General features: G+C 53.6%; 54 protein-coding genes (1 of these 54 only partly in view). 20 read left to right on the forward strand and 34 right to left on the reverse strand.

The genetic code is table 11. The annotated features are described in order from the left end of the window. Positions 1-171, reverse strand: the start of a protein-coding gene (locus ACFSDB_RS09265; RefSeq protein WP_204892015.1) for an ABC transporter ATP-binding protein. 1554 nt of this gene lie to the left of the window's left edge; 171 of the gene's 1725 nt are visible here — the first part of the coding sequence; the start codon lies at positions 169-171; the stop codon falls past the left edge of the window. Between the two features lie 152 nt (positions 172-323). On the opposite strand from ACFSDB_RS09265, the gene ACFSDB_RS09270 reads away from it, so the two are divergent. The 4 genes from ACFSDB_RS09270 to ACFSDB_RS09285 all read left to right on the forward strand — a co-directional run bounded on the left by ACFSDB_RS09270 (position 324) and on the right by ACFSDB_RS09285 (position 2932). After that, positions 324-1133 (forward strand): CPBP family intramembrane glutamic endopeptidase, encoded by an 810-nt coding sequence (locus ACFSDB_RS09270; RefSeq protein WP_204892016.1) that lies wholly within the window; start codon positions 324-326, stop codon positions 1131-1133. Between the two features lie 591 nt (positions 1134-1724). Further along, positions 1725-2156 (forward strand): WapI family immunity protein, encoded by a 432-nt coding sequence (locus ACFSDB_RS09275; protein WP_204892017.1) that lies wholly within the window; start codon positions 1725-1727, stop codon positions 2154-2156. Between the two features lie 2 nt (positions 2157-2158). Continuing rightward, complete coding sequence (locus tag ACFSDB_RS09280; protein ID WP_204892018.1) at positions 2159-2422, forward strand: hypothetical protein; 264 nt, start codon at positions 2159-2161, stop codon at positions 2420-2422. Between the two features lie 21 nt (positions 2423-2443). Then, entirely contained in the window at positions 2444-2932 is a 489-nt protein-coding gene (locus ACFSDB_RS09285) for a hypothetical protein (RefSeq protein WP_204892019.1), read from the forward strand. A 755-nt stretch (positions 2933-3687) separates the two neighbouring features. Here ACFSDB_RS09285 and ACFSDB_RS09290 read toward each other — a convergent pair. The 3 genes from ACFSDB_RS09290 to ACFSDB_RS09300 all read right to left on the reverse strand — a co-directional run bounded on the left by ACFSDB_RS09290 (position 3688) and on the right by ACFSDB_RS09300 (position 6954). Beyond that, entirely contained in the window at positions 3688-4338 is a 651-nt protein-coding gene (locus ACFSDB_RS09290; protein WP_204892020.1) for a DsbA family oxidoreductase, read from the reverse strand. 231 nt (positions 4339-4569) lie between these two features. Beyond that, the gene (locus tag ACFSDB_RS09295) at positions 4570-4887 is read right to left on the reverse strand and encodes a hypothetical protein (RefSeq protein ID WP_204892021.1); all 318 of its coding nucleotides are present in this window, start codon (positions 4885-4887) and stop codon (positions 4570-4572) included. A 60-nt stretch (positions 4888-4947) separates the two neighbouring features. Next, positions 4948-6954, reverse strand: a complete 2007-nt coding sequence (locus tag ACFSDB_RS09300; protein WP_204892022.1) for a penicillin-binding transpeptidase domain-containing protein — start codon at positions 6952-6954, stop codon at positions 4948-4950. A 122-nt stretch (positions 6955-7076) separates the two neighbouring features. Between ACFSDB_RS09300 and ACFSDB_RS09305 the strand changes: the two genes are divergently transcribed. Beyond that, entirely contained in the window at positions 7077-7619 is a 543-nt protein-coding gene (locus tag ACFSDB_RS09305; RefSeq protein WP_204892023.1) for a hypothetical protein, read from the forward strand. 164 nt (positions 7620-7783) lie between these two features. On the opposite strand, the gene ACFSDB_RS09310 is transcribed toward ACFSDB_RS09305, so the two are convergent. The 7 genes from ACFSDB_RS09310 to ACFSDB_RS09340 form a co-directional block, all read right to left on the reverse strand. Beyond that, positions 7784-9421: a glycoside hydrolase family 13 protein gene (locus tag ACFSDB_RS09310; RefSeq protein ID WP_204892024.1), complete on the reverse strand. Its 1638-nt coding sequence runs from the start codon at positions 9419-9421 to the stop codon at positions 7784-7786. Positions 9422-9433: 12 nt separating this feature from the next. Then, a complete protein-coding gene (locus ACFSDB_RS09315; protein ID WP_204892025.1) occupies positions 9434-10453 on the reverse strand; it encodes a LacI family DNA-binding transcriptional regulator in 1020 nt (339 codons plus the stop codon). A gap of 13 nt (positions 10454-10466) precedes the next feature. Then, positions 10467-11282: a carbohydrate ABC transporter permease gene (locus tag ACFSDB_RS09320; protein ID WP_204892026.1), complete on the reverse strand. Its 816-nt coding sequence runs from the start codon at positions 11280-11282 to the stop codon at positions 10467-10469. After that, positions 11282-12142 (reverse strand): carbohydrate ABC transporter permease, encoded by an 861-nt coding sequence (locus tag ACFSDB_RS09325; RefSeq protein WP_204892027.1) that lies wholly within the window; start codon positions 12140-12142, stop codon positions 11282-11284. The genes ACFSDB_RS09320 and ACFSDB_RS09325 overlap by 1 nt, the downstream gene beginning before the upstream one ends. Before the next feature lie 114 nt (positions 12143-12256). Then, the gene (locus ACFSDB_RS09330) at positions 12257-13567 is read right to left on the reverse strand and encodes an ABC transporter substrate-binding protein (RefSeq protein ID WP_204892028.1); all 1311 of its coding nucleotides are present in this window, start codon (positions 13565-13567) and stop codon (positions 12257-12259) included. 374 nt (positions 13568-13941) lie between these two features. Further along, complete coding sequence (locus tag ACFSDB_RS09335) at positions 13942-14817, reverse strand: ROK family protein (RefSeq protein WP_204892029.1); 876 nt, start codon at positions 14815-14817, stop codon at positions 13942-13944. A gap of 326 nt (positions 14818-15143) precedes the next feature. Beyond that, positions 15144-16742, reverse strand: a complete 1599-nt coding sequence (locus ACFSDB_RS09340) for a glycoside hydrolase family 13 protein (protein ID WP_377339943.1) — start codon at positions 16740-16742, stop codon at positions 15144-15146. 166 nt (positions 16743-16908) lie between these two features. Between ACFSDB_RS09340 and ACFSDB_RS09345 the strand changes: the two genes are divergently transcribed. Then, the gene (locus tag ACFSDB_RS09345; protein ID WP_204892031.1) at positions 16909-17490 is read left to right on the forward strand and encodes a biotin transporter BioY; all 582 of its coding nucleotides are present in this window, start codon (positions 16909-16911) and stop codon (positions 17488-17490) included. 451 nt (positions 17491-17941) lie between these two features. Here the strand turns inward: ACFSDB_RS09345 and ACFSDB_RS09350 are convergent, their stop codons facing one another. The 3 genes from ACFSDB_RS09350 to cls all read right to left on the reverse strand — a co-directional run bounded on the left by ACFSDB_RS09350 (position 17942) and on the right by cls (position 21720). Next, positions 17942-19417 (reverse strand): protein adenylyltransferase SelO, encoded by a 1476-nt coding sequence (locus ACFSDB_RS09350; RefSeq protein WP_204892032.1) that lies wholly within the window; start codon positions 19415-19417, stop codon positions 17942-17944. 147 nt (positions 19418-19564) lie between these two features. After that, positions 19565-20131, reverse strand: a complete 567-nt coding sequence (locus ACFSDB_RS09355) for an MEDS domain-containing protein (protein WP_204892033.1) — start codon at positions 20129-20131, stop codon at positions 19565-19567. 116 nt (positions 20132-20247) lie between these two features. Further along, complete coding sequence (gene cls, locus ACFSDB_RS09360) at positions 20248-21720, reverse strand: cardiolipin synthase (protein ID WP_377339946.1); 1473 nt, start codon at positions 21718-21720, stop codon at positions 20248-20250. Between the two features lie 274 nt (positions 21721-21994). Between cls and ACFSDB_RS09365 the strand changes: the two genes are divergently transcribed. Then, entirely contained in the window at positions 21995-22939 is a 945-nt protein-coding gene (locus ACFSDB_RS09365) for a magnesium transporter CorA family protein (RefSeq protein WP_204892035.1), read from the forward strand. A gap of 56 nt (positions 22940-22995) precedes the next feature. Here the strand turns inward: ACFSDB_RS09365 and ACFSDB_RS09370 are convergent, their stop codons facing one another. After that, a complete protein-coding gene (locus ACFSDB_RS09370) occupies positions 22996-23376 on the reverse strand; it encodes a potassium channel family protein (RefSeq protein ID WP_377339860.1) in 381 nt (126 codons plus the stop codon). Positions 23377-23711: 335 nt separating this feature from the next. Here ACFSDB_RS09370 and ACFSDB_RS09375 point away from each other — a divergent pair, with 335 nt between their 5' ends. Further along, positions 23712-24164: a DUF305 domain-containing protein gene (locus ACFSDB_RS09375; RefSeq protein ID WP_204892036.1), complete on the forward strand. Its 453-nt coding sequence runs from the start codon at positions 23712-23714 to the stop codon at positions 24162-24164. Between the two features lie 62 nt (positions 24165-24226). On the opposite strand, the gene ACFSDB_RS09380 is transcribed toward ACFSDB_RS09375, so the two are convergent. The 3 genes from ACFSDB_RS09380 to ACFSDB_RS09390 form a co-directional block, all read right to left on the reverse strand. Next, positions 24227-25969: a DNA/RNA non-specific endonuclease gene (locus tag ACFSDB_RS09380; RefSeq protein WP_204892037.1), complete on the reverse strand. Its 1743-nt coding sequence runs from the start codon at positions 25967-25969 to the stop codon at positions 24227-24229. Positions 25970-26065: 96 nt separating this feature from the next. Beyond that, positions 26066-28432: a M14 family zinc carboxypeptidase gene (locus ACFSDB_RS09385; protein ID WP_204892038.1), complete on the reverse strand. Its 2367-nt coding sequence runs from the start codon at positions 28430-28432 to the stop codon at positions 26066-26068. Positions 28433-28762: 330 nt separating this feature from the next. Then, a complete protein-coding gene (locus tag ACFSDB_RS09390) occupies positions 28763-29539 on the reverse strand; it encodes an alpha/beta fold hydrolase (RefSeq protein ID WP_204892039.1) in 777 nt (258 codons plus the stop codon). 133 nt (positions 29540-29672) lie between these two features. Here ACFSDB_RS09390 and ACFSDB_RS09395 point away from each other — a divergent pair, with 133 nt between their 5' ends. The 3 genes from ACFSDB_RS09395 to ACFSDB_RS09405 all read left to right on the forward strand — a co-directional run bounded on the left by ACFSDB_RS09395 (position 29673) and on the right by ACFSDB_RS09405 (position 31411). Beyond that, positions 29673-30470, forward strand: a complete 798-nt coding sequence (locus tag ACFSDB_RS09395; protein WP_204892040.1) for a DUF817 domain-containing protein — start codon at positions 29673-29675, stop codon at positions 30468-30470. A 73-nt stretch (positions 30471-30543) separates the two neighbouring features. Then, positions 30544-31005 carry a GNAT family N-acetyltransferase gene (locus ACFSDB_RS09400; RefSeq protein ID WP_204892041.1) on the forward strand — a complete coding sequence of 154 codons (462 nt, stop codon included), beginning with the start codon at positions 30544-30546 and terminating at the stop codon, positions 31003-31005. 34 nt (positions 31006-31039) lie between these two features. Then, positions 31040-31411 (forward strand): DUF5655 domain-containing protein, encoded by a 372-nt coding sequence (locus tag ACFSDB_RS09405; RefSeq protein WP_204892042.1) that lies wholly within the window; start codon positions 31040-31042, stop codon positions 31409-31411. A gap of 460 nt (positions 31412-31871) precedes the next feature. Here the strand turns inward: ACFSDB_RS09405 and ACFSDB_RS09410 are convergent, their stop codons facing one another. From ACFSDB_RS09410 to ACFSDB_RS09425, 4 genes are all read right to left on the reverse strand, one after another. Further along, positions 31872-32759: a TIGR01777 family oxidoreductase gene (locus ACFSDB_RS09410; protein ID WP_204892043.1), complete on the reverse strand. Its 888-nt coding sequence runs from the start codon at positions 32757-32759 to the stop codon at positions 31872-31874. Positions 32760-32832: 73 nt separating this feature from the next. After that, a complete protein-coding gene (locus tag ACFSDB_RS09415; protein ID WP_204892044.1) occupies positions 32833-33462 on the reverse strand; it encodes an immunity protein Imm33 domain-containing protein in 630 nt (209 codons plus the stop codon). Between the two features lie 113 nt (positions 33463-33575). Then, positions 33576-34403, reverse strand: a complete 828-nt coding sequence (locus ACFSDB_RS09420; protein WP_204892045.1) for an undecaprenyl-diphosphate phosphatase — start codon at positions 34401-34403, stop codon at positions 33576-33578. Between the two features lie 226 nt (positions 34404-34629). Beyond that, positions 34630-35076 carry a DUF4385 domain-containing protein gene (locus tag ACFSDB_RS09425; RefSeq protein WP_204892046.1) on the reverse strand — a complete coding sequence of 149 codons (447 nt, stop codon included), beginning with the start codon at positions 35074-35076 and terminating at the stop codon, positions 34630-34632. A 50-nt stretch (positions 35077-35126) separates the two neighbouring features. Here ACFSDB_RS09425 and ACFSDB_RS09430 point away from each other — a divergent pair, with 50 nt between their 5' ends. After that, the gene (locus ACFSDB_RS09430; protein ID WP_204892047.1) at positions 35127-35327 is read left to right on the forward strand and encodes a hypothetical protein; all 201 of its coding nucleotides are present in this window, start codon (positions 35127-35129) and stop codon (positions 35325-35327) included. 58 nt (positions 35328-35385) lie between these two features. Further along, a complete protein-coding gene (locus ACFSDB_RS09435) occupies positions 35386-36027 on the forward strand; it encodes a hypothetical protein (RefSeq protein WP_204892048.1) in 642 nt (213 codons plus the stop codon). A gap of 572 nt (positions 36028-36599) precedes the next feature. Here ACFSDB_RS09435 and ACFSDB_RS09440 read toward each other — a convergent pair. The 4 genes from ACFSDB_RS09440 to ACFSDB_RS09455 form a co-directional block, all read right to left on the reverse strand. Beyond that, positions 36600-38237, reverse strand: coding sequence for a thiamine pyrophosphate-binding protein (locus ACFSDB_RS09440; protein ID WP_204892049.1), 1638 nt, complete (start codon positions 38235-38237; stop codon positions 36600-36602). Between the two features lie 317 nt (positions 38238-38554). Continuing rightward, complete coding sequence (locus tag ACFSDB_RS09445) at positions 38555-41311, reverse strand: EAL domain-containing protein (protein WP_204892050.1); 2757 nt, start codon at positions 41309-41311, stop codon at positions 38555-38557. A gap of 190 nt (positions 41312-41501) precedes the next feature. Continuing rightward, positions 41502-42485 (reverse strand): ornithine cyclodeaminase family protein, encoded by a 984-nt coding sequence (locus tag ACFSDB_RS09450; RefSeq protein WP_204892051.1) that lies wholly within the window; start codon positions 42483-42485, stop codon positions 41502-41504. A gap of 596 nt (positions 42486-43081) precedes the next feature. Further along, positions 43082-44386: an MFS transporter gene (locus tag ACFSDB_RS09455; protein ID WP_204892052.1), complete on the reverse strand. Its 1305-nt coding sequence runs from the start codon at positions 44384-44386 to the stop codon at positions 43082-43084. A gap of 178 nt (positions 44387-44564) precedes the next feature. Here ACFSDB_RS09455 and ACFSDB_RS09460 point away from each other — a divergent pair, with 178 nt between their 5' ends. Continuing rightward, complete coding sequence (locus tag ACFSDB_RS09460; protein WP_204892053.1) at positions 44565-45083, forward strand: helix-turn-helix domain-containing protein; 519 nt, start codon at positions 44565-44567, stop codon at positions 45081-45083. A 12-nt stretch (positions 45084-45095) separates the two neighbouring features. Further along, positions 45096-45452: a DUF1801 domain-containing protein gene (locus tag ACFSDB_RS09465; RefSeq protein WP_204892054.1), complete on the forward strand. Its 357-nt coding sequence runs from the start codon at positions 45096-45098 to the stop codon at positions 45450-45452. Between the two features lie 191 nt (positions 45453-45643). On the opposite strand, the gene ACFSDB_RS09470 is transcribed toward ACFSDB_RS09465, so the two are convergent. The 3 genes from ACFSDB_RS09470 to ACFSDB_RS09480 are packed head-to-tail and all read right to left on the reverse strand — an operon-like array spanning position 45644 to position 48226. Then, a complete protein-coding gene (locus tag ACFSDB_RS09470) occupies positions 45644-46453 on the reverse strand; it encodes a class I SAM-dependent methyltransferase (protein WP_204892055.1) in 810 nt (269 codons plus the stop codon). Positions 46454-46475: 22 nt separating this feature from the next. Beyond that, positions 46476-47504, reverse strand: coding sequence for an ABC transporter permease (locus ACFSDB_RS09475; protein WP_204892056.1), 1029 nt, complete (start codon positions 47502-47504; stop codon positions 46476-46478). After that, the gene (locus ACFSDB_RS09480) at positions 47501-48226 is read right to left on the reverse strand and encodes an ABC transporter ATP-binding protein (RefSeq protein ID WP_204892057.1); all 726 of its coding nucleotides are present in this window, start codon (positions 48224-48226) and stop codon (positions 47501-47503) included. Before ACFSDB_RS09480 ends, ACFSDB_RS09475 begins: the two co-directional genes overlap by 4 nt. Positions 48227-48448: 222 nt before the next feature. Here ACFSDB_RS09480 and ACFSDB_RS09485 point away from each other — a divergent pair, with 222 nt between their 5' ends. Then, positions 48449-49255, forward strand: a complete 807-nt coding sequence (locus ACFSDB_RS09485) for a metallophosphoesterase (protein ID WP_204892058.1) — start codon at positions 48449-48451, stop codon at positions 49253-49255. A 48-nt stretch (positions 49256-49303) separates the two neighbouring features. Here ACFSDB_RS09485 and ACFSDB_RS09490 read toward each other — a convergent pair whose 3' ends face one another. Beyond that, complete coding sequence (locus tag ACFSDB_RS09490; protein WP_204892059.1) at positions 49304-49915, reverse strand: 3'-5' exonuclease; 612 nt, start codon at positions 49913-49915, stop codon at positions 49304-49306. A 105-nt stretch (positions 49916-50020) separates the two neighbouring features. Here ACFSDB_RS09490 and ACFSDB_RS09495 point away from each other — a divergent pair, with 105 nt between their 5' ends. Continuing rightward, entirely contained in the window at positions 50021-50206 is a 186-nt protein-coding gene (locus tag ACFSDB_RS09495) for a CsbD family protein (RefSeq protein WP_204892060.1), read from the forward strand. 52 nt (positions 50207-50258) lie between these two features. Here the strand turns inward: ACFSDB_RS09495 and ACFSDB_RS09500 are convergent, their stop codons facing one another. Then, positions 50259-50801 (reverse strand): GNAT family N-acetyltransferase, encoded by a 543-nt coding sequence (locus tag ACFSDB_RS09500; RefSeq protein ID WP_204892061.1) that lies wholly within the window; start codon positions 50799-50801, stop codon positions 50259-50261. A gap of 183 nt (positions 50802-50984) precedes the next feature. Here ACFSDB_RS09500 and ACFSDB_RS09505 point away from each other — a divergent pair, with 183 nt between their 5' ends. From ACFSDB_RS09505 to ACFSDB_RS09515, 3 genes are all read left to right on the forward strand, one after another. Further along, positions 50985-51269 carry an SHOCT domain-containing protein gene (locus ACFSDB_RS09505; RefSeq protein ID WP_204892062.1) on the forward strand — a complete coding sequence of 95 codons (285 nt, stop codon included), beginning with the start codon at positions 50985-50987 and terminating at the stop codon, positions 51267-51269. Positions 51270-51283: 14 nt separating this feature from the next. Continuing rightward, on the forward strand, positions 51284-51484 hold the full coding sequence (locus ACFSDB_RS09510; protein ID WP_204892063.1) for an SHOCT domain-containing protein: 201 nt from the start codon (positions 51284-51286) through the stop codon (positions 51482-51484). 191 nt (positions 51485-51675) lie between these two features. Next, complete coding sequence (locus ACFSDB_RS09515; RefSeq protein ID WP_204892064.1) at positions 51676-52002, forward strand: four-helix bundle copper-binding protein; 327 nt, start codon at positions 51676-51678, stop codon at positions 52000-52002. A 305-nt stretch (positions 52003-52307) separates the two neighbouring features. On the opposite strand, the gene ACFSDB_RS09520 is transcribed toward ACFSDB_RS09515, so the two are convergent. From ACFSDB_RS09520 to pdhA, 3 genes are read right to left on the reverse strand one after another with little or no spacing between them, the layout of a single operon-like run. After that, on the reverse strand, positions 52308-53537 hold the full coding sequence (locus tag ACFSDB_RS09520) for a dihydrolipoamide acetyltransferase family protein (protein WP_204892065.1): 1230 nt from the start codon (positions 53535-53537) through the stop codon (positions 52308-52310). Positions 53538-53559: 22 nt separating this feature from the next. Next, a complete protein-coding gene (locus ACFSDB_RS09525) occupies positions 53560-54540 on the reverse strand; it encodes an alpha-ketoacid dehydrogenase subunit beta (protein WP_204892066.1) in 981 nt (326 codons plus the stop codon). Further along, positions 54531-55598: a pyruvate dehydrogenase (acetyl-transferring) E1 component subunit alpha gene (pdhA, locus tag ACFSDB_RS09530; protein ID WP_204892067.1), complete on the reverse strand. Its 1068-nt coding sequence runs from the start codon at positions 55596-55598 to the stop codon at positions 54531-54533. Before pdhA ends, ACFSDB_RS09525 begins: the two co-directional genes overlap by 10 nt. Between the last annotated feature and the right edge of the window lie 45 nt (positions 55599-55643).

Raw genomic sequence — 55643 nt, forward strand, 5'->3', positions numbered from 1 at the left:
GCCGCCGATGCGCCAGATGTACGCTACGTCGCCCGTGACAACGCCGTTGTCGATAATGTCCGCCATTAGCGTCGGCAGGAACAGGTCCGCCATCGACTGGATGAACACCAGCCCGAACACGGCTGCGACCAGCCATTTATAGGCCCGCAGGTTTTTCAGGATTTTCAGCATAATGACGCTCCCCTTTGATGATGCTTTTATAATTGTACTTATAAGCTACTGCTTTTCGCGGAGGCTGTCAAAGCCGGCGCCCGCATTTGGAAACGGATGAAACCATCCCCCATTCCCGTGCGTATTAACGATATAGAGAAAGGGGTATGGGAATGTTTGAAGAAATGAAATTCCGCCATCTCGCCGGCTTTATGCTGCTTGCGCTATTTGTGGCCGGCGTCGGGAGCGCCATCGTCGGTCTGGGGGCCGAAGCGGTGGATGTGCTGATCATGAAAGTGATGTATCTCATTGTGCCGCTCGGCTTTTTCATGTACCACTTCCGGAAGCAAGGCGTCCCGCTTTCTGCGGTGATCCAGACCGCTGGCGTCAAGCGCTGGCTCGGGTCGCTCGCCGGCATCATGGCCGTGTCGATCGCCTTTTCGCTCAGCGTCTTCTGGCTCCAGCTGTATGCACTGATGCCGCTGTCGCCGAGCCTCGTCGGCTTTATGCTTGAACCGATTCCGATGCCGGAAAATGGGCTCTACTTGGTGTTGACGGTGATCATGATTTCAGTCATCGGGCCGATTGCCGAAGAATTCATTTTCCGCGGCGTGCTCTTGAAGCGGATGGCGTTGAAGACGTCGATGTGGGGCGGCATCATCATCTCGAGCCTCCTCTTCGGCGTGCTCCATGCCGACATCATCGGGGCGTTCGCGTTCGGCGTCATCACGTCGCTCCTGTATTTGAAGACCAGGAATCTGCTCGTGCCGATTTTGCTCCACATCTTCAACAACAGCTTCGCGATGCTCATGACGTTCGTCGCGCCGAAGTGGCCCGAATCGGTCGGGGTGCTTGAGACCGCCGACATCTACGCCAACGCCGTTCCGAACGCCATCCTGCTTGCCATCAGCACCGTTTTGACCGCCTGGATCATCTTCCGCCTGGCAAAAGGGGTGCGCCGTACCGCGGCCGTATCCGAATAAAACCCGAAGCCCGCATAAATGCGGGCTCAGACTGTAGACAAAGTCTATTTATAGTGAATTGAAATGCATAAGCCCGACCGGGCTGGCCACTTCGCTTTCCGTGGGCTCGGCTTCAGACGCTTCCCTTGCTCCTGCGATTACTCGTCGCAAATTGAAAAAACATTCGCTACGCTCAGTCCAGGGTCTTCAGCTCGAGTCGCTTCGCTGCTCCCACAGGAGTCTCGTGGCCAACCCGGTCGGGAGACTCCTGTATCTAATAGATAAGATAAGGTCGCTGATTCTGCTTTAATCTATAGAGAGCAAGCCGCTGGCTTCAGGATTCGGAACGAAAGGCGGCGACTCCTGCGGGATAGCGAAGTGCCGAAATCCGCTCGGACGCCAGTCCGAGTTAGTTCGGCGCGAGCCCGCGGAAAGCGTCCGCCTGAAGTGGAGGATCCAACAAAGCCTCTATTAGTTTTAATCATCGAATTGAAAAATTATTCTTTTGTCTACAAGCTCAACCCGTATAAATGCGGGCTTTTTTGATTTCTTCTATATAAAGTAGCAGGGTTTATTGATAAGCTTATGGAAATACTTACCGGGGTGAAGAAAATGAAATTCCATGTATTAGGCAACCGGACCAAACTAGAAATCGATGTGCGGCAGCGCAATTACCCGGACAGCCGGGATTATTGGGACGCGAACTGGGTGGCGTCCGTCATCCACCTGGAGATTCCAGGCTATATGGTGCATTTTGAAGCCGATCTGCGGACCGAGGAATTGCGGGACTTTGTCGAGGAGCTGCGGACGATGAACGAGAACCTCGGCGGCACCGCCATCCTGAAAAACCTGGACAGCTATATCTACCTCGAAGGCACGATGGACCGGCTCGGCAAGATCGCCTGGACCATCGAAACCTGCTACCCGGCCGGCATCGGTACCCAGCTCACGAGCGAGTTCGAATCGGACCAATCGTATTTGCGGATCTTGATCGATGAACTCGACCGGGTGCTGGAGGCGTTCCCGGTGATTGGGAAGGCTTAGCGATGCGAAAGTCTACACTTGTGGGGTTGATCCTTGCCATGTGCTTTTTCAGTTTTTATTTTCTCGTGCTCGATCCGCTGGTTGGGGACAACCGCGAAGTCGCTTTTGTTGCATACGCCGGGATCTGGTTTTCGTCCAGCTTCATCAGCCGCAAGCTCGAGGGGCGGTATGCATTTTTGGACAAGCGGATGGACGCGCAATCGAGTGTCTGGCTATCGATTGGCGTCTTCGCTTTTTTCTTTTTGCTTATCGGGGTGTTAACGTAGTTTAAGATATGGAGGCGCTGGATGAAACGGTTACGGATCACGGGATTGGCGATATTGGTTTTAGTACTGGCGGGCTGTGCGGATCCGATGCCGGAAGAAATGCCGGCGGACTTCGATTTCCGCTTGAGTTACGGCGTGCACGGCAACAAAGGGATGGATACGTTCCGTGATGTGGCGGTTAAAGACCTCGTCGAAGACGGCTCGGCTGAGGCGAATGTGGTCTTGAGCGAGGAAGAGATGGAGACGGTCTACCGGCAATTGGCGGAGATCAACGTGATCGGCGACCTCGACCTGGTGGAGAAGCCGCGCTGCCAGGCGAGCCCTTCCACCCTTTCCACTTGGCAAATTGTTGCAAATGGCGAAACGGCCGAGTTCGCATACGGAAATGATTGCGGCTTTGAACCGCGGGATGTCCGGAAGCTGCGGGCGCTTGAACTCGAGATCCATGACATGGTGACCTCGAAGGAAGCTTACCAGGCGCTGCCGGAAGCAAGAGGCGCATATGAATAAATGCACCCGCCGCGGCGGGTGTTTTTTTGTGTCGCGGGTGGGAATACGCTCAGCAAAAGTTAAAATACGCTCGGCGATTGAAGAAATACGCACAGCAAAAGTTAAAATACGCTCGGCGATTGAAGAAATACGCACAGCAATCCGAAAAATACGATTCTGGCCGCCTTGCATGCTCCCGCGGAAAAGATTCCGGACGATTTCCTTTTTCTATCGGCGGTAGCAGTGTCCCCTTTCATCGCTTTGAAGACGCTTTATCATCTTTAGCGGCGCTTCTTTCATCGTTCCCCGTGTTTCTTTCATCATTTCGCAGCTTTCTTTCATCGTTTAAGGACGATATGGAAAAGGCCGCCGCATGCGCGCCGCCCCCCTTAAACCATAAAAGATGCTTTTCGCCGGGGTGAAAATCACTAAGAGCTACAAACATGTACTTTCTACAATTTCTCCAAGGCGCTCTACCAGCGTTCATACAGCTTCTTATCTACGTTTCTCAAGATTCTATCTACGTTTCCCGAATTTCTATCGGTGTTTCTCGCTTCTCTATCTACGTTTCGCGGTTTTCTATCGATGTTAAAGAAATGAATGGAAAAGGCCGGCGCATGCGCCGCCCTCCAAAAACCGTAAGGCACGCTTTTCGCCTAGCGAAAAGCACTTAGGGCTACAAACCTTCTCCATCTGCACTTTCTATACAAAAGCCGACCGGGTTTATTCCGATCGGCGTCTTTCATCCTCATTTGGGTGATAAAAAATTCGTTCCGTTAACAGATACCATCCGGCCCGCAAGACATGCCTTCGGACAAAACGATTGGCTTTTGCTTTTTCAGCTCTTCGTCGATGACTTGCTCGATCGCTTCTTTTGAATAAAGGCCGGCGAGCACCGTGTCGCCGATGATAAACGTCGGGACGGCTGTGATGTTTGCTTCCTCGTAAGCGTGTGCCAACGCTTTTTGATGCGCTTCTTCATACTTACCGGATTCGATGGCTTCCCGGTATCCATTTTCATCCAAGCCGATCTCTCCTGCCAATTTTGTCAGGACATCGATGTTCCCGATATCTTGTTCTTCTTGGAAAAAGGCTCTCATCATCCGTTCATGATACGCTGTGCCTTTCCCTTTTTCTTTCGCGTATTGATAGCCTTCAAAGGCTAGATGGGTATGCGGCTGCGGCGAAACGCCGGGCAGCACAATCTCGACTCCCATCTTTTCAGCCATCGGGTAAACAGATTGCGCCCAGGTCGTCTGGAGGTAATCTTCTTCTGGCCGCAGCGTCGCATTCGGATATGGGCGCAGTTCAAAAGGCATCCACTCAATATCGACGTCTCTTCCTTGGACTGCTTCCTCTAACGGTTTTTCTGCTAAAAAACAAAACGGACATACGTAATCCGAGTAGACTTTCACTTTTATCGTCATGTTTCGTATCTTCCTTTCCTCGTTGATGAAATGCGAGCCTTCAGGATACGATATAGACTTTCTCATCGCAACAAACTGGCTTCGCCAATCAACCCTTTCCCCTTTTACCCGGATGATTGCTTTTTATGCATGGAAAAAATGATCGTTTTGCAATAGCCCCCGAAAAAAGCTCAGCCACCTTCGGCTGTGCTTTTTCCTTCTATACCAATTAGTTTTTGATGGAAGGAGTATTCATGCTGCTTTCTCATGCTTTTTCCATCTCATATATTCATAAGAAGCTTGCGCGATAAAGACGATTGCGAAAAAAACCGCCATGGCAGTGAATTCAAGGGGCGCTAATACACCACTCTGATGGATCCACAGGAGCAGAACTACCGTCACCGGCAGCAGCCAAAGCGTGCGGATCAATCTTCTCCGGTGGGTCAAGCGGTGATAGCCGAACGCGAAGCCTTGGTCCTTCTTTTCTTTCCCTTTGGCCATCGATGATAAGATTGCGTTGGCAATCAAGGAAACGGCCACGACGATCATGAGCATCAGCAAAATATCCATAATGTCCTCCTTAGCGAAAAAGGGAAAACACCTCCAGCAGATGCTTCCCTTTTCCCTCCTTTATTTGAATGCCTGTGCAGCCATGCCGGCGACGTAATCACTGCCGCCATTGTCTTCGACGTTCTCGATCATCATGGCCATTAGGACCTCCGGATTCGATGCGTCGTAAGTGACGAAGAAGCCGTTTTCTTTGCCGCGGTCTTCGCCGGCGGCTTTTAGTTCAGCGGTACCGGTCTTGCCGGCAAGGTCGGCTTCTGCAATGTTCGCAGACTGTGCGTAGCCGTCGACGACGACGTTGCGCATCGCTGTGCGGAGCGTCGCCGCTGTTTCAGCACTGACGAGGCCTTCTTTCCAAACCTGGCTGTCTTCTTCGTCGAGCAGCAGCGTCGGTTTGTACATGACGCCGTCAGTCAGGAACGGTTCGTACATCGATGCAAGATGGACGATGTTCGTCAGCATCTGGCCTTGGCCGAACGAGGTATCCGCCAATTGGCCGGCTGAACCGATCGTGCCTTCATTTGAAATCTGCGACGCTTTCAGGCCAAGCGGGAATTCGATCTCTTCGCCGAAGCCGAATTCCTTCAAGCCCGCGACGAAGGTTTCATTGCCCATATTCAGTGCTTGCTGGGCGAAATAAATGTTGTCCGAATAGACGAGCGCGATGTTGAGGTCGACCGGGTTCGGTGCTTCGGGATGGAGGCGCGATACTTTGTAGTCGCCCCACGAAGCGTCTTTCTGCCAGGTCTTGCCGTTGATCGTGATGCCTTCGGCCGGCTTCAGCGTGCCCGCTTCCATGCCGATCGCTGCGGTCACCGGCTTTAAGGTAGAGCCCGGTGCATAGGCCGCCCGGAAGCGGTTGAACAGCGGATTTTTTGGATCTTCTTCCAGTTCCTTGTAGCGTGTGCCGCTGATGCCAAGCATGAATTCGTTCGGATCGAAGCCGGGCGAAGACACGAGTGCCAGCGTCTCGCCGGTTTTCGGGTTGAGGGCAGCGCTTGTTCCGGGTTCGCCTTTCATGGCGTCATAGGTTTTTTTCTGCAATTCGGCGTCGATCGTCAGTTGGACCGTTTCGCCATTTTCCACCGGCTTTTCGGCTACGGTGATCGGTTCGATGCCTTCAGCCGGCTTGTCGATCCAGATTTTCAGGCCGTCGGTCCCGCGCAGGCGCTCCTCGAGCACCCCTTCCATGCCGCCGCGCCCGATCTGGTCGTTCGCTGTATAGCCTTGGTCTTTCCGTTCCTCGAGCTGTTCCGCGGTGATGCTTCCGATATAGCCGGTGACGTGTGACAAGGCCGCCCCGTACGGATACTCGCGCATCGGCGTATTTTGTGCCGCGACGCCCGGAATCTTGATGGCGGCGTCGATCGTTTCCGTATCGGTTCGCGCGAGTTTCGCAATCGGCACGAACAGCTCCGGTTTCACCCAGCTTTGGCCAAGCTTCTGGTCGATCGACTCGACCGTGATGCCAAGCAGCTTCGCAAGCTCCGCTTTTTTCGATTCATCGGTGAACTTCTCCGGCACGATGCCGACATTGAAGCCGCCACCGTTGATGGCGAGCGCCAGCCCGTTGCGGTCGAGGATTTCGCCGCGCGCCGCCTGGATGCGATCAATCTGTATTTTGTCTTCCGCTTCCAGCTGCGGGAAAATGAACGACGGGTTCCATTCGACAAACCAGTTCTCTTCTTCGCCGTGCGTTTCATGGAGCAGCGTCATGTTCTGTTCGAACTCGACCGGCCCCGCGACCGTATCCATCTTCACCTGGACCGGGAAGTCCGCCGGTTCTTCTTCATTCCATTCCGCGTCTTCCGGCGGTTCCGTATACGTCACTTCCAAGTTCTCGATATTCAGGTCTTCCTGGATCTTCTTCTGGCGGTCGACAAATTGGGCTTTGTCGTATGCCCCTTTTGTGCCGTCGTTCAAGTAATTCTCGTACATTTCAGCGAATTCGCCTTTGTTCCAGTGGCTTATGTATTCTTTGATCCGGTCTTCCGGCGTCGCCTGCTGCTGGCATCCTGCAAGCAAAACGAGCACCAGGACCGCCGCAATCGCAATCCAGCTCTTCTTCATGTTATGCCCCCTGTTCTTTCCTTTATTTTACCAATAGTTTTCGAAGAAAGAAAACTTCAGCCCGGTTGATTTTGTCCGGCCCGGAATGAGACAATGGAAATAGATGGAAAGGAGTGGGCATCTTGAAAAAGTGGAAAATCGCCTTCGGCATAGCGGCTTTCGTTGCAATCGGGCTGGCTGCTGCCCTTGTTTGGCAAAACCATCAGATCAAAGAAGATCTGCTTAGAGCATATATCCTGGAACACGCGTCGCTCGAACAGGCGCTGGCCATCGCGCTTGATGAATACGACAGCGCCGGCGATGCCCGCCAGCTATCAGCCGACTTGGTCATTGCATACGGCCAATCCCAAGTGGTCATGCAGCCGGCGGACGTCCGCAAGCTCACCGGTGGGTACTTCCGGGATGACATCCCCTACCTCATGGAACTCCAAGGAACCTGGGATTACAATATGATGCTCGCGATCCAAGAAACCATGATCCCGGCGAGAAGCGGCGAAGTGGCCGAGGAGCAGGTCGAAGAGTTGAAGGCACATTATGACTCGTTATTGGCTTTCAATAAAATCCTGCTGTCGAACCGGTTCGAGAAAAAGGGACTCGCGGAGCTTGAGAGCGATATTGAGAAGTTCTATATGAAATATGTGCTCGACGGGCCGAGCGGTTTTTAAGGCGCGCCGGGTTTTGAGGAGTGTCGATTAAATCCTGAGAACTGTCGATTAATTTCCAAGGAGTGTCGATTAAATCGCCAGAACTGTCGATTAAACTCCAAAGACTGTCGATGAACCCGAATTCATTCCATAAAAAAACGGCTGCCCCTCTATAGGGCAGCCGTTTAGCCATTCATTGAATCTTTCGGAACTTTATAAACGCGTGCTTCGTACGGGAAGATCTGCTCGGGATCGATCTCTTTGTAGTTCGCGAGCAGCAAGGTCGCGCCTTCCGGGGCAGGCCCGCATAAGCACGGGTGCTGGCCGAGGTTGGCGACGATCAGGACCTTTTCGTCCTCGTCTTCGCGGGTATAGGCGAAGATCGATTCGTGGCCCATGTCCTGCAGCTTGTATTCACCGTAGACGAAGACGTCCATGTTTTTCCGCAGCCAGATCATCTGCTTGTAGAACGCCAGGATCGAATGCGGATCGTCTTGCTGGGCTTCGACGTTCAGCCATTCGTAGTTCGGGTTGAGGCCGATCCATGGCCGCCCTGCCGAGAAGCCGGCGTGCTCTTCTGCGTTCCATTGCATCGGTGTCCGCGAGTGGTCGCGGCTGGTGGCGCGGAGCAAAGTCATGATTGCTTCGTGCTCCATGCCGGTCTCTTTTTTATGGAAGTACATATTATGCGTGTGCACGTCGTCGAAATGGTCCAGTTCTTCGAACGGCGCGTTGGTCATGCCGATTTCCTGGCCCTGGTAGATGAACGGCGTGCCTTGCATGAAGAAGTACATGCAGGCGAGCGCTGTCGCACTCTCCCGCCAGTAGAGCGTATCGTTCCCCCACGTCGAGACCACGCGCGGTTTGTCGTGGTTCTCGATGAACAATGCATTCCAGCCGACGCCGTTCACTTTTTCCTGCCATTTGCTGAGGACTTTCTTCAGTTCGGGCACGTTGACGCCGTTGCGCCTTTCAACGCTCCAAAGCCCCAAGTCCTCGAATTGGAAAATCATATTGAACTTGCCGTTTTCTTCGCTGACCCAGTCGTGGACTTCGTCCGCCGTGACGCCATTCGCTTCCCCCACTGTGACGATGTCGTGCTTGCCGAACGTATTGTCGTACAGGTCCTGAAGCAAGGGCTGGATGCCGTCGACGTTCATCATATGGTCCCACGCCGGGGCGAACGGCAGGCCGTCCGGATTCGGCGCATCGGTGTAGTCTTTCTTGATGTGGCTGATGGCGTCGACGCGGAATCCGTCGATGCCTTTGCCGATCCACCAATTGATCATGTCGTACAGCGCCTGGCGCATCTCCGCGTTTTCCCAATTCAGGTCCGGCTGTTTTTTGGAGAATAAATGCAGGTAGTACTGATTGGTGTGAGAATCGTATTCCCATGCCGGACCGCCGAAGATGCTTTCCCAGTTCAGCGGCTCATCGCGCCAGACGTACCAGTCGCGCTTCGGGTTGTCTTTCGATGACCGCGATTCGACAAACCACGGATGCTCGTCGCTGGTGTGGTTCAGGACCAGGTCGATGATCAGCTTCATGCCGCGTGCATGGACTTCTTTCATCAGCGTCTCGAAATCTTCCATCGTCCCGAAATCTTCGTGGATGTCCCGGAAGTCGCTGATGTCGTAGCCGTTGTCGTCGTTCGGCGACTTGTACATCGGGCAGACCCAGATGATGTCGATGCCGAGGTCTTTCAGGTAGTCCAGTTTGCTGGTGATGCCATTGATGTCTCCGAGGCCGTTGCCATCGGAATCCATGAAGCTTCGCGGATAAACTTGATAAACGACTGTTTCTTTCCACCATTTTTTATTCATAATCGATCCCTCTCACAGACGCCGGCAGGAGCCCCGTTCAATCAGCCGGGAAGGAACCACGACTCTTTTCGCAGGTACCGTTTCGTCCAATATTTTCTCTAATACAAGTTCTGCAGCATGCAGCCCGAGATCGTAAATGGAAATGTCCACTGTGCTGAGCGGCGGTTTCAGGTGGCCGGACAAGGTGTGGTTGTTAAATCCGACGATCGATACGTCGTCCGGCACCTTGATCTCCAATTCTTCCAGGTAGCTGATCACTTCGTAGGCCACCAGATCATCATGCGTGATGATGGCGGTCGGCGGAACGTCGAGTTCCATGAGCTTCCGGATCGAATCCCGCTCAGCCCCTTGTATTGCTTCTTCGTTGACCGTATAGGCCGGCTCGAACGGAATGCCGTGTTCGGCCAGCGCTTCTTTATAGCCCTGCATCCGGTCGATCGACACGACGAAATCGCGCGCGCCTCCGACAAAAGCGATGCGGCGGTGCCCCAGGCCCACCAGGTAATCAACCACTTCTTTGGCGTTCGAGACGTTGTCGTTGTCGACATACGTGACGGTTCCTGAATCTTTATACGGCCTTCCGACGACCGCGAACGGCAAGCCGGAACCCCGCAGGTACTCCATGACCGGATCGGCCACTTTTGAGTACAGGAGGACGATGCCGTCGACCCGTTTGCCTTGCGCCATCGCGACCACTTCGTCGTAGATCTCTTCAGCCGTCGCCCCGGTCGACAAGTACAATCCGTACTTGCTGCCGTGGGCGCGGGTGGAAATGCCGCGCAGCACTTCCGGGAAGAACGGGTTCTGGAACGCAAGAACAGCCGAGTTCTCCATGACGATGCCGAGCGTCTGGCTTTTCTGCGCTACCAGGTTGCGGGCCTGGAAGTTCGGGTAGTAGCCCATGAACTCCATCGCTTCCCGCACTTTCTCTTTTGTGCCCTTGCTGATCCGGGGATTGTCGGCGATGACGCGGGACACGGTCGCCGGCGATACTCCGGCACGTTTCGCAACGTCCTTGATTGTAACTGCCATTGGTCCGCCTCCCTTATTTTACTGCCCCGTCGGATACCCCTTTGATGATCTCGCGCTGGGCAATGAAATAGAAGATGATGACCGGGATGATGGCGAGCGTCAGCCCAGCAAGCGCCAAATGCCATTGTTTCGTGTATTCCCCGAAGAAGAAGAACATCTTCAGCGGAATCGTTTCGCTTCCTGCCGTGTTGATGACGAGCGATGGAAGCAGGTAATCGTTCCAGATCCAGATGATGTTGAGGATCGCCACGGTGACGGTGATCGGCTTCAGGATCGGGAAGATGATGAACCAAAACACTTGCCAGCGGTTCGCGCCGTCGATGGTTGCCGCTTCGTCAAGTGATTTCGGGATGTTGTTGAGCGCTCCGTGGTACAGGAAGATCGACAGGCTCGCCCCGAATCCGAGGTACATGAAGATCAAACCGCCGCGGTTGAGCATTTCGAACTTGCCGAAAACCGTGACGAGCGGGATCATGACCGATTGGAACGGGATCAGCATCGCTGCGACAAATGTGAAGAACAGGATTGTGCTGAGCCTGCTTTTCGCACGCGACAAGGCGTAAGCGGCCATGGCCGAAAAGATGATGATCAGCACCACGCTGACGACGGTGATCAACAGCGAGTTGAACAGCGTCTGGAGGAAATCGAGTTCCTCGAAAGCGGTGATGTAGTTCTCAAAGCTCCACTTTTCGGGCAGGCTGACCGTGTCCATGAAGATTTCCTTTTTCGATTTGAACGAGTTGACGAACATCAGGTAAAACGGCGCAAGCCACAGGAGGGCCAGGAGCAAGCCCAGGACTTCCAGTTTTATATTCCATTTTTTCCGCATTACATTTCGACCTCCCTGCGTTTATTCAAATAAACCTGCACGAGGGCGATGATGGCGACGATCACGAAGAAAATCACGGCTTTCGCCTGCGCGTACGCGAAGGTGTTCTGCACGAACGCGGTCTTGAAGATTTCCATCGCGACCATCTCGGTCGAATTGTAAGGGCCGCCGCCTGTCAGCGACAGGTTTTGGTCATACAGCTTGAACGTGTTCGACAGCGTCAGGAACATGCTGACCGTGAACGCTGGAGCCACGAGCGGAAAAACGACATAACGGAAGCGCTGGAACGTGGATGCTCCGTCGATTTCGGAAGCTTCCAAAAGCTCTTTCGGCATCCCTTCCAAATACGCGATGTAGATGACCATTATGTATCCAGCCATTTGCCAGCTCATCAGGATCGTCAAACCCCAGAAGCCGGTTTCGGTTGTCGACAGCCAGCCCTGCAGGCTTTCCATTCCTAGGATTTCGCCGACGCTGGCAAATACTTTGATGAAGATGAACTGCCAGATAAAGCCGAGGATCAAGCCCCCGATCAAGTTCGGCATGAAGAACGTCGTCCGCAATAATTTGGTCGATTTCACGCGGCCAGTGACCAGCAGCGCGAGCGACAGCCCGATGAAGTTGATCAGGATGACCGACACGACCGAGAACTTCGTCGTGAACCAGAGCGAATCAAGGAAGCGCTCGTCTTTCAACAAGTCGATGTAGTTCTGGAAGCCGACGAATTCGCCGGTGGTGATGCCGTTCCAGGAAGTGAAAGAATAATAGACGCCAAGCAGCATCGGGACAATGACCACTAGTGTAAGGGCCAATAAAACCGGGGCAAGAAACAACCAATAAGAGAGATCTTTTGTGCGCATACGGGCATCTTTCCTTTCTTAAATTATACCGTGAAAGGCCTGGTAACAAAACAAAGTAGCACGGCGGCTACTTTGTTTTCAGGCTATTTTTATGAAAATTGACGCAATTCCGTCTTATTTAGCCCGGTCTGTTTCCCAAGCTTTCTTAGCTGTGTCGATAACTTCTTCCCAGCTGGCTTCCTCGCTCAGGTATTTCTGGATATTAGCTCCAAGAACGTCCTGTCCCCATCCAGTCGGATAGCCCATGAACACCCATCCGATTGTGTTGCCTGACTCGGATGCATCATAGATGGCTTTCGACATTGGATCAGAGATTTTCGAAGTGTCATAGCCTTCGTAAGCCGGGATGAATTTGAAGTCTTCCAATACAGCAGTTTTCCCTGCATCAGATGTGTAGAGCCAGTCCAAGAATTCTTTCGATTCTTTGACGACGTTTTCGTCAGCTTTCTTGTTTACGCCCCAGTACATCGGAACGCCAACCGGCAAGCCTGCATTTTCAATGCCTTCTACAGGGATCGGCATAAGGCCGACGCCGCTGTCCGCAAGTTCCTGGTCAATGCCGGCGATCGAGCCGTATGCCCAGTTCCCTTGCTGGATGATTGCCACGCGCTCAAGCGAGAACAATTCTTCCACCTGCTGCGAGTAATCAAGGCTCACAGTCGGCTGTTTCGAGTATTCGTTCTGCAGATCGACGATTTTCTTGAAGCCGTCTGCGTATTTGAATTCTACCGTCTTCGCATCGAATGCCGTCAAGACGTTGTTGTCGAATTCAGGCGCAAGGAATGTGTTCGACAAGTGAAGGCCTGTCACCCAAGTTTCTTTCCCTGGGAAAGCGAATACCGACTCAAGCCCAAGTTCCTCTTTTTTCGAATCCAATGTTTTCACCGCTTCTTCAAGTGATGCGAAATCCGTGATGGACGCAGGATCGATTCCCGCTTCTTCGAATAAACGCGTGTTGTAGATGAAGCCGTATCCTTCCTGGTTGTACGGAAGGCCAAGCACTTCAGATTCAACGGTTACACCGTCAAGCGTGCCTTCAAGCGCAGCACCAGCAGCTTCTGTGTCCGAAAGGTCCGAAAGGTTGTCTTTCCAATCCGCTACGTCCTGAGGTCCGCCGATGTTGAAGATCGCCGGTTCGTTGCCGGATGCAAAGCGTGAACGGAGCGCCGCGCCGTAATCTTCGCCGCCGCCGACCGTCGTGATTTCAATGTTGACGTTCGGGTTCTCTTTTTCGTACTGCTCAACTACGTCTTCGAACTGGTCCTTGAATTCCACTTTGAACTGGAAGATATCAACCGTCACTTCTTCTTCGCCGCCGTTTTCCGTTCCCGATGCCGCTTCTTCCCCGCCGCTGCACCCAGCCAAAACTGCTGCAGACAGCATCAATGAAGCCACTAACCCTTTTTTGAACTTCAATTCCTTCATTTCAAAATCCCCCTTTGTGGTTCGTGCAATCGTTTGCACAAAATGTGAAATAAAAAACGGAAACGGAAATCGGACACGCTTCCTGTCGTTAATTACCTGTATCATATCACCATGTAAACGTTTGCACAAGACAAAATTATTAATTTATTTTAAGTATTTTTCAGTTGCTGGATCGGGAATCGGACAACGCTAGGTTGTGGTGTAAGAAAAGTATGTTCATGTCGGATCATTCTTAAAGAACAGGCTGCATTGCAGACGGCGGCACGGCAAAAACGATGAATGTCCCTTCTTCGACTTCCGGCTTGAGGCGGTGACGGCAGTCTCGTGATTGTCGTACATTTGGTGAATTGGACCGTCCGCAATTTTGCCCTCGTTCATTCCCCTTCCAAAACCAATAATGCGGCGCCGAGGATGCCAGCATCGTTTTCAAACTGGGCCACTTCGATCTGCAGCGGATTCAGCAGTACCGGCTCGAGCTGGCGCTGGAGCGAGTCCATCCACAAATCTGCTGCTTCCGACACGCCGCCGCCGATGATAACGATGTCCATGTCGAATGCCGCCTGGAGGCTGCTGATGACGACAGCGAGGTCAGCGGTGAATCCTTCCACCACTTCGCGCGCCGCCGAGTCCGTCTTCGCCTTTTCGAACAGTTCCGGCGGTGAATATGGCAGCCCCGCTTCCTTGATGCGGCGGCGAAGTGCCGTCCCCGATACGTACATTTCGTTGCAGCCGTGGCGGCCGCATGCGCATTGGACGCCGTTCGGGTGAAGGATCATATGTCCGAGTTCCGCTGCGCCGCCGTGCGGCCCGCCGCTCAGGAGCTTGCCGTCCCAGATGATGCCGCCGCCGAGTCCCGTGCCGAGCGTCAGGACGACGACGCGGCCGTACCCTTTCGCTGCGCCGAACTTCGCTTCGGCAAGCGCTGCCGCATTCGCATCGTTCTCCACTTCGACGCGCCGGCCGGTCGCGAGCTCCAGCCATTCCTTGACCGGCGTGCCGGTCCACCCTGGCAGTGTTTCCGCCGCGTAGATGATCTTCCCTTCTTTCGGGTCGACAAAGCCGTGCGTCCCGATGCCGATTGACGCAATTTCCGGCTCTTTAATGAGCATGCGGATGACGTGCTGCTCCAGATACGGATACAGCGGAATCACCGTCGGCACTTGTTCTTCGTGCAGGATCGTCCCGTCTGCGGCAATGATCCCCATGCGGATCTTCGTGCCGCCGATGTCGACGCCTAATACCTTCTCCATGAAACCCCTCCTATTTTCAGCCGAATTCCTTTTATCATACATGATTTCATTTCCGTGTCTAGATGCCGCGCGCGGGAAACGGTGCTTCGCGGCATGTGGAATCGCCGTTGCGCCGGATATCGGCAATTTTCAAGATTTATCGGCGATTCGGGTTTTATTCGCCTCGAAGGAGCGGCGGCGCTGTTTACTTGCAGTATATGCGATTTACTTGCGGAAACTGGACATTTACTTGCGGAAAACGCCACTTTACTTGCAGTATCCGTACTTTACTTGCAGTATCTGCACTTTTACTTGCAGCACCCCTCAAAAGCACTCCCCGCACTCGCTCAATTCTTGTAAAAAACAATCGCTTCGTACGGTCGCAACAACACATCGCCTTCGCTCAGGTTCACGGCGTAATTGCAGATCAGCACTTCGCCTTCCGGGCGCTGCACCGCTTTCGTGTTCTCCGTGAAATTGCAGAAGACGGTCAGGGTTTCATTCTCCCAAGTGCGCGTGTAAGCGAAGATATCGCTGTCGTCGCGCAGCAGCAATTCGAAATCGCCATGCGTGATGATGTCGAGCTCTTTTCGGAAGCCGATGAGCTCCTTGTAGTACTGGTAGACCGAATCCGGGTCGTGCCGCTGTTCGGCATTGATTTCCGGGTAGTTCGGGTTGGCTTTGATCCACGGCGTCCCAGTCGTGAATCCGCCATTCGCCTCGTCCGACCATTGCATCGGCGTGCGCGCGTTGTCGCGCCCTTTGGCGTGGATCGCCGTCATGATGTCGTCATGCGGCACGCCGGCTGCCCGCTTTTCCTTGTACATGTTCAAGGTCTCGATGTCTTTGTAGTCCTCGATCGATTCGAAGCGAACGTTGGTCATGCCGAGCTCTTCGCCTTGGTAGATATACGGCGTGCCTTGCATGAAATGCAGGCATGTCGCGAGCATCTTCGCCGACTCGATGCGCCAGTCGGTGTCTTCGCCGAAACGCGAAACGATGCGCGGCTGATCGTGGTTGTTCCAATACAGGCTGTTCCACCCTTTTTCGTGAAGGCCGTGCTGCCATTTTTCCATATTCTCTTTCAGGTCAGTGAGGCGCAGCGGCTTCAAATCCCATTTCTCACCGGACGCCTGGTCAAGGCCCATGTGCTCGAACGTGAAGATCATGTTCAGCTCCCGGTTTTCGGCAGCCGTGTAATCGCGCGCTTCTTTCGGCGTCGTGCCCGGTGTTTCGCCGACGGTCACGATGTCGTATTTCGACAGGACTTCCCGGTTCATCTCCTGCAGATAAGTGTGCACGTTCGGCCCGTTCATGAATTGATGGCTGCCGTCGCTGCCAGGCGCATCGTGCATGTCGGCCACCTTGGAAATCATGTTGATAACGTCCATGCGGAAGCCGTCGACGCCTTTGTCTAGCCACCAGCGCATCATTTCATAGACCGCCTCGCGCAGTTCCGGATTGTCCCAATTCAGATCCGGCTGCTTTTTGGAGAATAAATGCAAGTAATACTGGCCGCGTTCCTTATTGAATTCCCAAGTCGATCCGCTGAAGAACGAGCGCCAATTGGTCGGCTTGTCGCGCCAGATATAGAAGTCCGGACGGGTCTTGAACCATTCGTGCTCATCGGACGTATGGTTAACAACAAGGTCCATGACGAGCTTCATGCCCCGCGCGTGGACTTCCTGCAGCAGCTCATCAAAGTCCTCCATCGTCCCAAATTCTTTCATAATCCGGTAATAATCCCGGATATCGTAGCCGTTGTCGTCATTCGGCGAATCATACACTGGCGACAGCCAGAGGATGTCGACGCCGAGTTCCTGCAGGTAATCGAGCTTTTCAATAATGCCGCGCAAATCCCCGATGCCGTCCCCATCGGAGTCCATGAAACTCCGCGGATAAATTTGATAAACCGTCGATTTTTTCCACCATTCGGTCATGCCAATCCCTCTTTTCGGTTTCTGCAAATATTATTCTAATATCATACAGGAATATTCTGATTTTACAAAAGAGTTCATGGAATTATTTTGTGTTAACTAAAATCAAATTTAAGTTGACTCAAATTTATAGGTTGATTATACTAAAGCTATCTTGAGCATTTGGAGGGACACCATGACTACAACGACTACCCGCACGGCCAATCATTCTAAGACGTTGAACTTAGTACATATCGCGATGTTTGCCGCTTTGATGGCAATCGGCGCGAACATCTCTTCTTTCCTGGTGATCGGCGGCGTGCCGATTACGCTTCAGACCTTCTTCGCCATCCTTGCCGGACTTTTGCTCGGCAGCCGCATGGGCGCCCTGTCGATGATCGTCTATGCATTGATCGGCCTTGCCGGAGTTCCGGTGTTTGCCGCTTTTTCCGGCGGCATGGACACGCTGATCAGCCCGACGTTCGGCTTTATCGTGTCGTTCGTTTTCATCGCTTTGGCGAGCGGCTGGATTTCGAATAAATTCCCGACCCGCACCGGCTTTGTTTTGGCGGCGCTCGCCGGGCTTGTCGTGAACTACGTCATCGGCACAAACTGGATGTACGCGGCCTATAAATTATGGTTTGCGGCTCCGGAAGGCTTCACGTACAAGATGGCATGGGCATGGATGATGGTGCCGCTGCCGAAAGACATCATTCTTTCGGTGCTGGCAGGCTTCTTCGGATTCCGGCTAAAGCCGATCATCCAGCGATTCAAGTGAAATGAAAACGGCTGGTCCCAATGGGGCCAGCCGTTTTTCTATGGGGCGGTTTCGGAGTTATTTGCGTTCGTGGAGTTTTATTTGCGCTTGTGGAATTTTACTTGCGTTCGCGAAGTTTTATTTGCGCTCAGAGAACTTTATTTGCGTTCGCGCACCAGTTATTTGCGTTCAACAAAATTCGACACCGAAAACGGATCCCCACTCCTTTGGTTTCTTGCTTTTCGCACCGCGAAAAGCGCCCTTTCTTTTGGCATCCGTCTTTTACGCTCGCTTGGAGAAATTTACACGCGCTCGTGGCCGGTAATGCTCGTTCGCGAGGCCGTTACGCGCGCTCAACAAAAGCCGGCACAAAAACCCGAAACCTAAACCCCATATCGGATGCTTCCCGCTGCGCGGAAAGCGACACCCCCCAACCAAAAAAAGCTCCCGGATTCCCGGGAGCTTTCATTATTCAGGTGCCGCAAAATGTGACGTACGGGTTGTCCGGATCAGCAGGCGGCTGCGTATAAGGATTTTGTTCCGCACTATAGCTGTACGGCGCGGAGAGGGCGGCGAGCAGCCGCTCCATGACGGTGAAATCGTTGTGCTCGACCGCGGCTGTGAGCGCTTCTTCCACGCGATGGTTGAGCGGAATGACGTTCGGGTTGCTCGCTTTCATTAATTCGACGGCGGCGTCCCGGCCTTCTTCCTGGCGGTCCAGTCGCGCCTGCCACTTTTCATGCCATTCGTTGAACGCTTTCCGGCCGGCAAGCGCGGTCTCTTCCGGACGGCCGAGCGTCAGTGCGCGGAACATATTCGTGAAATCGGCGCCGTGTTCGTGCATCAGCTCAAGCAGGCCACCGATCAGGCTTTCGTCTTCCGCTTCGACGTTGAAGAGGCCGAGTTTTGAACGCATGCCGGCAAGCCAATTGGCGTAATACGATTCGATGTACTCCTTCAAGACGCTTTGGGCGATTTTTACCGCCTTGTCCTGCTCATCTGCCAACAGCGGCAGCAAGGTTTCAGCGAACCGCGCCAGGTTCCAGCCGGCGATTTGCGGCTGGTTGCCGAATGCGTAGCGGCCTTGCTGGTCGATCGAGCTGAAGACGGTCGCTGGGTCGTACGTGTCGATGAACGCGCACGGGCCGTAGTCGATCGTCTCGCCGCTAATCGTCATGTTGTCGGTGTTCATGACGCCGTGGACAAAGCCGACGAGCTGCCACTTCGCGACAAGCGACGCGTGGCGCTGCGCCACCGCTTCGAGCAGTGCGATATAGGGATTGTCCACTGATTCAAGTTCCGGGTAATGGCGGCGGATGGCGTAGTCGGCGAGCGCTTTTCGTTCTTCGGTTCCGCCTTTATAGGCCGCGAACTGGAACGTTCCAAAGCGCAGGTGGCTCGCTGCCACACGCGTCAGGACTGCACCCGGCAAATAGGTTTCGCGCGCCACTTCCTCGCCGGTGGCTACGACCGCGAGGCTGCGGGTCGTCGGAATGCCGAGCGCGTGCATCGCCTCGCTGATGATGAATTCGCGGAGCATAGGGCCAAGCGCCGCGCGGCCATCGCCTCCCCGTGAATACGGCGTGCGGCCCGAACCTTTCAATTGGATATCCAAGCGGCTGCCGCCTGGCGTGATCTGCTCGCCCAGGAGTACGGCGCGCCCGTCCCCGAGCATCGTGAATCCGCCGAACTGGTGGCCGGCATACGCTTGCGCAAGCGGTTCTGCCCCTTCCGGAACCCGGTTGCCCGCGAGCATCGCCGTCCCTTCTTCCGTCTTCAGCTCTTCGCTATTCAAACCGAGCTCCGCCGCAAGCCCGTCGTTGAAGATGACGAGCTTCGGCGAACGCACAGGCCATGGGTTCAATTTGGTGTAGAAGATGTCCGGAAGCTCTGCGTAGCTGCTTTCCAGCTTCCAGCCGTAAGCGGTTTTCTGTTCGTTGCTGGCCATAAGATCATCCTTCCTTTACAGTCCATTTGTTCCTTCTACTATACCTTTTCCGCTCTTCATTCGCCCGTCTGCCGGCCTGAGCCGTCGGCACGAAAGGCAGGTAGGCAATAAAAAAACGCCGGGGATCCCGGCGTGAACAATCAAGAGTTAAGCTTCCGCCGGTTCGTACTGTTCCGAAACAACGATTTCGTCTTCAACCAATAAATATGGATGCGTTTCGAGCAGCATCGTTTTTACGCTTTCCGGCATCGCTTTTTTGGCGTACGCGCAGATCAGCGGAAACTGCAGTTCCTTTACCGCGACGTCGATGATTTTTTCAAAATCCTCGACCAGGTGGATCGGGTCTTGCATCGTCGCCCACTCCACATGCGCCCAGGAACGGAAAGACGCTCCAGTCTGCACATACGGCTCGACGGTCTTTTCAAAATAGGCCTGGATGGCGGGCGGATGGTAGCTGCCGCTTGAATAATAGAAATCGAAGCTTTTGACAAAATGGATCTTTTCCATTTGCGCCCCAGAAAGCTTATTCTTTAATTCCGCTTGGATTTTCGGAGACAGCCGCGGGTTTTCAATCAGCAGGACGTAATCCCCTGCCTCCACGCCATGCTTGGCGTAAGCCACAGCTTGTTCGATATATTTTTCAGTTTCATCATAGGCATAAAGCACATGGGCATCGCGCTGTTCTTCAAACAAGCTGAGCATATTTTTGTTCAATCCATCATCCCTTTAATAAAGTATGGCGTCACTTTCAGTAGATTCATTATACATAAAACAGGAACATCTGTCCTCTTTCCCGTATACAGAAGCCCCATCCCCCTCAAAAGAATTCCTTACAGAATCGGCGCGAACAGCCGCGCCAGCCGCTGCTTGCCGCGCTCGAACGGCGTGCGTGCGTCGAACATTTCCTTTGTTACGCGTTGCGACAACTTCACGTCTTGTGCAAAAATGTGGTCCATTTCCAAAGCGGTGGCCTCATCGTAGATGAACGTATTCGCTTCGTAGTTCAAGGAAAAGCTGCGCGTGTCCAGATTGGCGGATCCGACCGACAGCGCCTTGCCGTCGACCGTCATCGTTTTCGCATGCAAAAAACCATTCTTGTAGCGGTAGGCCCGCACGCCCGCATCTATCAATTCCTCGAGGAACGACAGACTGGCATCGTGGACGAAAAGATGGTCGGACTTCCCTGGGATCATGACAGCCACATCAATGCCGCTGAGCGCGGCGACGCGGATGGCGTCCAATATGGACTCGTCCGGGATAAAGTACGGCGTCTGGATGCGGATCGTCGATTGTGCACTTGCAATGAGCTTCAATAAGCCGTATTTGATCTGGTCGTCGGGCTCGTCCGGGCCGCTCGCCACCAGCTGGACTGCCGCCCCGTGCTCCCCACCGGTTTCCGGGAAATACGCCTGGCTATAGCGGACGGGATGGCTTACGGATGCTTCGTTCCAGTCCTTCAGGAAAATATGCTGCATCGAATGGACGGCGCTACCCGCAATCCGCAGATGGGTATCCCGCCAATAGCCCATCTCCACTTGTTCGCCAAGGTATTCATCCCCGACGTTAAAGCCGCCGATATACCCGACCGCTCCGTCGATGACGGCGATTTTCCGGTGGTTCCGGTAATTGATCCGCGGATTGAACCACGGCAGCCGCGAAGGGAGCGACGCTGATGCCCTGCCGCCCGCTTCGGTGAAAGCTTCAAAAAAGTCCCGCGGCAAAGCATTCGAGCCGATATCGTCGTAAAGGAACAGGACCTTCACGCCTTCTTTCGCTTTCTCGGCAAGGAGCTCCATCAGCCGGTTGCCGATGCCGTCGTTCTTCAAAATATAATATTCCAGGTGGACGTGGTCTTCTGCCCGTTTGATGTCTTCGAACAGCGCGTCGAACTTCCGCTCCCCGTCGTTGAAGATCTGCAGGCGGTTGTCCGTCGAAAGCGGCGCCGTATTCGTTTTCAACTGCATCTTGATAAGCCCCTGCAAATCCTTAGGGAGCCGGCCCTGTCCGGTAAACGTCCCGCTCTCCAGCGCTTCGAGCTGCCCTTCGGCGCGCGCTTCGAGTTCCGGATTGGCGTATGCATTCGCGTTTCGGCCTTTTGTTTTATTATGCGGCTGGCCGAACAGCAGATACAAAAGGAAGCCGACCACCGGCAGGAAAATCAGGAGCAGTATCCAGGCCCACAGCGAAGAAGCCCGCTTCCGCTCTTTGAATAAAATAAAAAAAGCCAGCACGATATTCAACATGAATATAAAGTTGCTGATTGTATTCCACCATTGAAAGGATATCCCTCCGTCGTCAAAGATAGTATCCCCTCCTCTCGAATCCCTTGCCCCTTTCTTTACCCGGTTTGCTCCTTGCCTATTCGTTTCTTTTCACACGCCGCCCTTCCTGCAGGCAGCAAATTTACCGGGTTTCCGGAAAGTTTTCCGTTTTGTTTAATCCAGCGGGGAAAGAGGTATGGGGGAAGAAAAGGCGGATGCCTGAAGCAAAAGTAAAATGTGCTTGAAGGCGCCTTGCCGGAACCATCTTTTCTTAATAGGGAGAGGTTCAGCAAGTGTACAAGGAGGCGATGGGACATTGGAAAACCGGTCATTTTACGGGGGTAAATGGAAGTGGATCATTCTGGATGAAATCGAAGAGCGGAATTCCCTTTCCCTCTACAGCAAGCTGGAGAGCGAAACCTATTGGCATGAATCGTTGAAAGCGAATCGCACGAGCAGCCTCTATATGGACACTGCAGTGGAAGGCGATGAATCGATGTGGGGGTCGATCATTTACCACCAAGACATCGAAGAGCATAAAAACCAAAGCATCCTGCATTATTATTTGGAGGGCGAGACCCTCATCACCAATAAAATCGAGTACTCGCTTCTGTACAATATAAACGAGCGGCAATTGATCGATAAAATGGAAAGCGCTGAGAATGCCATCGAAGGGTTCATGATCCTGCTCGGCGAAGTTGTCGCTTCGTTCCTGCAGGACATCGACGAGTTTGAGGACCGCATGCATGAATTATTGTGGCGCATCAAAATCAAAAACGATAAGCAGGTGCTCGACAATATCATGGGCCAGCGCCACGAAGTGCTGGTATGGAAAAACCTCATGATTCCGATCATCGAAATCCGGGATGCCGTCCCGGAAGTGTTCGGAGAGATTTTCACCGAAGGGAAGCATCACCAGCGCACTTCCAGACGGATCACGCGGTGCCGCGACATCATCCAGGAATACGATACGGAAATCCGGGAAATCGTCGATCTCGAAACCGTAATTGTCTCCTACCGCGGAAATGAAATCGTCAAGACTTTGACGATCATTACCGTAATGTTTACGCCAATCGCAGCGTGGGGCGCGCTTTGGGGGATGAACTTCGAGAACATGCCCGAACTCAAATGGAAGTACGGCTATGCGGCCGCGCTCACCGTCATCGCCTTTTCGACGCTTCTCCTGTATTTCTACCTGAAGAAGAAAAAATGGATGGGCAGCGTGCTGCAAAGCTTGACCAAAGAGAACGGGAAGTCCTAGACAAGAGGAATCCGGCGAAGGAGCGCAACACCCTTCGCCGGGTTCCTCTTTTCAGGTTATTTTCTGTCCGCCCTTTCCGTTTCTTCATCGTCCCAGTCGTCCTTATCCCGCTTATCGCTATAATTCCCTTGCCCTTCTTTTTCACCTCTGCCGCGGTCGGATGCGGCATTGCCTGGCCGCTCATGAAGAACGTGGACAAAAAAAGCGGTTGGCAGCAGCAACCCAATTCCGGCCTGCAGAATAGCGAAGAACCGGGCTGGACCGACCGGAACCAAGTCGCCATAACCGACCGAAAGCATCGTGACCCCGCTGAAGTACAAGTACTCCCAAAAGCTGCCCTCACTTTCTCTGCCATCTTCGTCATTCAACCGAAGCACTGGCGCATCCAGCCCTAATGCATAATACAGCACAGCAAAGCCGATCGTAATGCCTGTCATGGCAAAAAAAGCTTTTGGAACAATGACGATTGAAAGTAACTTCTTTCATACCGATGCCCAGCAAAAAAATGAACCAGATTCGCCGCCATGAAAACCAACGCCAACCCTATTAAAACGGTTGAGAACATTGTCAAAATCCTCTCTTAATAAGTGATTGGTTAACGTTATCGTAAAGCAGTTCGAACCATATCTCCACTTATCTGGCTGCCCAATCATGCACCTGCCAAAGAAATTCTTGAAAAAAACGCATTTCCCCCATTTCTGCACAGAAACTGCAAACCCATTGGGAAGGGTAGAGTATGGACGAAAAAAATCGATACGAGGAGTTGAAACCGATGAAGAATTACATCCGATTCGGCATCATGATCGGAACCTCCACATTCATCATGTATTGGCTGATGTTTTTGAACGTTTTCCAATTCGACCATGTCACGTTCAGCGAGACGCGGATATACATGGCACTGATTATGGGGTCCGTCATGGCCATCGTCATGCTGCTGTTCATGTGGAAAATGTATGAGAATAAAAAGGTGAACGCCGCGATACTTGCCGCGAGTACCCTGGTATTCGCATTGTCATTGTACCTTGTGCGCAGCCAGGTGCTGATCGAAGACAAAGGCTGGATGTCAGCCATGATCCCCCATCATTCGATTGCCATCCTGACGAGCGAACGGGCGGATATCAGCGACCCGCGTGTGCGTGAATTGGCGGACAGCATCATCGAAGCGCAGAAAAAGGAAATCGCCGAGATGAAGCGGCTGATTGAAGAACTTGAAAATGAAGAATAAGGCGAACCACAAAACGAGAGCAGCCGGTTTTCCGGAACTGCTCTCGTTTTATGTTTGGCCTTTTACAGGCGGATGTCCCCCCGTCCGGCAATCAGCCGCGCGCCAGCCCCTTCCACATTTGCCAGCGGGTCGTGCGGCTGCAGCGCGCTCCAATCGATGCCGGCGAGTTCGTCGAGCAGCGCCAACGGCACCTGGAACGTCTGAAACGGTCCGTAGGCGAATTCCAAATCGCCGATCAAATCGCGCTGCGTCAGCAAGTACGCCGTCGCCGACAGCGCGCCGCCTTCTTTGGCCATGACCGCCACTTTCCAGAATTCCGCCGGGATCCGGAATTCGCCCCGGTACACGACATCGTCGTCCCGGAAAACCGGACCGGTGAAGACATTTACTTTGAAGCCGTTTGCTCCGGCGTTTTCCAGGATGTAATCCTCGAGGCTCAGCCACGTCTTCTGGTTAAGTCCTTTGTGCTGCGGAGCGCTATTCGTGAAATGGAACGTATGGGCATTCGCCTGGACAGCGTCCCTCCCCCAGTTCGGATCCTGCCTTCTGGTCAGATGGCCGCGGTCCAGGTCATTCCTGGCATACAGCTCCGGTCCGCTCTGGAATTCCCGGGCCATGCGCGGGTCGAAATACCATTTGTCGTTCGAACGCTTCACTTCGACCAATTGGCTGCCGTCGATGTTCACGGCTGAATAATACGCGAGGCGCCGCGACCGGCTCATGACGATGGAAAAATGTGTATAGTCGAGCTCCTTTCCACCGTCGAGCGTTTCGGCGACGTCCGCCGCATCTTTCACCGGCGGGAGCGGCACGTTCAGCCCTTCGCCCAGAAATGCCGGGTCGTAACCTCCGGCGTCATTGTACCAGTCGGCTGCCAGTTCCCCGACCTCGATCGGCGCCGCAGGACTGTCGGGAATCGGCGCTTCGGGCAGCACGCCGTCAAGTAGCGACGCGCCAGCTGCGTCAAGCTTGCCGCGTTCGCCATGCAAATGGTGGAGGATCGAACTGATCCGGATGCCTTCATTGGCAATCCATTTTGTCGGGTCGGCCGGATCCGGAACGCCCGCGTGGTGAAGCGCCGAGACGATCCACTGGTCGTTGAAGACCGGCGAGCCGGAGGAGCCCGGCTCGGTGTCGCTCGCGTAATGGACAAAATGGTCCGACAGGAATTTCACTTCGTTTTCCCGGACCGTCACGGCTTTCGGTCCGCCTTTCGGATGCTGGATGATGGAGACGTATTCGCCTTCAAGAATCTTGCCCGGCATCGGAAGCAGCGGCAAGTAACCGAAATCCGAAACACGCGCGCCGCTCAGCCCTTTCTCCTGCACCGCAATGACTGAGAAATCCAGTGCTTCATCAGTGATGAACAACCGCTCCGGTTCGAGACGGAACGGCACGATGGTGCGCGGCATGAAGTTCACGTCGTCTTCGTAATTGAATTCCGCTACTGCATTCAGCGCAGTGTCGTACGAATCGACGACATGGTTGTTCGTCAAAATCAGCGACGGGGAAATCAAAAATCCGGTGCCGTAGCCTTTGATCTGGCCCTGGTGGTTCCGCAGCGAAATGCGGCACACCGATTTGGCGGCAATCAAGCCGGCTTCAAGATACGCAATCGGGAACAAGTCGCTCCGGTGGATGATGCGCTCTGCCGCCAGGCTGTCGTGGGGATTGATCACGCTTCTGCGGACATCCATCGTTTCCGGGCCCGCTGCCGCTGCGGCTTCCCTTTTCCGGTCCTGCTGAAGTTTCTGGTAGCGCGCCAAAGCCGCCCTTTCGATCCGGTCCATTTTTTCGTCCGCCATGTTGAATCCGCTCCTTTGCTGCTCGATTAGTCTCTTCTTGGGCTCATGCAATGGAAAAAGAGCAGCCGGTGTAGCGCAGCTGCTCTCTATAGGTGTTTATTTTGTGAAGATCGCGTTGGATACGAGGCGGAACAAGTAATCCGTATGGTCGCGGAATCCTGGCTCCATGCCAATCAACGTAACGTCCTTATCATTTTCACGGACGATGACCGGCTGTCCTGATGCGGCTTCGCTGCCTTTCCAATGGCCCGCCATGAAGAAGTCGCTGTCATCGAATGACGCTTCTACTTCCTCAGCGTCAACGCCCGTGTACCAAGCCGGGCGGTAGACGAAGCCGATGTCGTCCTGGCCGTAGCCTGCCGTGATGCCCGTGCCGTCGTAATCAACCGACACGATGCCGTTGCTGTTGCTGCCGCCCGTGTTGATTGTCGCTGTCGTCAAGCCGAGTGTTTTCGTTGCACGCGATGCGCCCGCGCCGGCTGCGATGTATTTGCCGCCGTCTGCGATGAATGCATTGATATTCGCTTTGAACTTCGCGAGCTGCTCAGCGTTTTGGAAGCCGAACTCTTTGTTCGCAGCGCTCAAGTTGGTGGAGATCAAGCCTTCCGAGCCGTTGTAAATGAACGCATCAAAACCGGCGAGCCCTGCTTCCGCCACTTCGACCGGCGAAAGTTCGGTTACGTCAAAGCCGAGGCGTTCAAGCGCCAAATTCATGCCGGCATGCGATTGGACTTTGCCCATGCCGCCGTCTTCAAGAATGGCGACTTTCACTGCAGAAATCGCTTCTGCATCTGCAGGGACCGTTCCGCTCTTTACCTGGAGGCCGGATGCTTTGACCGCTGCCGCAATTTTATTGGCCGGCGCTTCCACATAGAAGTCGCCCGTTTCGCTGCGTTTTACCGCAACGCCTTGCGCAAGAAGCGTGTTCACCAATTCCACCGCTTTGACAGATGAATTCGGGATGACGAATGGCCCTTTTCCAGTAACGGAACCTTGGCCTTTCACTTCGCTGACTTTTGCTGCCGTTGCGTCAAATGCCTTGTTGATCGGGTCGGCCTGGAAGCCCCAAAGTTCCGGCAGGCTCCATGCGGAAATATCGTACATCGATGGCGTATCATCCGTGATGTCTTCGCCGTCCCACAGCATCGTGTTCGCAAGGCCCGCTTTCGCCTGGTCCATCTTCACGATATACGAACCCTTGGCATAAGTCTTCCCGTCCGCTGTGAAGTCTTTGGACGCTTTCACCACTTCGATGTCATTCTGGATCAGGTGATTGACCGCTTTTTCCGTCACCGTCGGATCTTCCTCATCGACCGGCAGCACGTAAGCTTCCGGGAAGAAGCCGTCTGCATGGAACGGATGGTCGAAGTTGATGCCGCGCTTGAAGATCTCGATCTGATCGGCGATCATCTCTTCTTTATTGTCCGTCGCGTACTGCAATGCGCCCATGACGGCGTCGTACATCCACTTCACGCCGTCTTCGTCATTGGTCGGCGCTTCAAGTGTGTGGCCGTAAGCCCCGTGGTACATGGCGTACATCGGTGTGAAGATCGGCGGATAATCGTCCCAGCCGGCTGCGTCGTCGCGCTGCGGCACGTAGGTGCCCGTCATGTTCTGGTAGAGCGACCCTTCGTACTCGCCTTTATTGCTCATAATTTCCGCTTCCATCGCTTCCGCTTGTCCGTATGCCCATTTATTGTACAGGTCGTACTCGTAGTTCGGGTTATGCGGCGGCGTACACGGCTCGATCAAGCCCTGCTTGTTCGGCGCGTAGTTTTTCACGTAGCCATGCGTGTCCAAAAAGACCATCGGATTCCATTCGGTGATCAGATCGACCGTGTGCTCGGTTTCCGGCTGCGACTGGGTGATAAAGTCCCGGTTCAAGTCGATGCCTTCGCCGTTGAAACGGGTCGCATCGACGCGGCCGTCCGGATTCGCCACGACGTTGAAGACCAGGATGTTGTTCTCGAGGATTTCTTTGGTCTGCACGTCGTTGTCTGTTGCGAAACGTTCGATCAATTGCATGACCGCGTCGCTGCCGACAAATTCCGTGCCGTGGATCGAGCCGTTGATCATGATCGGCACTTTGAAATCAGGATTCTGGGCGATCCATTCCTGGGCTTTTCCAGGATTTTTGAACATCTGCTTGCGAAGTGCCTTGTTGTGGCCGAATTTGCCGCCGGTTTTCGGGTCGGCAATGGTTACGACATACAACGGATGGCCGTCTGCCGATTCGCCTTGGATCTCCACTTTGATGCGGTTGGATGCTTTATTGATGCGCTCGAGTTCTGCTCCGACTTTCGAGAATTTCAGGAAGTCGTAGTTCTCGGAGTTGAATTTGCTGCCGTCTTGTTCTTCCAATGCGTTGACATAGGTGGTTTTCGGGGACTCTGCGAGGACCGAAGACCACGGGGCTGTCGCCAGCATGCTGACCGCCAATAAACCGCTTACTGCTTTTTTCATTCGTTCTCCTCCATTTATAGTAGTATTTGTATAAATATGGACTAATACTAATAATAATTGAAGAATAGGAGGACTTCCATAATACAAATAGACTAATAATTTAGGTTTTTCAGAGAACATTCCAGGCTATTTTGGCGGATGTTTTTATTAAGATTGTTTCGTGTGCCATAATTTTTTGTCATGAATAAAAGCTTGGAGATTTTCTCCAAGCTTTTGGCGGTTTTCTTCTTTTTGGAGTTTGGCGGCGAGTTCCTACTTGGAATGCCCGAGTTCCCACTTGGGACCTTTGAGTTCCCACTTAAACCTCCTGAATTCCCACTTGGCCCTTTATCACCCTTCCAAGAATTCCTGTACGGTTTCCATGAAGCGCTCCGGTTCTTCCGCGTTCGGGGCATGCCCCGAGTTCTCGAATTCGGTGAAGCGGGCGTTCGGAATCAAGGAGGCCAGCTCCTTTCCGCGCTCGGGCGGATTCAGCCCGTCGTACGTGCCGCTGATCACCAATGTTTCTGCTGCGACGGTCGGCAATGCTGCCCGGAAATCAAATCCGGCAAGCGCTTTGTTGGCTGCCGCCATTTCCGCGAGCGACAATTCCTGTTCGGTCTGCCAAAGCTCTTCCTGCCATTCCTTGACGGCTTCCTGGTCATGGAACATGTACTTGAAAAGGATGTCGGGATATTGCTGTTCGTCGACGCCTTTCAATTCTTCCGCGTGCTGCTCGATCATTTCCTGGGTGGAAGATGTTTTGCCGTGCGCTTTGGAGACGACGAGCACCAATTTTTCCACGCGGTCGGGGTGGGCGAGCGCGATGCCTTGTGCGATATAGCTGCCCATCGAAACACCCAATACATGGGCTTTTTGGATGCCCAGATGATCGAGCAGCGCGACGGTGTCCTCGATGTGGTCGTTCAGCGTGAATTCCGCCGGCTTGTCCGAACGGCCGTGCCCGCGCGAATCCAGCCCGATGACCCGGTAGGATGCGCCCCAATGATCCATTTCCCGCTTGAACATGGCGCGGTTCGCGCCGAGCCCGTGCAGCAGGATCAGCGGCGCGCCTTCCCCTTGTTCTTCGTAATACAGTTCGATACCGTTTGCATTGAATGTCGGCATTCCTTCTCCTCCTTCTTGATTCGAGTTCTAAGCTTCTATACCCGTTTTTCTGGAATCTCCCCTAGTTAAAAGCAACTTCCGGAATGCACACAGCGTCCAATTTCAAAAGCAAGATCTTGGGAGGCGGTGCGTAATGAAATCTTTTTTGCTTTTCGGATACCGGCAAGCCCTATCGTGTATTTTCCCTGTCATCATTTTCGCTGCGCTGGCCGTATCAAAGTTTATCGACATCCCGTATTTGCCCCGCTATGATTTTATTCTGCTGGTGTGCATCCTGGCACAGGTGTTCATGCTGACATCAAAATTCGAGACCCGGGATGAGTTCAAAGTCATTTGTGTGTTCCACGCGATCGGGCTCGGGCTAGAATTGTTCAAAGTCCATATGGGGTCATGGGCATATCCGGAAGAAGCCTACAGCAAGTTTTTCGGGGTGCCGCTCTACAGCGGTTTCATGTACGCCAGTGTCGCGAGCTATATCTGCCAGGCATGGCGGCGTTTCGACCTGCAAATGTATGACTGGCCGAAGCCGTTCTACAGCATTGCCATCAGCATCCTGATCTACGCAAACTTTTTCACGCACCATTTCACGTACGACGTCCGCTGGGGATTGAAGGTTTTGCTGGTGCTGATCTTCTTCCGCACGATCGTCACGTTCCGCATTGACAATAAAACCTTCAAGATGCCGATGATGGTTTCTTTCCTTTTGATCGGCTTCTTCATCTGGATTGCGGAGAACATTACAACTTTTCTTGGCGCCTGGCAGTACCCGAACCAGGAAGCGGCGTGGTCGCTTGTCCATATCGGCAAAATCAGTTCATGGTTCCTGCTCGTCATCATATCAGTCATCATTGTTGCCCAGCTGAAGCGGGTGAAAAGCTCGTTGAAATATGAAAACCAGCCCATACGTATAACACATAAGGAAATCTTATAGAGTCTCTTCTTTTATTTCGAATTAACTTATGGGCTTCCTTTCGCTATGATGGATTCATCAGGGAGGTGGCAAAATGGAAATCACATTCAGAGAAGCTGAAGCCGGAGATGTCGGGCGGATCGTAGAGATGCTTGCAGACGATGTGCTCGGCAGCCAGCGCGAACGCTTTGAAGATCCGCTGCCGGAAAGTTACATGGAAGCTTTCCGGGCGATCGATGCCGATCCTAACAACGAATTGACCGTCGCTTGCCGGGACGGCCGCATCATCGGCGTCGCTCAGCTGACATTCACCCCGTATTTGACGCATCAAGGTTCATGGCGCATGACCATCGAAGGCGTCCGGACATGTTCGTCGGTGCGTGGCCAAGGAGTCGGCAGCGAATTGATCCGCTACGGCATCGAACGCGCAAAAGCGCGCGGCTGCCAGCTGGTCCAGCTGACAACTGACAAGCAGCGCCCCGATGCCTTGCGGTTTTATGAAGGCCTGGGGTTCAAGGCGACGCATGAAGGGATGAAAATGAAGTTAGGGGAATAGCACAACCCCCCTAGCATTAAAAAGGAGGCCATGTATGGATCCTGAAGAACGCGATTTCTTTGCAGCTGTGCCCGTTGTTCTTCCAATATACGCACGTATAAAAGACCGCATTTCAGCCCTCGCGCCGCAAACCCGGGTGGAAGTCCGGAAAAGCCAGATTTCGTTCATCGATGCCCGGGTATTTTCCGCCGCCTGGCTTCCGCCCCGAAAAATCAAAGGGCGCCCGGAACATTATCTGGTTCTGACATTGTGGCTCGGCTATCCGCTCGAAGGCGCCAGAATAGCTGAGGCTACCCAGATCCGGCCAGGGCGTTGGACGAATCACGTCATCATTTCAAAGATCGATGAAGTGGACGAAGAGCTGTCGGGATGGATTGCCGAAGCCTTGGACTTCTCCCGCCATTGAAAAAGGGGCTATCCTAGTAGGGCTGCTGTTCATTGCGGCGGACGCTTTTTGCGGGCTCGCGCCGAACTAACTAAGAACCTGTGCTCCTGCGCAAGCTCGTCGCAAATACTTGCCCTCGCAAGCTTCGGTCAAGCATTGACTGGTGTCCGAGTGGATTTCGGCACTTCGCTGGCCCGCTGGCAAAACCGGTGCTCCTGTCTCTGCATTGCACCTGCATCGCTACGCTAGCTTCGGTGCATGAAAAACCGTCGCTGCGCTAGCTTCGAGACATGAAAGGGCGTTGCATCGCTTCGCTGCTTCGTCGCAAACAAGTCGGCCGAACTCCCTTCGGCCAACTTGCTCGCCGCCTCCATTCCCATCAGCCGTTTATAGAATAAGTAAAAGACAAAAGGAGAAAAAGTGAGACTTTTTCTCCTTTTGTCTTCAGTTTTAGACTTTTTGGACAAGCTCTATTTTGTGTTCATTTCTGCAAGATTTCCGCCAGTGCGTCATCAAGCGTTTCATAAGTGAACTTGAATCCTGCACGCTCGATCCGTTCCGGCAGCACCCAGCGGCTTTTCAGGATCAGTTCGGTCTCGGTGCCAAGCGCAACGGCGCCCGCCTTGAGCATCCACTTTGCTGCCGGCAGCCCGAGTTTACGGTTCATCGCTTTTCGCATCGCCTGCATGAGTTCGTCATTGGTCACCGGATTCGGGGCCGACGCATTGAAGACGCCGCTCAATTCGTCATGGTCCTTGATGAACAGCACCATGCGGTACAGGTCCTCGATGTGGATCCAGCTGAACATCTGCTTGCCGTTTCCTTGCTTGCCGCCCAGGCCGAACCGGACCATGTTCTTGTATGGCTCCATGACGCCGCCGTCCCCGAGGACGATGGCGATGCGGAGGGCCGCTTGGCGCGTCTTCGGCAGCTTGAAGCTGAAGAACGCAGCTTCCCATGCCTGGCCGACTTCGACAGAGAAGCCTTCACCCATGTCGCCGCCTTCTTCGGTCATCGGCTGGTCTTCCGCATGGCGGTAAATGGTTGCCGTACTCGCGTTGATCCAGAGCGGCGGCGGCTGATCGCAGGCGAGCAGCGCCTTGCCGAGCGCTTTGGTCGTATCGGTGCGCGACGTCAGGATCTCTTTTTTATTCGCCTCGTTATAGCGGCAGTTGACCGATTTTCCTGCCAGGTTGACGAGCATATCCGCGCCTTCGAGCGCAGCAACGATGCCGTGGTGGTCTTTCCACATGATCTCGGTGTTCTGCCGTGAAATGATGTGGACGTCATACCCTGCATCCGTCAGACGCTCCTTGAAATACTGGCCGATAAATCCGGTACCGCCTGCTAGAACTGCTTTCTTTGCCATCGAATCTCCCCGTTTCTTTCTTTGTCTATTCATTTTGACGCCCTTTCAGCCGAAAGGTTCAGGATGTGTGCATTTATTCGTTCAAATAGGCATCCCAATCGTAATCCTCGATTTTAATAAACGCCCCTTCTTCGTTCCGTTCATAGGCGCAAAGCGGTTCATCCTGAATAAATGCCAGGATCGAGGCATCGATGTTCAGGACTTTGCCGATAGAGATGTACTGGTATTCTTCCGGATTGTTCAGCGCTTCGTCGTCTTCGAAGCCGCTCATGACCGTCCAACCGGAATCCTCCGGTTCATCCGCATGATCCCTAAGCATGAAGTTGAATTCTTCCCGTTCGAGGACATCGTTGCTGACAAGGATTTTCGTGTCGAAATAGGCGTCGAGGTCCTCGGCATCCGGATCTTCATATTCGGTATCGCAGACGTGTTCCACCGCGAATGTGATTTCATCCCCCACTTCTAAGCTTTCAACAATAAAAGGTTCATTTGCCAGCACGCCTTTGAAGTCATCTCCTGTTCGTTCCGTGATTTCCACCCACATGCGTTCGCCCGCAAAGCCGTCTTTTCCTTCGGGCGCCGAGAAAATCAGCTTGACGATGTCGCCCCTTTTCAGCCGGCCGATCACTTCTTTGCTCGGAACATAGAACGTATACGGCGCCTGCGCTTTTATCTCATAGACATTCTCCAAATACCACTCCATCGGCGCGCCTCCCCAATTGTTTCCTTATTCTGCTATTATACCCAGTATCCTTGCATTTGTTCCAATTCCAAATAAAAAATGCACCGCCGCTTGGGCAGTGCATTTTCCGCTTTTTATAAATAGACGATAGCTGCTAGAATAGCCGCCAAGATGATACGGTAAATCGCAAACGGCGTCAGTTTCACTTTCGCAATCAGCTTCAGGAAGAAGCGGATCGAGATGAGCGCGAAGATGAATGCGCTGATGAATCCGACCGCGTAGAATGACAGGTAATCCATCGACAGCGTGTCCAGGTTTTTCAGGACCGACACAAGGCTCGCACCGATCATGATCGGGACTGCCATAATGAATGTGAAGTCCGCTGCGGTGCGGTGGCTCATGCCGAACAGCACACCGCCTGAAATTGTGGCGCCTGAACGCGAGAAGCCCGGCCATAGCGACAAGCACTGGACGAGGCCGACTTTGAACGCCTGCACATAGGTGATTTCATCCAAGCTGTTGACTTTCGGGTGCTGCGGTCCGAATTTATCGGCAGCGATCATCAGGATCGCTCCTGCGACAAGCGCATAAATGACGGTCTCGACGCCGAACAAATGGTCATCAATCAGATCCTTGAACGCGAATCCAAGGACGACCGCCGGCAGCATGCCGACGATGACGTGCAGCAAGTTGAAGTTTTTATTTGTTTCCTGGCCTTCGATTTTGTATAAACCGACAAGGCTGAACAGGCGTTTCCAGAACACGACAACGACCGCTAAAATCGATCCGAGCTGGATGACGATCTTGAACGTGTTCGCCGGGTATTTCCCGAGAAACTCCTGCGATTTCAGCCACATATCATCGACGATGATCAAGTGGCCGGTTGATGACACGGGCGCAAACTCGGTCATCCCTTCGACAAACCCCAAAATGAGGGCTTTCAATAAATCCATCCATTCCATTCGTTTTCATCCTACTTTCCACAGTGAGAGCTCTGGCCGAAAAAATGCCGCTATAATAAATACGTTTTTTTGGATAGGAAGTTGCACTTTTATGTAGATTGCTTCTTTCAGGCTCCCAAAAATCATTCCGCTCCATTATAACAGAAAGGGGAGACGCGCCGAAACGCCCGCAGGGTTTTATTCCCAAACTTTTTATGGCGAAAAAAAGAGGCGCCGCAGCACCCGCTCATCCGTATTTCTTCTGATGCTCTTTCTTGCGCCGCAGATAATCATCGTCTTCCCGGATTTCGTCCCAGCGCTTTTTGAAGATGGCGGCCGATTCCGCCTTCACCGGATCAATCTGGCGCTCCTTGATCGTGCCGTCTTCGTTGTACTTGCGGCCGCCTTTGTAATTGGTGTAGCGGCGTGCCCGCGTATAGCCCATCTGGATAAATTTGCGCGCCATGTCCATGCCGACAAAATCATCCTGCTTGCGGTATTCCTCGAACATCTCCGAAATTTTATCGCACGATTGCTGTGCGATTTCCGGCGTCTTGAAGCGCCAATGCGGCAGGATTTCGCTTTTATACGGTTCAACCAGGAGCACGCCCTGTTCGCCCTTGCCGACGCGGTAAAGTTCAGGCTGTTTCCGCAGGTCCAGGTTTTCATAATCCAAATCGTAATCGAATGCCATTGGTGTCCCCTCCTTGTGTTGTTCTTACCCTTTTTCTATAAAGATGATGCATGGGATTTCAGCAGGCTTCCCTGCAGAATGAGGAAGGAGTGGCCATTATTGAAGAAAAGGCCTTGCCTACCATTGAAAGAAGCTTAAGGATGGTTGAAAAAGCCCTTTTGGAACGACGAAAGGATCGTTGCCCTGCTAATAAAACACTTTTCACACCTTTACAAAATAATGGTATTTTTTCCAATAGCCTTGATATATAATCTTAATATATTGAAAACTTCGCACAATGTCCGTTGCGGCCTTAGGAGGAAATGTTTTATGGAAAGAGTGGCCCCTGCCGAGCACCAAATTCCGGCGATTGCCGACAAGGTTGCCGTGATGGATGAACGGATCGAGGCATTGAAGGACCGGCTGGAAGGCAAAGCGATCTGCCAGGCCGTGCTTGATGTTTACGGCATCGACTATTGCGTCGTGCCGGTTCTGCATAAGGAAGTCGCACCGTTGGTAAAAGGCATTCCCGATCCTTCGATTGCCGCTATTGATCTGTATTTGCAGCAATGTACTGAACCCTTGGACGGGCCGGTGATCCGGAAGATGATGAACCAGCTGTTCGGTACGAATCTTGAAGGCATCGCGGCCCTCTCCCGGACGCGCATCAGCCTGTTCACCAAAGGGCAATGGATCGCCAAAAAAGACAAGGACCTTTTTGCGATCCATACCGGCCGGGAAGACATCGACGTCAAAGTCATCCCGACAGCCTACTTTGCCGAGCAAACAGGAAGCGATAGCCTGCCGGAACCATTGGCGTCCCGCTTGTCTGCACTAGGCTATCGCTTTAATGAGGCGATTGGCGCCTATTATTACAGCAATCCGGAAGGCGTCTCGGTTCCGGACGCTTTCAAAGGCAAGACGATCGGTTCGATCAACGAAGTCACCGACCGCTATTTTTCGCATATCTGACCTCTGCCAAACAGCTTCTTGGCGCATCATCAAAAAAACTCCCTTTTCCGGATCACCCGGAAAAGGGAGTTTTCATTTTATTTATTGTCCAGACTCCAGCGCCCAGACTCTAGGGTCATAAGCCACTCTGGCTGTGCGGCAAAGTACGCCGCTTCGCCAGTACGTCTTATGCCCGTCGAATCTATACGGGCGCTTGCGCTTTTCTTATTGTCCAGACTTCAGCGCCCAGACTCTGGGTCATAAGCCACTCTGGCTGTGCGGCAAAGTACGCCGCTTCGCCAGTGCGTCTTATGCCCGTCGAATCTACACGGGCGCTTGCGCTTTTCTTATTGTCCAGACTCCAGCGCCCAGATTCTAGGGTCATAAGCCACTCTGGCTGTGCGGCAAAGTACGCCGCTTCGCCAGTGCGTCTTATGCCCGTCGAATCTACACGGGCGCTTGCGCTTTTCTTATTGTCCAGACTCCAGCGCCCAGATTCTAGGGTCATAAGCCACTCTGGCTGTGCGGCAAAGTACGCCGCTTCGCCAGTGCGTCTTATGCCCGTCGAATCTACACGGGCGCTTGCGCTTTTCTTATTTGCCGAACGATGACAGGAATTTCACCCGGTCGCCCATCGGCGGCACGTTGTTGTCGACCAGCGCGATTTCGAGGACAGCGGGGCCGTTCATGTTTGTCAGGCGCTCAAGGACGCTGCCGTTCAACTCATCCATCGATTCGACACGGAAGCTTGGGATGTTCATCGCCGCCGCCATGGCTGCAATGTTGATTGGCTCCTGTTCGAACGACGCATGGACGCGTTTGTATTGCAGCGAGTGGCCATGGTAGACCATTCCAAGGCGTGCGTTGTTCATGACGACGAACAGCACCGGCAAGTTATATTCTTTCGCCGTCAGTACTTCCATGCCGTGCATGAAGAAGCAGCCGTCGCCTGTCACGGCGACAACCGGACGGTCCGGCTCCGCGAACTTCGAGCCGATCGCGGCACTCAATCCGCTGCCCATCGCCCCGAAGTGGACGTTGATGTCGAACGTGTCTTCCTCGAGCACATCCATATGGTGGATGACATAAGCCATAAATTCGCCGATGTCGATTGTGTAGCGCGTCTTGGCTGGAAGGAGTTCCTGCATTTTCAGGAGCACGTTTTTCGTACTGAATTCTGTAAGATCCGCTTGTGGTTCATTCGCTTCAGCAGGCCCTTCCGCTTTTTTCGTGAATCCGAGCGCTTTCAGCTCTTCGATCAGGAATGCCAGGCTCAGATGGAGGTCGCCCAAAATCGGCACATCGACTTCGTATTTGCGGTTGAACACCGATGCGTCAAAATCCATCTGCACAAGGAACCGGTCTTTTGCCATATTGGCGTTGTAATTGTTCGTTGCGGTTTCGCCGAGGCTCGATCCGATGACGAGCAGCGTTTTGCCTTCGCCTTCGTTGATGAGCTTCGATGCGGAATCGTTTCCGGCAAATCCGAAGATACCCGCAAACAGCGGGTGGTCTGATTTCATCATGCCTTTGCCCTGCGGCGATACCATGATCGGCCAGTCCAGGAGTTCTGCCAGTTCGATCAATTGCCCGACCGAATTGCGCGCCCCTTGCCCGGCGAAGATATAGCCGCTTTCGCGTGCGGCCATTTCTTTCGCTGCCCGTTTGATCGCGTCAAGGTCAGGCATCATATCGTCCCGTTTTTTCGGCGCCGGGATTTTCACGTCGCCGACTTGGCCTTGCTGCACGTCGATCGGCATCGCGATATGGACCGGGCCGGGAACGCCCGACAACGCGATTTCAGTCGCTTTGACAAATTCGTTCAAAAGCTCATTGGCATCGGTGACCGTGACGGAATATTTCGTGACGGATTTGAAGACCGGATCCGCATCGAGTTCCTGGGATGCGTTCAGGCCCATCGTGCTCACTGGCACGGCGCCCGTGATGAATAGGACCGGCAAATGCTCGCGCATGGCGTTGGCTGCACCTGTCACCAGGTTGGTGCCGCCGGGGCCGCTGCTGCCGATGCAGACGCTGAGGCCTCGCGAATACCTCGCATAGGACGCCGCCATATAGCCGGCTGCCCCTTCATGTTTTGTCACGACCGGCGTGATTTCCGGCATGTCATACAATTCATCGAAAAATGCATTGACCGACCCTGCTGGAATCCCGAACACGTGGGTGACACCCACCCCTTTTAAATACTCTAATGCGGAACGAACGGCTTTCATAATTTTCCTCCTGTTTTTTAAAGATAGATTAGCCTAAATTATAAATCGTCATCTAATATACCGCTTCGGCCGCTTTGGGCATGGCTTCCGCAATAAGCCGAGAAGAACACTCGTCTTATCGCTTCGCTTAGCCCGTGGACGCGCCGGCGCTAAGATATTTCTTGATATGAAGCAAGACAGCGGAGACTGCCGCGGGAAAGCGAAGTGCTGAGATCCACTCGGGCATCTAGCCCGAGTTAGCTCGGCGCAAGCCCGCAGCAAAGCGGAGCTGTTTTGCGGAATATCAATAGTTTAAAATTTAATTTACCCTAAACAGCTCAGTTCAGGTATTTCTTGGCAAGTTCTTCAGCGACAACCGGTCTGCTGAAATAATAGCCCTGCATGATAAAGCAGTCCTTCGACTTCAGAAACTCCAGCTGCTCCAGCGTTTCAACGCCTTCGGCAATGACCTGGAGATTCAAGTTCTTGGCAAGCGTGATGATCGTATTGGTGATTGCCGCGTTGTCCTCGTCTGTGATGATGTCCTGGATGAACGACCGGTCGATTTTCAGGAAATCGATCGGGAAGTTCTTCAAGTAGCCAAGCGAAGAATAGCCCGTGCCGAAATCATCGATGGAAATGTGGACGCCCAGCTTTTTCAATTGCTTCATCTTTTTGATCGTCACTTTGCTGTTTTTGATGATCTGGTTCTCGGTCAGCTCGATGTGCAGGAATTCCGGCGCAAGCTCCTGCTCTTCGAGAATTCCCTTGATCATCGACACGAGGTCGTCTTCTTCAAACTGGCGGCCGGACAGATTGACGGACACGCTCATCTCCGGATTGTTCTGCTGCCATCCCTTCAATTGCTTGCAGGCATTCTCAAGCACCCATTTGCCGATCGGCACAATCAGGCCGGTCTCTTCTGCAATCGGGATAAAATTCACCGGCGACACCATGCCTTCGGTCGGATGGTTCCAGCGGAGCAGCGCTTCCGCTCCGATGATCGTATCGGTTTTGCTGTCGATCTGCGGCTGATAATAGATTTCCAGCTCATCCTGGTCAAGCGCTTTGTAGAGCGCGTTTTCCAGTTTGATGCTCTCCATATTGCGGTGGTTCATTTCGCTTTCGAAAAAGTGGTAATACGTCCCCGACTTTTCTTTCGATTTGTACATCGCCGCATCGGCATGCTTGATGAGCATTTCTGCTGTATCGCCGTCTTTCGGGAACATGCTGATGCCGATGCTCGTTTTGATGAACACTTCGTTCTCCTTCAATAAGAACGGTGCCGCAAACGCACCCATGACATGCTCAAGCACGTTCAGGACATCCTTTTTGCTTTTGACGCCGGTCAGGATGATTGTAAACTCATCGCCGCCTTGACGGGAGATGACCGCGTTCGGCGGTATGCTCACTTTCAGGCGCTCCGCCGCTTCACGCAGCAGCATGTCGCCGTAGCTATGGCCAAGGCTGTCGTTGATCAGCTTGAAGCGGTCCAGATCTAGATAGAGGACTGCAACTTGCTGCTTTTTGCCCCGCGCTTCACTCAGCGCTTGGTTCAGCCGGTCGTTCAGGAGCACGCGGTTCGGCAAATCGGTCAAGCTGTCGTAATACGCCAAGTACTTGATCTCGCTCTCCAGCTGGTTCCGTTCGGTGATGTCCTTGAACGTCACCACTTCTCCAAGAAACTCGTCGCCTTCCTTGATCGCCGAAATCACGCATTCGACCGGGAAGCTTTCACCGTTTTTCTTGATGAAGTGCTGGTTCGGTTCGCAATGCGGTGCCTCATCCCGCTGGGCCTCTTTGATGTCAAAGATTACCCGGTAGGATTTACCGATCAACTCGCCGGTCTCATAGCCGAGCATCGATTCGCAGGCTGGGTTGCAGAACGTGATGCTGCCCGCCAGATCCAGTCCGAAAATCCCTTCGCCGGCGGAGTTCAGGATGAGCGCATTTTCCCGGCTCAGGCTGCCGAGCTCGGCCACCACTTTTTCAAGTTCCTGGTTTTTGATGCGGATTTCGGAAGTCCGTTCTTCAATCAGCATTTCCTGCTTTTCCATATACAATAAATTCGACAAAGTCGAAGCGGCAGCATCTGCAATCGATTGGGCCAGCTGCATGTCCGCTTCCTTGAAGTGGAGCTCCTCTTTCTCCAATTCGACGATGGCGAGTGCGCCAAGCACTTCCCCCATTGCGACGAGCGGAATCATGAACATCCCCTTGATGCCGAAATTGGTGCAGACTTCATGGTTTGGGCGTGAATCCGCGAAAACATCCGGAATCAGGATCATCTTCTTCGTCCGGACCACTTCCTGGAGCACCAAATCATTCGTCTGGTCAAAGTCCGTCTTCTTATGCGTTTCCAGCCATTGCTCTTCGGTCCAGTCGCTGTCGCGGCTTAAGCTCGCCGGCTTGATCAGCTTGTCGAGCAAAGGATCGAGCAAATGCACGCCGACGTTCGGGTTGTTGAGCACTTTCCCGACATACGAGAAGCAAATATCGAGCGCTTCCTGCATCGTGGCGCACATCGACAGATCACGCGTCAAATCCAGCAGCAGCTGCTTCTCGGCAATCAGGTTTTCCTTGCGCGTCAAATTCGTCGCGTTGCGGATTGCCACACCTGCCATATTGACATACGCTTCGACCGTCTGGATTTCTTCCTCCTTCAAATCCATCGGAATGCCGTAGTCGAAAAGGAACACAAGGCCGAACAGCTCATCTTCGTACATAATTGGCAATGCGAATAAAGATTTGATCTTGAAACCGGCAACGGCTCTCGGATCAGGGCGGCTGTCTTTAGATGTATCAGGGATATAGATAGACTTTTTCGTGTCCACCACTTCTTTTGCCAGAAGATCGTATTCCATGTCGATGACGTGCATATCGAGCGTCATCCCGTTGATGATTTCCGGTTTGCCGACATAGCCGCGGAAATCACCGTTTTCTTCCGGCAAGTAGATGCCGACGGAGTCGCAATGCACAATCTCTTCTGAAATTGCCGCCGTTACGTGCTCCAGCACTTCCCTGAGTTCCAATTTCGTGTTGATCAATTTTGTTATATGCGCAAGACGCGAATATCTTGTTTGTTCTTTTTGCATGCACATGCTCCCCATTCCTACTGCTGTACCAGTGTGATTTCCAGCCCTTCCAGCCCAACAACAATTGCCTAATATTTACAATAGCATTTATTATATTTTACCATAGAGCCTAAATACTTTCGACCTAAATTTATTTACATATTATTACAATAAAAGTAAAAAGAGCAGCCCGCTTGGACAGGCTGCCCTACTACATTTCCACTTCTATTCCAGTCCCGTCTGCCCGCACTTTTGCATACACGCCTTGGGCGACAGCCAAATCGAAAAATGCTGCGCCGACAGATTTGAAAAACGTAATTTCATTGTCCTCTTCGCGCCCTGGCTTTTGCCCTTCTACAACCTCGGCAAGCTCCGCGTGGACATCGCCGAACGACCAGACGCCGCTTTGCGCTCCGTGGATCAATTCCCCCGCTTCGTTCTTGACGCCTTCCAGATCGTCGACAATAATTTTGTCCGCTTTGGCCAGTGTCGCTTCATCCACTTCGCGCATGCTTGGCAAATACGATCCGACGCCGTTGATGTGGGTGCCCGGCTGCAGATCGGCTCCGGCAAATACGGGTTCGTTCGAACGGGTTGCACAGCAGATGATGTCCGCTGCACGGACTGCCTTGGAGACATCTGTTTCCACTTCCCACGGCACTGCAACACCGAACGCCGTCAGTTTCCTGCCGAACGCCTCCGCTTTTTCGGGTGTGCGGTTGACCAGGATGATCCGTTCGATGCTGCGCACTTCGAGCACGCCGAGCACCTGCTCGAACGCCATCGCGCCCGTGCCGATCACAGTCAACGTCCGGCTGTCGGCGCGCGCCAACCGGTCTGTCGCAATTGCGCTGAGTGCCCCGGTGCGCAGGCGGGTCAAATACGATGCCGTCATCAAGGCGGCATGTTCGCCGTTGTCCGCATCCGTCAGCAATATCATGCCCTGCGTCGTCGGTTTGCCTTGCGCCGGATTTTCCGGGAAAATCGTCACCACTTTCACGCCGGCAATGCGGCCGGCCCGGTCAGCGCTTGGCATATAGAGGGCGGAAGCCTGCCGTTCGGGGAAGTCGAGTACGGTACGGTGGGGATTGTCGATCTTGCCTTGCAGGTTCGCCGCAAGGATGGCTTTTAGGTCCTGGATGGCATCCGCCATTTTATACGTTTTTTGAATCTGCTGTTCATTGATGATGAGCATGAATTCCCTCCTAAAATAAATAAAAGCGGAAACAGCGGTTTCCGCTTGAGACTGTAAATAAAATCTAAGTTGAATGAGAAGAGATATTTAAGCCCGAGCGGGCTGGCCACTTCGCTTTCCGTGGGCTCGGCTTCAGTCTCCTCGTCACTGCGTTCCTGCGGGGCCTTCAGCTCGAGCTGTCCCCACAGGAGTCTCGTGGCCAGCCCGCTCGGGAGCGTCACCTGTACCTAATAGATAAGATTAGGACGCTGATCCTGCTTTAATCTACAAGGCACAAGCCGCTGGCTTCAGGGTCCGCAACGGAAGGCGGCGAGCAAGTTGGCCGAAAGCAGTTCGGCCGACTTGTTTGCGACGAAGCAGCGCAGCGATGCAGGAGCACCGGGTTTACCTGCGGGATAGCGAAGTGCCGAAATCCACTCGGACGCTAGTCAATGCTTGACCGAAGCTTGCGAGGGCAAGTATTTGCGACGAGCTTGCGCAGGAGCACAAGTTCTTTGTTAGTTCGGCGCGAGCCCGCGGAAAGCGTCCGCCTGAAGTGGAGGATCTATTGATTACTTCCTTCTTGTCGAAGCGTCCAAATAAGAAATCCTAAATGATCAAGCGCGGCTTTCCTGCGCCCGGACTTTTGTTGTGGCATTCTTCGCGCTGACGTCTTTGACCGCCCAGATGGCAAGCAAGGATACAAGCGCCGTGAAGATGATGTAGAGCGCGACCGGCACGTAGGAATTATTGAACTGGGCAAGCAGCGCGGTTGCAACCAGCGGTGCTGTCCCTCCTGCGACTGCCGCCCCGATCTGGTAGCCAAGCGATACGCCGGTGTAGCGGACTTTCGCATCGAAGATCTCCGAGAACATCGTGCCGAGCACAGCCGTGATCGGCGCCCAGATGACGCCAAGTGCGATGACGGTTGCGAGGATCAGCAATGCGACAGACCCTTGCTGCAGCATCCAGAAATACGGGAATGCGAACAGCGCCATCGCCACGGTGCCGGCGATGTACAATTTCTTGCGGCCGACCTTGTCCGACAGGTGGCCCATGATCGGAATGAGGATGGTCGTGACTACGGTCGCAATCATTACTGCCGACAGCGTCGCCGTACGCGTGAAGCCGAGATTCGCTGTCGCGTAGGACACGACGAACGTACTGAAAATGTAAAACGGCGCCGTTTCCACGACTTTCGCGCCGATGGTGATCAATACAGCGCGCCAGTGGTATTTCAACGTTTCCACGATTGGCAATTTCGGAATCTCGCCCGCTTCTTGTACGCGCTTGAATTCCGGCGTCTCGTCGATGCCTTTGCGGATCCACAAGCCGAACACGACGAGCAATGCGCTCAGGACGAACGGCACGCGCCATCCCCAAGTCATGAACGAAGCTTCCGGTAGAAGCGTCATGATCCACAGCGCCAAGGTCCCCATGACCATTCCGATGGTAACGCCCATCTGCGGAATGCTGCCGAACAGGCCGCGGCGTTCCGGCGGTGCATATTCAGTGGCAAGCAGGAGCGCGCCGCCCCATTCTCCGCCGATCCCCAACCCCTGGATAAGGCGAAGTGTGATCAATAGGATTGGTGCTGCAACGCCGATTGCCTGGTAAGTCGGCAATAGCCCCATGGCGAACGTTGCAAATCCCATCAAGCTGAGTGTCAATACGAGCGTCTTTTTACGGCCGATGCGGTCGCCGATATGGCTGAATACGATTCCGCCGAATGGACGGATGAAAAATGATAAGGCAAATGATGCATAAGCTAATAAAAGGCCGACCGTCGGATCCTCGTTGACGAAGAACAGCTGGTTGAAGACGAGTGCCGCCATCGTGCCGTACAGGAAGTAATCGAACCATTCGATCGAGCTTCCCACCAGGCTCGCGATAAGAATGCGGCGCATTTGTTTGTTGGACATCCCAAATCCCCCTTGTCGAATAAAATTGAAGTGTGGCTTTAATTTTCACTCCTGTTTTCGATATTAGACATTTATCAATTTTCTGTCAATACGGGAAATGTGCCTATTTTTTCATTTGCATGGATTTTATTTAACGTTAAGATAAGGGTATACCGCAAAGAAAAGCGAGGAACCGGTTATGGCAGAAAGCCCTATCTCCAGCACATTGAAAAAACTTCGGAAAGAGCGCAAGCTGACGCTGAAAGAACTGGCCGAACGGACCGATGTCTCCATCAGCTTCCTGTCGCAGGTCGAGCGCGGAAAGTCGGGCGTCACGCTCGAATCGCTCCGGAAAATTGCGGATGCGCTGAATGTCGCACCAAGCGCGTTTTTCTCCGGCAGCACAGAACACGACGATTGGGCGGGGCGCCTCGAGCTTTTCCATTACAAGGATTTATCCGAAGGCATCCAGGAAGCGGATTTTTCGCCGATTCTGGTGACGCTGCAGCCCGGCGAGAACAAAGGCAGCGCCTTTTCGCATAACGGCTATGAGTTTCTATTCGTCACAGAAGGCGTCCTGACGGTCGAAGTCGACGGCAAGCAGTCTGAACTGGCGCCGCAGCAATCGACGATGTTCGATGCACGGAAAAAGCATTATTGGTTCAACTTGACGGACCAACCCGTCCGGTTTTTAGTCGTGTCATCCAAAATGAAGTAAAGGGGCGATTTGATGAAACAGCTGCACAATCCATTGGCCGATCCGTTTTTCGACGGACTGGACGGCCCGGTACAGGAAACGGCGCGGAAATTGCGCGAATTGATCTTCGAAGCGTCCGAGAACATGGTGGAAGAAATCAAATGGTCGAAGCCGAGCTATTCACATGACGGGCTCGTCTGCTATCTGCAGCCGGCGAAAACCCACATCAACTTCGGCTTCTACCAGGGCGCACAGCTCGAAGACCGGGGCGGCCTCCTCGAAGGCGATGGCACGAAAATGCGCCACATCCGCATCAAGCGTACTGCCGACATCCAACCCGAACCGTTCAAGAATCTGATCTGGGAAGCGATCGAATTCAATAAAAAATAAAAACACCTTTGCGGGTGTTTTTTTTATTGTTCTGGGGGGCGGATTTCGGAATACGCTCAACGATTCAATAAATACGCTCAGCAAAGGTTAAAATACGATTCTGCAGAAAATCTCCCGAGCAATGAAAAAGAAGCCCGATCCGCAATGGACTGGACTTCTTTTTTAGTATCTATACTTTTATTAAAATCCGTTCAGTCCTCATCTTCCTGATGAATCAGCTTTTCACCGGCATGTTCCGCGCCGCTTTTATTCGCCACGGCTTCAAATGTGACTGTCTGCCCTGGGCGCGACGGAGTTTTGCCGTATTCGTAGTCGGCTGAAATGGTGATATCGGTGAAGCCGACCTTCTCGAGCAAATCCTTGAATTCGTCGATGCCGTACCAGCGGATCGGGATGCGTTCAAGTTCGGTATCGACGAGGCTGCCGGCGTGCCATTTCTCGTAGCGGTTCTGGCCGACGGAATACTGCTTGACCCAATCGACTTCGACTTTTTTCGATTCCACTGTAATGACCTCGCCTTTTGGGGTCGTCCAGGTCCGGATGTTTTCCCGGTAGAGCTCGATGTTGCCCGGCAGCATCACGTCGACGATCAGCTTGCCGCCGTCCAGCAGGTGCTTAAAGAAGTTATGAAGTGCCTGAATCGCCGCTTCGCGTTCATGCAGGAGCAGGAACGTGCCGGTCGGGATGATGATGGCGCCGTAATCGCGTTCGCTTTCGAACGTTTCCATCGACGCTTCGAAGACGAGCGGATCGAGCCCCCGCTCGCTGCAATTGGTCCAGCAGATTTCGAGCATTTCGGTCGACATATCAAAGCCGTCGACGTCGAAGCCCTGTTCGAGCAGCGGGATGAGCATGCGCCCGGTGCCGACTGCGGGCTCAAGGACGGGACCGTCACATTCGAGAAGCCGCTCTGCATAATATTCCACATCGCCGAACGAACTGCCGACCGGCTTGTCCAAATCATATACTTCGGAAGATAATTTACTGTAATAGCCTAACAATGGGATTCCTCCTTTTTTTCCGTCACGCCCGGTGGCGCTTCAGCGCAAAGATGTTCAATGTGATAAAAACGGCGGCAAATACCGCTAATGCCAATAAATCCCCTGCGATTGCATCGAAGCCGAGCCCTTTGTACATGACCGCCTTCAGAGCGTCCGCTGCGTAATAGATCGGCATGACTTTGCCGATGGCCTGCAGCCAGTCCGCTAAACCTTCGACCGGGAAGATGCCGGCGAAGAAAATCTGCGGCACGACTACAAGCGGGATGAACTGGACCATCTGGAATTCCGACGCAGCGAACGTCGACAGCAAGATCCCAAGCGACAAGGCGACGAGCGCCAGCAGCAGGTTGATGAGCAGCACATGCCAGACCGAGCCGGCGAGGACGACATCCAGGACGAAAATCGAAAACGCCACGACGATGACGGTCTGGATGACAGCGAACAAGCCAAATCCCGCCAAATAGGCGGTGATGAGCTCGCTTTTGCGGATCGGCGTCGCCATGAGCCGCTCAAGGGTCCCCGACACCCGTTCTTTCAAAAGCCCGATGCCTGAAATCAAGAACACGAAAAAGAATACGAAAAAGCCGATGAGCACCGGGCTCAACACATCAAAAAACACCGTGTCTTCGCTGCCGTAAATATAGTCCGCTTCGGCCAATCCGGCCGGCGGCATCCCCTGGCTGAAACTCTGCATCGCGGCTGTCTGGCTGACCTTGGCGAGCAAGGCTTTCGCTGTGCCCGGTTCATCGTTTTGCAGCGTCAGCCTCAGCCCGCCGCCTTCCGAGACGAGCAACCCGTCCAGGTCGTTGTCGATAACGTCCTGCCGGTCCGCTTCGTCTAAAGCGATCACGTTGATGTCCTGTTCTTCGAGCGCTTCGGCCAGCCGCTCATCGATGTCCACGGCACCAAGGTCCGGCACCACCGTTTCCCCGCCGAAAAAGAAGTACATCAGCGTCAGGATGAAAAGCGGCGCCACAAACAGCAGCGCGAGCGTCCGCTTGTCCCGCAGCAATTGCTTGATGATGCGCTTGATGACTGCAAGAATCCTCATGGATGCTCCCTCCCTGCCTTCAGGAACACATCTTCCAGGTTTCCAGCACCGTATGCCGCTTTCAGCTCCACGGGAGAGCCGGTGGCAAGAATATGTCCGTCCCTCACCAACGACACTACATCGCACCGCTCCGCTTCGTCCATGACGTGGGTCGTGATGACGATGGTTTTCTGAAATTCCCTTTTCAATTCGAAAAATTCATCCCACACCGTCAGCCGGAGTTCGGGATCCATGCCGACCGTCGGTTCATCCAGGATCAGCAGGGCCGGGTCGTGGACGAGCGCAATGGCGAGCGACAGGCGCCGCTTCATGCCGCCCGAGTAGGCCTCGACTTTTTTGTCGAGTTCACCGGTCAGGTTGACGATATCGGCGACATATGCCTGCCGATTGCGGCTCTCCGCTTTTTTCAGCGGGTACAGCGAGGCAAAAAACGCCAGATTCTCCCGCCCGGTCAGTTCAAGGTACAATGCATCGGATTGCGCCATATAGCCGATCCGCTCGAGCATCTTCAAATTCGGCATCTCGGCATCGAGCACGCGGATAGAGCCTTTGTCGGCAAGTATGAGGCCGATGATCATTTTAACCAGCGTCGTCTTTCCCGAACCCGAGGGTCCGATCAGCCCGTAGATCGCCCCTTCCCCAATGTCCATATCGACATTTTCAAGGACCTGCTTTTTGCCGTAATGCTTGCTGACTCCCTGCAGGTTGACCGCATCCTTCATGGCAATTCCCCTTTTCCCGGAAATGAATGCCTTGCACTTTGGTAAATCGGCAATACTCAGCCGCTGAAATCCGTTTTTCTTTTCACCTTGCTTAGCTTTCATTTTACACATTTTGTCCTGAAAGAGGAGCCCATTCCCGAAAATTATCAGAATTGTTTTATTAGTTATCATTATTGCGTTATACTGAGATCAAGAGCTCACGACGAAGAGGAGGAGCCCAATGTGAAGATTGCGGTGTTGTCGGATATTCATGAAGGGTTGAACCGGAAGAAGACGGAATGCGATATTTTGGGGCTGCTGGCCGATTGGATCCTTGAACATTCGCCGGATATCTTCATCATCAGCGGCGATATCGCAGCCGATCCGGACAAGGCATTGGCCGCTTTGAACCGGCTTCAGAAGGAGGTCCCCGGGACGCGGCTATTGTTTGTCAACGGCAATCACGACATCTATGCGCCGGACTCCGAAGCGGCCTATGAAAAGCTGCTGCGCTTCCCCGGAAATCTTGGGAACGGGCCGGTGGAACTCGCGAACGACTGGGTCATCATCGGCGACGGCGGCTGGTACGATTATTCATTCGGCGTCGACGGCTTTTCTGAAGAGGAATTTGCGGCCGGCACCTATAAGGATTACCACTGGCCGGACATGAAATACGCCCATTGGCCGGGTTCCGATGCGGAAGAAACCCGCCGGTCGCTCGAACGGCTGGAAGCCTGGCTCCAGCAATACGAGGGCAGGAATATCATCCTCGTGACGCATGTCATCCCGTTCCGGCATTATTTGCGCGTCAAAAACATCGGCAGCTGGGATTTCTTCAATGCCATGATGGGCAGCGAACGCTACGGCGAACTCGCCCTGAAATACGGTGTAAAAAAATACATCTTCGGGCATATCCACCTGCGCTACCACGAAACGTACGAAGGAATCGAAGTGATCTGCAACCCCCTCGGCTATTACCCTTCCGAATGGCTGACCGATTCCGCCGAAGAGGAAATCGCCTCCACGATCAAAATGATCGAGATCGATTAGCGCCGTGAATAAAAAACAGCCGCCGGCATCGTGCCGGCGGCTGTTTCGTTACATTTTCGCTGCGCAGTACTGGTAGATTTCCGCTGTGACAAGGCAGTCACCGAGCGCATCATGCGCGTTGTGCTCCAATTCAAGGAATTGCGAAAGCGTCCCGAGTTTATGGTTCGGCGTTTCGGTGATCACTTTTCGCGCCAGGCGCACAGTATCAATGACCGTGTATTCGGGGATCGGCGTGATTTCTTCAAGGGCATACAAAAAGCCCATGTCGAACGGCGCGTTGTGCGCAACAATCGGCAGCCCTTCGATGAACTGAATCAATTCATGCGCGATTTCCTCGATGACCGGTGCGTCCTTGACGTCTGCATTCGTAATTCCGGTGATGCGCGTAATCGTATTGGAGATATGGCATTCCGGATTGATAAGCAGGTACATCGTGTCTTCGCGGTTGTGGCCGATGTACTTGACCGCACCGATCTGGATGATCTTATCGCTGCCCGCTTTCAGGCCGGTCGTCTCGAAATCGAGGACGACATAATTCTCTTCGATTTTCATGCTTGATTTATATTTTTTCGGCTGTGCCGGCGCTTGTCTTCTGCGCCACGGCGGCCGCGTTTCTCTCAGTTTCTGGTCGATGATTTGATTGGGATCTCGTTTATCCATGCTGTCCCTCCTTTTTTCGGTTCCCTCTATTGTACCGAAAAACGTTTAACTTTTCCTTTTTGAGGCTATATAAAGAGTAGTATAATTATAAAGGAGGAACTCATCATGGCAGAAGACAAAGGATTTGGCGATAAACTTAAAGGCGCAGTCAGCAAAGGCAAAGGCGAATTGAAAGACCAAGTCGGCAATGCTAAAGGTGATTCAAATCTCCAAGCTGAAGGCAAAAAAGACAAAGCCAAAGGCAATATCCAAGACACAATCGGCGACATTAAAAAAGGGTTCAATAAATAATGGTAAACTGAAACCCCCTTGCAGCATCAGCTGCAAGGGGGTTTTTTCAGGTCTACTTATTCCATTCGTCCGCCAACACACCGTAGACGACATGGTCGACGTAGTGGTCGTACAGCCATTCCGCCTGCCGGATCGTGCCTTCCTGCACAAACCCGAGGCGTTCGGGGATGCTGCGGCTTTTCAGATTGCCGGAAGCGCAGCGGATTTCGACTTTATTGAGCTTCAGCTCGTGCAGCGCATAGTCGGTGAGCGCCCGGGCGACGCGCGTCATGATGCCGTTGCCCTGGTAGCTCTCGCCGAGCCAATAGCCGATCTTCGCGATCTTGTTCGAGCCATCGATGTCGTTGAAGCCGCCCATGCCGACGATTTCCCCTTTGAAGACGATCGCTACGCCAAGTGACTTGCCTTCTGCATAATTGCCGCGCCCAGACTGGATGAAACTCTGTGTGTCTTTTAGTTCCGTGGTGAAATCGAGCCACGGCAGCCATTCTTTCAAGTAAGCGCGTGAACTGTCGGTCAGTTCGAATATCCGCTCCGCATCCCGCAGTTCCGGCAATTTCAATGCTAATTCCTCGTCAATCCGGTGTACAAACATATGGCAATTACCTCCTATATTCTATTTCTATCGTAGCATAATTATTTTCTGCCGAAACTATTTTTTAAAAATTCCGCCTCTAGATAACTAGAGATATTCCTCTATTTGGGTGTACACTGAAGGTAATAAAAGCGGCTCTTCCCTTGCGGAATTTACGAATTTGGCAGAAAGGAGACGGACGCTATGCCCGTTGCTGGTTTTATTCCCCTTATGCGGGAAGACCCTCGCTACGGCTGGTTTTTGCTGATCCATATCGCTTTGCTCGTCCTGGCTTTCCTATTGGTTTTCTACACCCGGCGCATCGGCTCGACAGTGGAAAAAGTCAATTACGCAAATTTCCTGGCGCGGCTTCTCAAAGAGCAATTCAATAGCGGCGAAATCACGGAAGAGGAATACCGGCGCAGCATGTGTGAGCTCGAAGACACCGCCCGCCGGCACTTATTGCACAGGAACCACCGAAAAGAATGACGGAGGTGAGAGGCATGTGGAATTATGGACCGAATTCCGGTGGAAGCGCCATGATGTGGTTTGGCATGATTTTCGGGATTATCGTCCTGCTGATTTTCCTGGCTTTGATTGTTTGGCTGATTGCGTATGTAAGCCGGAAAAGCGCCAATGGCAGCCGGGCGCCCGAATCGAGCCGGGCCGTCGACCTGTTGAAGGAGCGCTATGCCCGAGGGTAAATCGGCACAGAAGAATACCGGGAGCGGCTGCTTGAACTCGAGGGCGATAAACGCGGGTAGCCGGTAAACCCGGATGCGCAGGCTGTTTTGAAATGTGCAGTTTCTGTGGAGTTCACCATTTTCCGTTTAGCTTCCTTTTCACCGGGAATGAGAAGAAGGAAGCTTAAAATCTGAAAATGGAGGTTTTATTGATGGCACATGAACAACATGCACAATTGATCCAGACTTTGCACGATTGCGTAACGGCCTGCAACCATTGTTTTGACGCTTGCCTGAAGGAAGACGACGTGAAGATGATGGCTGAATGCATTCGGCTGGACCGTGAATGCGCAGACATCTGCGGGTACCTGGAACATGCGATATCGCGCAACTCCCCGTTCGTTTCCGAACTGGCGGCAGTATGTGCGACGATTTGTGAAGCATGCGGAACTGAATGCCAGAAACACGACCACGACCATTGCCAGCGCTGTGCAGAAGCCTGCTTCAAATGCGCAGAAGCTTGCAGAAGCGTTGCGTAATACGTCCATCCATGCGAAAACCCCTCCATCGCGGAGGGGTTTTTTGGTGTTTTTTGCGTTTGGGTAATTTTATTTGCGTTCGTTTCATTTTATTTGCGTTCAGGAAGTTTTATTTGCGCTTAAAAAGTTTTATTTGCGTTCGCGGGCCGGTTATTTGCGTTCAACAAAATTCGACACCAAAATCGGAGCCCCAAACCCTTTGGTTTCATGCTTTCCGCGCCACGAAAAGCGCCCTTTCTTTTGGCATCTTCGTTTTACGCTCGCTTGGAGAAATTTACGCTCGTTCAGAAAACTCCCCCGCTCCACTACCGCGCCGACAGCACGAGCAGTTCGGGCTTTTCGAGCAGCTCTTTGACGCCGCCCATGAACCGGCCGACGGGTTCGCCGTCGATGATGCGGTGGTCGAACGTCAGCGACATGCCCATCAAGTGGCCGATGCGGATTTCGTCACCCACCACAATCGGTTGTTTTTTGATCTGGTGGACGCCGAGGATCGCAACTTCCGGATGGTTGAGGATCGGCGTTGCGTACCAGCCGCCTCCGTTGCCGGTGCTCGATACGGTGAACGTACTGCCGGTCAGTTCCGACGGCGCCAGTTTCCGCTCGCGCGCCCGCTGCGTCAGCTCCGTGATCTCCGCCGCAATCTCGAGGACGGATTTCCGGTCTGCGTTTTTGATGACCGGCACAAGCAGCCCCTGTTCGGTCGCGGTCGCGATGCCGATGTGGATTGCCTCGTGATACCTGATTTCCATATTGTCCTCGTCGACTGAGGAATTAAAGACCGGGTACTTTTTCAAATTCTGCGTGATGGCTTTGATGATGAACGGCAAGTACGTGAGCCCTTCCGCATGCGGCAGCAGGGAGCTCCGCAGCGCGACCAGCGCCGTGGCGTCCACTTCGTCCATCCCCGTGCACATGACGGCGTGCTGCTTTGCCGCGGTCATCCGGTTGAAAATCGCCCGGCGCGTACCCGTGATCGGCTCGGTCCGCGGCCATGCACTTTCAGCAAAGGCCAGCTGTTCCGGCATCTTGGTCACAGGAGCAGCTTGCCTTGCCACTCCTGGAGCCTGGCCAGCGCCCGCTCCCAGATGCCGCTGCAGATCCGCTGCAAGAATCTTCCCGCCTTTTCCGGTCGGCGCCACCTCCCGGAGATCGACCCCGGCATCCCGCGCCGCTTTCCGGACGGACGGCGCTGCCAAGATCCGCTCCCCATGCTTCCGTTCCACCCGGTGCGACACGGGGACGGCCGGAAGCTCGATCGCTTCCGCCGCTTTTCCATGCGCCCGCTCATCTGATACATCCGTGAAAACGACAAGCGTCTTGCCGACTTTCACCTGACTCCCTTCCCTTCCGCCGAGCGCTTGGATGGTGCCGCTGACCGGCGCGGAAATCTCGACGACCGCCTTGTCGGTCCCTACTTCGACAATGTTTTCATTTTCTTTCACTTGATCGCCCGGCTGCACCAGCCAGCGGACGATTTCCGCTTCGTGCAGCCCTTCTCCGATATCGGGCAGCGTAAAATTATAGGTCGGCATACCGTTCCTCCTGTCTCCGGTTTTATTCGTCCAAAATGGCGGTCAATGCTGCACTGATGCGTTTTTCGTTCGGCAGCCAGTCTTCTTCGACCATCGCCGTCGGATACGGGGTATCAAAACCGGTAACCCGCAGGATCGGCGCGGACAAGCTGTAGACCGCCTTCTCGCTGATGATCGCCGCCACTTCCGCGCCGACGCCGCCGGTTTTCACCGCTTCATGGACGATGATGGCGCGCTCCGTCTTTTCCACAGAGGCCACAATCGTTTCCACATCAATTGGCGAGACGGTGCGCAGGTCGATCACTTCGACCGATACGCCTTTTTCCCGCTGCCACCGATCGGCTACCGCTTTGACGGTATGCACCGGCGGCCCCCACGTAATGATCGTGACGTCGCTTCCTTCACGCACGACGTTCGCCTTGCCGATTTCGACTGTGTAATCCTCTTCCGGCACTTCTTCTTGGAAGGCCCGGTACAGCTTCATCGGCTCGAGGAATAAAACCGGATCCGGGTCGCGGATGGCCGCAGCCAAAAGCCCTTTTGCATCGTACGGCGTGCTCGGCATGACCACTTTCAATCCCGGCGTATGCGCGAACAGGCTCTCCAGGCTGTCGGAATGCAGCTCCGGTGCGCGGATGCCGCCGCCGTAAGGCGCACGTACCACAAGCGGGGCAGTACGGGTGCCGGCTGAACGGAAGCGCAGGCGCGCGGCTTGTGCCGCGAGCTGGTCCATCGTCTCGTAAATGAAGCCCATGAACTGGATTTCTGCGACTGGCCTTAAGCCTCTTGCCGCCATGCCGATGGCCGCACCGACGATCGCTGATTCCGCAATCGGGGTGTCGACGACGCGCTTTGCACCGAACTTCGCATACAGCTCATCGGTCGCCCGGAACACGCCGCCGTTTTTGCCGATATCTTCGCCAAGCAGGAGAACCCTTCCATCGTGTTCCATTTCATCGTGCAGTGCGCGGTTCACGGCTTGCACCATCGTCATCATCGCCATGAATATTCCGCCCCTTTCACATCAAGCTGCTGTTCTTCCAGTTGCTTGGTCTTCCGCTCGAAGACGTTCTCGAACACGTCAGCGACCTGGCTCTTCTCTTCAGCGAGCGCAATACTGAACGCCTCGGTCACTTCCTCGTCCGCCTGGCGGAACAACGCAACGTCCTGCGCTTCATCCCAAATGCCAAGCCCCGTTATGTACCGCTTCATTCGCTCCAGGGGATCTTTCTCGCCCCATCGCGCTTCTTCATCCGGCAGCCGGTATTTCGCAGGATCGTCCGCCGTCGTATGAGGCCCTTGGCGGAACGTCACCGCTTCAAGGAGGACGGGCTCGCCGCTCTGCGCTTTTTCGATTGCCGCTTTCATTGTCTCGTAAACCGCCACGGCGTCGTTGCCGTCAACGCGGATGCCCGTGATGCCGTAAGCGAGTGCTTTCTGTGCAATCGTCGTGCTTGCCGTCTGCTTGTGGATCGGTACGCTGATCGCCCATTGGTTGTTCTGGACGACAAAAACGACCGGCAATTTATAGACGCCCGCAAAATTCAGCGCTTCGTGGAAGTCGCCTTCCGATGTGCCGCCGTCGCCGATATAGGCGATGCTCACGCTATCTTCATCCTGGTAGCGGCTCGCCCAGGCGCCGCCGACTGCATGCAGGCATTGGGCGCCGATGATAATCTGCACGGGGAATACGTTTGCCTGCTGCTGCGCAAGCCCTTCGAGATGCCCCATCGTGTACAAGAAGAAATTCGACATCGGCATACCTTTGACGAGCGATACTCCGATTTCCCGGTAGCTCGGGTACACCCAGTCGCCCTCCCGCATGGCGAATGCGCTGCCGATCTGCGCCGCTTCCTGCCCCTGCAGGGGAGCATAAGTGCCGATGCGCCCTTGCCGCTGGAGTTTCATCGCCCGCTGGTCGAACGTCCGCGCTTTCGCCATCCATTCATACATTTCAATCAATTCTTCATCATTGATGCTGAAATCATCGCGCAGCGCGTTGCCCTGTTCATCGATATAAGCCGCTGTTTCGATTTGAAGCCCTTGTTGTTGAATCCACATTTCCTGACCTCCCCAATTGATTTTTGAATAAATTTTATTTTCTGT

Source organism: Planococcus chinensis, assembly GCF_042681545.1.
Classification (GTDB): domain Bacteria; phylum Bacillota; class Bacilli; order Bacillales_A; family Planococcaceae; genus Planococcus; species Planococcus chinensis.

Bases quoted from the DNA above. Each gene is read 5' to 3' on its own strand.
- ACFSDB_RS09295 (WP_204892021.1), bottom strand. From the start codon at position 4,887: ATGGATATTTTGCTGATGCTCATGATCGTCGTGGCCGTTTCCTTGATT.
- ACFSDB_RS09465 (WP_204892054.1), top strand. From the start codon at position 45,096: ATGAAACAGCTGCACAATCCATTGGCCGATCCGTTTTTCGACGGACTG.
- ACFSDB_RS09270 (WP_204892016.1), top strand. From the start codon at position 324: ATGTTTGAAGAAATGAAATTCCGCCATCTCGCCGGCTTTATGCTGCTT.
- ACFSDB_RS09500 (WP_204892061.1), bottom strand. From the start codon at position 50,801: ATGTTTGTACACCGGATTGACGAGGAATTAGCATTGAAATTGCCGGAA.
- ACFSDB_RS09345 (WP_204892031.1), top strand. From the start codon at position 16,909: ATGACTACAACGACTACCCGCACGGCCAATCATTCTAAGACGTTGAAC.
- ACFSDB_RS09450 (WP_204892051.1), bottom strand. From the start codon at position 42,485: ATGCTCATCATCAATGAACAGCAGATTCAAAAAACGTATAAAATGGCG.
- ACFSDB_RS09275 (WP_204892017.1), top strand. From the start codon at position 1,725: ATGAAATTCCATGTATTAGGCAACCGGACCAAACTAGAAATCGATGTG.
- ACFSDB_RS09410 (WP_204892043.1), bottom strand. From the start codon at position 32,759: ATGGCAAAGAAAGCAGTTCTAGCAGGCGGTACCGGATTTATCGGCCAG.
- ACFSDB_RS09480 (WP_204892057.1), bottom strand. From the start codon at position 48,226: ATGAAGGATGCGGTCAACCTGCAGGGAGTCAGCAAGCATTACGGCAAA.
- ACFSDB_RS09505 (WP_204892062.1), top strand. From the start codon at position 50,985: ATGCCCGTTGCTGGTTTTATTCCCCTTATGCGGGAAGACCCTCGCTAC.
- ACFSDB_RS09290 (WP_204892020.1), bottom strand. From the start codon at position 4,338: ATGACGATAAAAGTGAAAGTCTACTCGGATTACGTATGTCCGTTTTGT.
- ACFSDB_RS09455 (WP_204892052.1), bottom strand. From the start codon at position 44,386: ATGTCCAACAAACAAATGCGCCGCATTCTTATCGCGAGCCTGGTGGGA.
- ACFSDB_RS09370 (WP_377339860.1), bottom strand. From the start codon at position 23,376: ATGACAGGCATTACGATCGGCTTTGCTGTGCTGTATTATGCATTAGGG.
- ACFSDB_RS09495 (WP_204892060.1), top strand. From the start codon at position 50,021: ATGGCAGAAGACAAAGGATTTGGCGATAAACTTAAAGGCGCAGTCAGC.
- ACFSDB_RS09325 (WP_204892027.1), bottom strand. From the start codon at position 12,142: ATGCGCACAAAAGATCTCTCTTATTGGTTGTTTCTTGCCCCGGTTTTA.
- ACFSDB_RS09315 (WP_204892025.1), bottom strand. From the start codon at position 10,453: ATGGCAGTTACAATCAAGGACGTTGCGAAACGTGCCGGAGTATCGCCG.
- ACFSDB_RS09350 (WP_204892032.1), bottom strand. From the start codon at position 19,417: ATGGCCAGCAACGAACAGAAAACCGCTTACGGCTGGAAGCTGGAAAGC.
- ACFSDB_RS09310 (WP_204892024.1), bottom strand. From the start codon at position 9,421: ATGAATAAAAAATGGTGGAAAGAAACAGTCGTTTATCAAGTTTATCCG.
- ACFSDB_RS09285 (WP_204892019.1), top strand. From the start codon at position 2,444: ATGAAACGGTTACGGATCACGGGATTGGCGATATTGGTTTTAGTACTG.
- ACFSDB_RS09460 (WP_204892053.1), top strand. From the start codon at position 44,565: ATGGCAGAAAGCCCTATCTCCAGCACATTGAAAAAACTTCGGAAAGAG.
- ACFSDB_RS09300 (WP_204892022.1), bottom strand. From the start codon at position 6,954: ATGAAGAAGAGCTGGATTGCGATTGCGGCGGTCCTGGTGCTCGTTTTG.
- ACFSDB_RS09415 (WP_204892044.1), bottom strand. From the start codon at position 33,462: ATGGAGTGGTATTTGGAGAATGTCTATGAGATAAAAGCGCAGGCGCCG.
- ACFSDB_RS09425 (WP_204892046.1), bottom strand. From the start codon at position 35,076: ATGGCATTCGATTACGATTTGGATTATGAAAACCTGGACCTGCGGAAA.
- ACFSDB_RS09390 (WP_204892039.1), bottom strand. From the start codon at position 29,539: ATGCCGACATTCAATGCAAACGGTATCGAACTGTATTACGAAGAACAA.
- ACFSDB_RS09375 (WP_204892036.1), top strand. From the start codon at position 23,712: ATGAAGAATTACATCCGATTCGGCATCATGATCGGAACCTCCACATTC.
- ACFSDB_RS09380 (WP_204892037.1), bottom strand. From the start codon at position 25,969: ATGGCGGACGAAAAAATGGACCGGATCGAAAGGGCGGCTTTGGCGCGC.
- ACFSDB_RS09490 (WP_204892059.1), bottom strand. From the start codon at position 49,915: ATGGATAAACGAGATCCCAATCAAATCATCGACCAGAAACTGAGAGAA.
- ACFSDB_RS09515 (WP_204892064.1), top strand. From the start codon at position 51,676: ATGGCACATGAACAACATGCACAATTGATCCAGACTTTGCACGATTGC.
- ACFSDB_RS09510 (WP_204892063.1), top strand. From the start codon at position 51,284: ATGTGGAATTATGGACCGAATTCCGGTGGAAGCGCCATGATGTGGTTT.
- ACFSDB_RS09385 (WP_204892038.1), bottom strand. From the start codon at position 28,432: ATGAAAAAAGCAGTAAGCGGTTTATTGGCGGTCAGCATGCTGGCGACA.
- ACFSDB_RS09330 (WP_204892028.1), bottom strand. From the start codon at position 13,567: ATGAAGGAATTGAAGTTCAAAAAAGGGTTAGTGGCTTCATTGATGCTG.
- ACFSDB_RS09525 (WP_204892066.1), bottom strand. From the start codon at position 54,540: ATGGCGATGATGACGATGGTGCAAGCCGTGAACCGCGCACTGCACGAT.
- ACFSDB_RS09320 (WP_204892026.1), bottom strand. From the start codon at position 11,282: ATGCGGAAAAAATGGAATATAAAACTGGAAGTCCTGGGCTTGCTCCTG.
- ACFSDB_RS09520 (WP_204892065.1), bottom strand. From the start codon at position 53,537: ATGCCGACCTATAATTTTACGCTGCCCGATATCGGAGAAGGGCTGCAC.
- ACFSDB_RS09335 (WP_204892029.1), bottom strand. From the start codon at position 14,817: ATGGAGAAGGTATTAGGCGTCGACATCGGCGGCACGAAGATCCGCATG.
- ACFSDB_RS09435 (WP_204892048.1), top strand. From the start codon at position 35,386: ATGGAAAGAGTGGCCCCTGCCGAGCACCAAATTCCGGCGATTGCCGAC.
- ACFSDB_RS09405 (WP_204892042.1), top strand. From the start codon at position 31,040: ATGGATCCTGAAGAACGCGATTTCTTTGCAGCTGTGCCCGTTGTTCTT.
- ACFSDB_RS09395 (WP_204892040.1), top strand. From the start codon at position 29,673: ATGAAATCTTTTTTGCTTTTCGGATACCGGCAAGCCCTATCGTGTATT.
- ACFSDB_RS09440 (WP_204892049.1), bottom strand. From the start codon at position 38,237: ATGAAAGCCGTTCGTTCCGCATTAGAGTATTTAAAAGGGGTGGGTGTC.
- ACFSDB_RS09445 (WP_204892050.1), bottom strand. From the start codon at position 41,311: ATGCAAAAAGAACAAACAAGATATTCGCGTCTTGCGCATATAACAAAA.
- ACFSDB_RS09400 (WP_204892041.1), top strand. From the start codon at position 30,544: ATGGAAATCACATTCAGAGAAGCTGAAGCCGGAGATGTCGGGCGGATC.
- ACFSDB_RS09475 (WP_204892056.1), bottom strand. From the start codon at position 47,504: ATGAGGATTCTTGCAGTCATCAAGCGCATCATCAAGCAATTGCTGCGG.
- ACFSDB_RS09430 (WP_204892047.1), top strand. From the start codon at position 35,127: ATGGGATTTCAGCAGGCTTCCCTGCAGAATGAGGAAGGAGTGGCCATT.
- ACFSDB_RS09420 (WP_204892045.1), bottom strand. From the start codon at position 34,403: ATGGAATGGATGGATTTATTGAAAGCCCTCATTTTGGGGTTTGTCGAA.
- ACFSDB_RS09280 (WP_204892018.1), top strand. From the start codon at position 2,159: ATGCGAAAGTCTACACTTGTGGGGTTGATCCTTGCCATGTGCTTTTTC.
- pdhA (WP_204892067.1), bottom strand. From the start codon at position 55,598: ATGTGGATTCAACAACAAGGGCTTCAAATCGAAACAGCGGCTTATATC.